35 protein-coding genes, 7 tRNA genes and 1 pseudogene are annotated in these 44256 nt (G+C 42.1%); 32 read left to right on the forward strand and 11 right to left on the reverse strand.

Features of this window, described 5'->3' with window-relative positions; genetic code table 11:
- Together DWW85_RS12090 and queA are read left to right on the forward strand one after the other, a co-directional pair.
- Positions 1-468, forward strand: a pseudogene (locus DWW85_RS12090) (hypothetical protein); the annotation flags it as partial.
- A gap of 210 nt (positions 469-678) precedes the next feature.
- The gene (gene queA / locus DWW85_RS12095) at positions 679-1704 is read left to right on the forward strand and encodes a tRNA preQ1(34) S-adenosylmethionine ribosyltransferase-isomerase QueA (protein WP_117808785.1); all 1026 of its coding nucleotides are present in this window, start codon (positions 679-681) and stop codon (positions 1702-1704) included.
- Positions 1705-2436: 732 nt separating this feature from the next.
- Here queA and aroA read toward each other — a convergent pair.
- Positions 2437-3708: a 3-phosphoshikimate 1-carboxyvinyltransferase gene (gene aroA, locus DWW85_RS12100; RefSeq protein WP_117808786.1), complete on the reverse strand. Its 1272-nt coding sequence runs from the start codon at positions 3706-3708 to the stop codon at positions 2437-2439.
- Between the two features lie 51 nt (positions 3709-3759).
- Positions 3760-4854, reverse strand: coding sequence for a prephenate dehydrogenase (locus DWW85_RS12105; protein WP_117808787.1), 1095 nt, complete (start codon positions 4852-4854; stop codon positions 3760-3762).
- A gap of 134 nt (positions 4855-4988) precedes the next feature.
- Between DWW85_RS12105 and DWW85_RS12110 the strand changes: the two genes are divergently transcribed.
- The 14 genes from DWW85_RS12110 to DWW85_RS12175 all read left to right on the forward strand — a co-directional run bounded on the left by DWW85_RS12110 (position 4989) and on the right by DWW85_RS12175 (position 22325).
- On the forward strand, positions 4989-6368 hold the full coding sequence (locus DWW85_RS12110; RefSeq protein ID WP_117808788.1) for a M18 family aminopeptidase: 1380 nt from the start codon (positions 4989-4991) through the stop codon (positions 6366-6368).
- 58 nt (positions 6369-6426) lie between these two features.
- Positions 6427-7512 (forward strand): N-acetylmuramoyl-L-alanine amidase, encoded by a 1086-nt coding sequence (locus DWW85_RS12115; protein WP_117808789.1) that lies wholly within the window; start codon positions 6427-6429, stop codon positions 7510-7512.
- Positions 7513-7619: 107 nt separating this feature from the next.
- Positions 7620-8162: a nitroreductase family protein gene (locus DWW85_RS12120; protein ID WP_008401292.1), complete on the forward strand. Its 543-nt coding sequence runs from the start codon at positions 7620-7622 to the stop codon at positions 8160-8162.
- A 178-nt stretch (positions 8163-8340) separates the two neighbouring features.
- Positions 8341-10749, forward strand: a complete 2409-nt coding sequence (locus DWW85_RS12125) for a PEP-utilizing enzyme (RefSeq protein ID WP_117808790.1) — start codon at positions 8341-8343, stop codon at positions 10747-10749.
- Positions 10750-10753: 4 nt separating this feature from the next.
- Complete coding sequence (locus DWW85_RS12130) at positions 10754-11434, forward strand: gamma-glutamyl-gamma-aminobutyrate hydrolase family protein (RefSeq protein WP_117808791.1); 681 nt, start codon at positions 10754-10756, stop codon at positions 11432-11434.
- A gap of 40 nt (positions 11435-11474) precedes the next feature.
- On the forward strand, positions 11475-12437 hold the full coding sequence (locus DWW85_RS12135) for a hypothetical protein (RefSeq protein ID WP_117808792.1): 963 nt from the start codon (positions 11475-11477) through the stop codon (positions 12435-12437).
- 146 nt (positions 12438-12583) lie between these two features.
- A complete protein-coding gene (locus DWW85_RS12140; protein ID WP_117808793.1) occupies positions 12584-13264 on the forward strand; it encodes a PspA/IM30 family protein in 681 nt (226 codons plus the stop codon).
- A gap of 10 nt (positions 13265-13274) precedes the next feature.
- Positions 13275-14261, forward strand: a complete 987-nt coding sequence (locus DWW85_RS12145; RefSeq protein ID WP_117785144.1) for an SPFH domain-containing protein — start codon at positions 13275-13277, stop codon at positions 14259-14261.
- A 15-nt stretch (positions 14262-14276) separates the two neighbouring features.
- Positions 14277-16622, forward strand: a complete 2346-nt coding sequence (locus DWW85_RS12150) for a UvrD-helicase domain-containing protein (RefSeq protein WP_117808794.1) — start codon at positions 14277-14279, stop codon at positions 16620-16622.
- Between the two features lie 96 nt (positions 16623-16718).
- Positions 16719-17015, forward strand: coding sequence for a hypothetical protein (locus DWW85_RS12155; RefSeq protein ID WP_021943996.1), 297 nt, complete (start codon positions 16719-16721; stop codon positions 17013-17015).
- A 344-nt stretch (positions 17016-17359) separates the two neighbouring features.
- Complete coding sequence (locus tag DWW85_RS12160; RefSeq protein ID WP_117808795.1) at positions 17360-18661, forward strand: L-aspartate oxidase; 1302 nt, start codon at positions 17360-17362, stop codon at positions 18659-18661.
- A 22-nt stretch (positions 18662-18683) separates the two neighbouring features.
- On the forward strand, positions 18684-19538 hold the full coding sequence (gene nadC, locus DWW85_RS12165; RefSeq protein WP_117808796.1) for a carboxylating nicotinate-nucleotide diphosphorylase: 855 nt from the start codon (positions 18684-18686) through the stop codon (positions 19536-19538).
- A gap of 98 nt (positions 19539-19636) precedes the next feature.
- Positions 19637-20185 (forward strand): transcription repressor NadR, encoded by a 549-nt coding sequence (locus DWW85_RS12170; protein ID WP_044945249.1) that lies wholly within the window; start codon positions 19637-19639, stop codon positions 20183-20185.
- A gap of 151 nt (positions 20186-20336) precedes the next feature.
- Entirely contained in the window at positions 20337-22325 is a 1989-nt protein-coding gene (locus DWW85_RS12175) for a TIM-barrel domain-containing protein (protein WP_117808797.1), read from the forward strand.
- Positions 22326-22379: 54 nt separating this feature from the next.
- Here DWW85_RS12175 and DWW85_RS12180 read toward each other — a convergent pair.
- From DWW85_RS12180 to DWW85_RS12210, 7 genes are all read right to left on the reverse strand, one after another.
- A tRNA-Leu gene (locus DWW85_RS12180) sits at positions 22380-22461 on the reverse strand.
- A gap of 85 nt (positions 22462-22546) precedes the next feature.
- Positions 22547-22619, reverse strand: a tRNA-Lys gene (locus DWW85_RS12185).
- A gap of 19 nt (positions 22620-22638) precedes the next feature.
- Positions 22639-22710, reverse strand: a tRNA-Gln gene (locus DWW85_RS12190).
- Between the two features lie 31 nt (positions 22711-22741).
- Positions 22742-22815, reverse strand: a tRNA-His gene (locus tag DWW85_RS12195).
- Between the two features lie 58 nt (positions 22816-22873).
- Positions 22874-22947: transfer RNA gene (locus tag DWW85_RS12200), tRNA-Arg, on the reverse strand.
- 38 nt (positions 22948-22985) lie between these two features.
- A tRNA-Gly gene (locus DWW85_RS12205) sits at positions 22986-23056 on the reverse strand.
- A 39-nt stretch (positions 23057-23095) separates the two neighbouring features.
- A tRNA-Pro gene (locus DWW85_RS12210) sits at positions 23096-23170 on the reverse strand.
- A 351-nt stretch (positions 23171-23521) separates the two neighbouring features.
- Here DWW85_RS12210 and DWW85_RS12215 point away from each other — a divergent pair.
- From DWW85_RS12215 to DWW85_RS12275, 13 genes are all read left to right on the forward strand, one after another.
- A complete protein-coding gene (locus DWW85_RS12215; RefSeq protein ID WP_117808798.1) occupies positions 23522-24466 on the forward strand; it encodes an AEC family transporter in 945 nt (314 codons plus the stop codon).
- A gap of 126 nt (positions 24467-24592) precedes the next feature.
- Positions 24593-25105, forward strand: coding sequence for a shikimate kinase (locus DWW85_RS12220; RefSeq protein ID WP_021943667.1), 513 nt, complete (start codon positions 24593-24595; stop codon positions 25103-25105).
- Positions 25106-25480: 375 nt separating this feature from the next.
- Entirely contained in the window at positions 25481-27022 is a 1542-nt protein-coding gene (locus DWW85_RS12225) for a sodium:solute symporter family protein (protein WP_117808799.1), read from the forward strand.
- A 398-nt stretch (positions 27023-27420) separates the two neighbouring features.
- A complete protein-coding gene (gene argC, locus DWW85_RS12230) occupies positions 27421-28461 on the forward strand; it encodes an N-acetyl-gamma-glutamyl-phosphate reductase (protein WP_008401314.1) in 1041 nt (346 codons plus the stop codon).
- 55 nt (positions 28462-28516) lie between these two features.
- Entirely contained in the window at positions 28517-29743 is a 1227-nt protein-coding gene (argJ, locus tag DWW85_RS12235; protein WP_117808800.1) for a bifunctional glutamate N-acetyltransferase/amino-acid acetyltransferase ArgJ, read from the forward strand.
- A 13-nt stretch (positions 29744-29756) separates the two neighbouring features.
- Positions 29757-30647: an acetylglutamate kinase gene (gene argB, locus DWW85_RS12240; protein ID WP_117808801.1), complete on the forward strand. Its 891-nt coding sequence runs from the start codon at positions 29757-29759 to the stop codon at positions 30645-30647.
- Between the two features lie 182 nt (positions 30648-30829).
- Positions 30830-31510 carry a helix-hairpin-helix domain-containing protein gene (locus DWW85_RS12245; protein ID WP_117808802.1) on the forward strand — a complete coding sequence of 227 codons (681 nt, stop codon included), beginning with the start codon at positions 30830-30832 and terminating at the stop codon, positions 31508-31510.
- A 34-nt stretch (positions 31511-31544) separates the two neighbouring features.
- On the forward strand, positions 31545-32231 hold the full coding sequence (locus DWW85_RS12250) for a response regulator transcription factor (RefSeq protein WP_117808803.1): 687 nt from the start codon (positions 31545-31547) through the stop codon (positions 32229-32231).
- Between the two features lie 49 nt (positions 32232-32280).
- Positions 32281-33741 (forward strand): ATP-binding protein, encoded by a 1461-nt coding sequence (locus tag DWW85_RS12255; protein ID WP_117808804.1) that lies wholly within the window; start codon positions 32281-32283, stop codon positions 33739-33741.
- Between the two features lie 11 nt (positions 33742-33752).
- The gene (locus DWW85_RS12260; protein WP_117808805.1) at positions 33753-34694 is read left to right on the forward strand and encodes a GerMN domain-containing protein; all 942 of its coding nucleotides are present in this window, start codon (positions 33753-33755) and stop codon (positions 34692-34694) included.
- A 122-nt stretch (positions 34695-34816) separates the two neighbouring features.
- On the forward strand, positions 34817-37372 hold the full coding sequence (locus DWW85_RS12265) for a ComEC/Rec2 family competence protein (RefSeq protein WP_242996211.1): 2556 nt from the start codon (positions 34817-34819) through the stop codon (positions 37370-37372).
- A gap of 442 nt (positions 37373-37814) precedes the next feature.
- Entirely contained in the window at positions 37815-38591 is a 777-nt protein-coding gene (locus DWW85_RS12270; RefSeq protein WP_117808807.1) for a hypothetical protein, read from the forward strand.
- 220 nt (positions 38592-38811) lie between these two features.
- Entirely contained in the window at positions 38812-39429 is a 618-nt protein-coding gene (locus DWW85_RS12275; RefSeq protein ID WP_242996209.1) for a helix-turn-helix domain-containing protein, read from the forward strand.
- 53 nt (positions 39430-39482) lie between these two features.
- Here DWW85_RS12275 and mgtE read toward each other — a convergent pair whose 3' ends face one another.
- Positions 39483-40874, reverse strand: a complete 1392-nt coding sequence (gene mgtE, locus DWW85_RS12280) for a magnesium transporter (RefSeq protein ID WP_117808809.1) — start codon at positions 40872-40874, stop codon at positions 39483-39485.
- 386 nt (positions 40875-41260) lie between these two features.
- Here mgtE and DWW85_RS12285 point away from each other — a divergent pair, with 386 nt between their 5' ends.
- The 3 genes from DWW85_RS12285 to holA all read left to right on the forward strand — a co-directional run bounded on the left by DWW85_RS12285 (position 41261) and on the right by holA (position 43549).
- Positions 41261-41644 (forward strand): VOC family protein, encoded by a 384-nt coding sequence (locus DWW85_RS12285; protein WP_021944821.1) that lies wholly within the window; start codon positions 41261-41263, stop codon positions 41642-41644.
- Positions 41645-41804: 160 nt separating this feature from the next.
- Positions 41805-42467 (forward strand): DUF6198 family protein, encoded by a 663-nt coding sequence (locus tag DWW85_RS12290; protein ID WP_117808810.1) that lies wholly within the window; start codon positions 41805-41807, stop codon positions 42465-42467.
- A 68-nt stretch (positions 42468-42535) separates the two neighbouring features.
- On the forward strand, positions 42536-43549 hold the full coding sequence (holA, locus tag DWW85_RS12295; protein WP_117785130.1) for a DNA polymerase III subunit delta: 1014 nt from the start codon (positions 42536-42538) through the stop codon (positions 43547-43549).
- 179 nt (positions 43550-43728) lie between these two features.
- Here holA and rpsT read toward each other — a convergent pair whose 3' ends face one another.
- Positions 43729-43992, reverse strand: a complete 264-nt coding sequence (gene rpsT / locus DWW85_RS12300) for a 30S ribosomal protein S20 (protein WP_021944824.1) — start codon at positions 43990-43992, stop codon at positions 43729-43731.
- Positions 43993-44256 lie beyond the last annotated feature (264 nt).

Genomic DNA, 44256 nt, shown 5'->3' on the forward strand with positions numbered 1-44256 from the left:
AGTCTGAGTCATATTCATATGGTAAAGGATGATTTACTTGGCGAACAGGACTGGAAAGGCAATCTGGATATCCCTAACATTGTGATGATCGGGCTGGCAAAGGAGATTCCGCCAAAGGAAGAACAATATGAATTGCATCGATTGCTTGGAACGCTATTGTCACAGACAATGACGGCAGAACAAAAATTAAAGCTTATGAAACAGGAGTATAACATACCGGTAGACAGAAATGGTATAAAGGAAGAGGTGAGCGTTATGTGTAATCTGAGTGAAGGCGTAGAAGAGATGGGATATGCCAAGGGCGAAGCCGCTGGAATAGTCAAGGGTGAAGCACAAGGCAAGGTCATTGGAAGAACGGAAGAAAGAGCCGATATTATCCTGAAAATGCATAAGAAAGGCTACTCCTTAGAGCAGATCATGGATGTAACCGATATGAACGAAGCTGAAATTAAGGCAATTATAGGATAAAGACATAGGCAGAACAGGTAATATGTATATTTTAGTAGAAGGATAATGCTGCATTTGAAAAGATGGGTGTCAGGTATAAATAGAATTTTGTTTATTTGTACCTGGCACTTGTTTAGTTATCTGCTGCCTGCTTTATTCTCTGTTTTTCTTCCTTGCATTTAGACATAAAACGTGGCATTATCATAGTTGAGTTTTAAGGAGGATAAGAAAATGCAGTTATCAGATTTTTACTATGATCTGCCTCAGGAGTTGATCGCACAGGACCCACTCTTAAAGCGTGATAATTCGAGATTAATGGTTTTAAACAGAGAAGAAGGAACCATCGAACATAAACATTTTTATGATGTAATATCATATCTGAAAGAAGGCGACTGTCTGGTTATTAATGATACAAAGGTGATTCCTGCCAGACTGATCGGCGAGAAAGAAGGAACCGGGGCAGCTATCGAGGTACTGTTATTGAAGCGCTTGGATGACTGTACCTGGGAGACACTTGTAAAACCGGGAAAGAAAGCCAGAGTTGGTGCAAGGATCATCTTTGGTGGCGGTAAACTGGTTGGTGAAGTCATTGATATTGTGGAAGAAGGAAATCGTATCGTTCGGTTTGAATATGAGGGAATCTTTGAGGAGATTTTGGATGAACTTGGACAAATGCCGCTTCCGCCATATATCACACATAAACTGGAAGACAAGAACCGTTATCAGACGGTCTATGCAGAGCATGAAGGTTCTGCGGCAGCACCGACAGCCGGACTTCATTTTACAAAGGAGCTTCTAGAGGAGATCAAGACCAAAGGCATCAAGATCGCACATGTGACGCTTCATGTCGGACTTGGAACATTCCGTCCGGTAAAAGAAGATAACATTCTGGATCATCATATGCATTCGGAATTCTATGTGATCGATGAGAAAGCAGCAGAAACGATCAATGAGACAAAGAAAAATGGCGGTCGAATCATTGCAGTTGGAACGACCAGTACGAGAACGCTGGAAACAGTAGCCGATGAGAATGGTATGCTTCGTGCCTGTAGCGGTTGGACAGATATCTTCATTTATCCGGGTTATAAGTTCAAAGCCATCGATGGATTGATCACGAACTTCCATCTGCCGGAATCCACGTTGTTGATGCTGGTATCAGCTCTTTACAGCCGCGAGAAGATTCTCGAAGCTTATAAGGTAGCAGTGGAAGAACGCTATCGTTTCTTCTCCTTCGGCGATGCTATGTTGATTCTGTAAAATACCTTGCGCTCATCTGGTTGATATTTAGTTATGACCTGAGCTGCACATAAATACTGCCGGGATTGTTATATACAAAGACAAGTATATTTTCTATTCGGTTTGCACGCTGATTTGTCAGCAGTCGCCCAAACTCACCCTTATGGGTTCAGACATGGGCTTGATGCTGACAGCTAGTGCAAAACTCATAACGAAAATACAACTAATGTCTTGTGTATATAACAACCCGGCAATATTTTTATGCACAGCTTCAGGTCAAAATTAATTCGCCAATCAGATGAGTCACAATGTATTTTACAGAACTTCTGTATTGCAGCGATTTGAAACCGTCGGACGCTGGGATGAGTTATATCAAGATATTATATAAGGAAATTACAATAAAAATCCTGCTGCCCTGCTATGTACAAAAGACATAAGCGAAGTTTTCGTTATGAGGTTTGCACGAATTGTCAGCACCAAGCCCATGTTTGAACTTGCAAAGCTAAGAGATGCTGATAGTCAAATTGAATGAGCGAATTATTATTAAGCTGGAACAAAGAGAAGAAAATAAGAAAGCCCTGGCACTGTTATGAAACAAGCCTTGTCCGAGGCTGGTACTTAGGCTGCGTATTGTGCAGCCTTATGTACCACTGCACAAGGACTAGAACGGAAGTGTCTTGTGTAATAACAGTGCCAGGGCTTTTTTATTTATAAAAACCATATCCTGCTTAATAATGATTCGCTTATTCCTGTTTACTTCAATCCGGCGAGATCCTGATAGAAGGTCGGGTAGGAGATGTTTACGCAGTCGCTGCCAAGAATCTCTGTGTCGCCGTCGGCGTTAAGTCCGGCAATGGCAAAGCTCATGGCGATGCGGTGGTCGAGGTGGCTGTCGATGACAGCACCGTGAAGCGGCTTGCCGCCATGGATGATCATGCCATCATCAGTAGCAGTAATATCTGCGCCCATCGCAGAAAGATTCTGAACCATTACATCGATCCGGTTTGATTCCTTCACCTTCAGTTCCTGTGCATCTTTGATAACGGTTTGTCCCTTTGCAAAGCATGCCATGATGGCGATGATCGGAATCTCGTCGATCAGCTTCGGAATCAGGGAGCCTTCGATCACACAGCCTTTTAAATCTGAGGTCTGTACTGTGATGTCTGCAGCAGGTTCACCCGGCTGATCCAGTCGGTCGTAGGTGATCGTACCGCCCATCATTTTTACAACTTCTAATATTCCATCACGGGTATTGTTGATACCCACATTCTTGATCGTGATACAGGAATCCGGTGTGATAAGTCCGGCTGCGATAAAGTAAGCCGCCGAGGAGATGTCTCCCGGGATCATGATCTTCTGACCGTATAATTTATCCGCAGGTTTTACAATTGCGGTTGTGCCGGAGGTCTTGATATCGACACCGAAAGCATCAAACATCAGCTCCGTATGATTTCTGGATACATATGGTTCGGTTACACTGGTTTCGCCGGCGGCATACAGACCGGCAAGAAGAATACAAGATTTGACTTGTGCCGAAGCAACCGGTGAATCGTAGTGGATGCCATGTAATGGCTTTCCGGTGATCAGAAGCGGCGCACAGTCATTTCCATTTTCACTGACGATATCAGCGCCCATCAGAGAGAGCGGGGTCATGATTCGTTTCATTGGGCGGCGGCAGATCGATGCATCACCGATCACGCGGCTCTTGAAATTCTGTGCCGCAAGAATTCCGGACATCAGTCTGGTAGTTGTTCCGCTGTTGCCAACATCGAGAGTTTCTTTCGGAGCCTGCAAACCATGAAGCCCTTTACCGTGAATGATAACGGTATCCCCATTGTGGTCGATCGTTACACCCATTTCGCGGAAGCAGTTCATAGAAGAAATGCAGTCGGCACCGTTTAAGAATCCATGTACTTCGGTTATACCATCTGCCAGTGATCCAAGCATGATCGAACGGTGGGAGATGGATTTATCTCCGGGAATCGTAAGGGTTCCTTTTAATCCTGTTCTTTTGGAAAATATCATAATGTGTTACCTGTCTGGAAGCTATATCGTCCATTTCCTTTTTATGTAGTCTTATCTGTTATATAAACGGTATCCGGCATCTGCAAGAAGGTCAAATGCTTTCCGGCATGCATCCGTATCGTAGAAAGATAAACGTAGAACGCCTTCCTCGTCTTCACGATTATGGGAGATTCCGAAGTTCTTCAGATTGATGCCTGCATCAGCAAGCAGTACCGTAACCTTTGCCAGAGCGCCCGGTTCATCCGGGATATCGACAAAGAGTTCATACTGCATACGGATAACACCGCTTGTATTGTTCGGGATTGAATCTCGGTATTCTCTGGATGACTCAAAGAAAGCATTGATGTCCTTTGCGTCATTTCTTTCAATATCATAAATCATTTTATTTAGAAGCTCAATATATTCCTTCAATCCATTCACGATGTTCTTCGGATTGCTGAGGAGAATGTGCTCCCAAACCACCGGATTTGAGGATGCGATTCGTGTGATATCTTTAAAACCTCCGGCTGCCAGAGATTTAAAGATTCCGTCCGGAGAATCGGCATGCCGTACCAGATTGACCAGAGACGCTGCGATCACATGCGGTACATGGCTGATATAGGAAGTGATCTTATCATGCTCGTCCGGGGAATACCGGATCGGGATAGCACCCAGATCGCCGATAAATGTCATAAATTCCTCCACGCGGTCTGCCGGAGCATCCGGAGATGGAGTAATGAAATAATAAGCATTCTCAATCAGACGGTCGGTTGCTGCATCGTAGCCGGAGCGTTCCGATCCGACCATTGGATGACCACCGATGAAATGAGAACCAAGTTCCAGTTCCTTTACAGCATCGTAGATATCGGATTTGACACTGCCAACATCAGATAGGATACAGGAATCAGAGATCAGTGGTTTTAAAGTTTTCAGATATTCAATATTATAATGAACCGGCGCACACAGAAAGATATAATCACAGTCTGCGATGTCACTGATATTTGTTGTATAATGATCTAAGGTGCCATCCTCCTGCGCTTCTTTTAAGGTCGCAGTGTTGACATCATAGCCGATGATCGTATAGTTTGGGAAAATACGGTGAATAGATTTTGCCACCGATCCACCGATCAGACCAAGACCGATAAAACCAATTTTAAATGCATTCATAGCTGTTTCTCCTTTTTGAGATTTAACGCGTTAAAGCGTGTAACAACATTATATACACATAAAAACAAAATAGCAAGAAAAACTAAAAAGGTGTACAATGGAAAACAGAGTAAAAAGACAGGAGAACAGAGCATATGGAAAAAAGAAAAACAGAAGTTGACCGCACATCAGGAAAACCGGAACAGGAAGGTTTATTAAAATATATGTTAGAAAACGGAATGACCCAGTTCCATGTTGTAAAGCACGGAGAAGAATATCTGAAAGAACACGGATTTTCCGAGCTTAAGTTAGAGGATAAATGGAAGCTTCAGGCAGGAGCAGATTATTACGTCAGACCATACAGTTCTGTAATGATCGCATTTCATCTGCCAGAGCAGCTGCAGCATATCCGGATAGCAACCAGCCATACGGATTTTCCGATGCTGAAGTTAAAGCCGTCAGCCGATATGGAAAAAGGCGGATATCATATGTTGAATATAGAGACCTATGGCGGACTGTTAATGAAGACATGGTTTGACCGTCCACTGGGACTTGCCGGCAAGGTAGTGGTAAAAGGCAGTGATGCATTTCATCCGGAGGTACGATTATATGATTCGGAGAAGCCGGTTGCGATCATACCGAGTCTTGCACCGCATCTGAAACGAGGAGATGCAGAGACAAAATTAGATCCGCAGAAAGAACTGATCCCGGTATTTGGGCTTTGGAAGAAGGATGAACCGCATAGCTTTTTAGATGAGGTTGCAGAAATGCTTCAGATCGATAAGGCGGACATATTAGACTATGATCTGTATTTATATAATTGCGATTCCTGCCAAATGATCGGAGACAGTGGCGTATTTACATCACCGAGAATTGATAATGTATCTTCCGTTAGTGCTATTCTGGAATCTCTTACACAGACCGGCAATAAGTGGCAAGAAGAAAAAGGTAAGGAAACAGAAGCTGCATCGCCAGATGAAAGAATTTCGGAAGCAGATGGATCTGATACGAATCTCAGCATTGGAGTATTCTTCGATAACGAGGAGATCGGAAGTCTGTCCAAACAGGGAGCAGATTCCGGACTGCTTCGGATGATAACGGAACGTATCTTAAAAGACAGCGGAGAGGGACGCACCATACAGGAGCTGCTTCCGGAGATATTTTTGATCTCTCTTGATGTGGCACATGGAACACATCCGAATTATCAGGAGAAATCCGATCCGGTCAACCGGGTACTGCTTGGAAATGGGGTTGTCTTAAAGAGCAGCGCATCTCAGCGATATGTGACAGACAGCGAGGCTGCTGCAGTAATTCAGGTGCTCTGTGAGGATGTAGGAGTTCCGTTTCAGCGTACGGTCAATAAGACAGGAATGCCGGGTGGAACCACGCTCGGTCCGATCGTTTCATCCTATCTTCCGGCAAAGGCAGTCGATATGGGAATGCCGGTACTTGCTATGCATTCCGCATGTGAAATGGCACATTTGTCAGACTATGAGTCCATGAAGCGTCTGCTTGTCGCTTTTTGGTTGAAATAGAGCTGTATTTATGCGATAATAAACGGTAAGTATATAGAAATATGGACGGAGGTTACTTATGAAGAAGGTTTACAGAACACTACTTGTATGTATGATGATCATTCTTTCAGCATTTGTACTTGCAGCCTGTGGGAAAAAGGATGCAGGAAAAAAGACGACCACCGAGAGTTCAACAGAAGCTTCTGAAGATGTAGCATCCACAGAGGATACAACAGAAGCGACGACGGAAGCACAGGTGGATGAAGAAGGATTTACGATCGTAAATGACAAGGTGACAACGACTGATTATGTAAATGTCAGAACAGCGCCATCCACGGATGGAGATCCTGCAATGCAGCTTGCAGATGGTGTAGAACTTGACCGGATCGGGTATAACGATGAATGGAGCAAGGTATCGATCAAGGGTGAGACCTATTATGTTTATTCGGAATTTGTTAAGGCAGAAGGAGCAGCATCCAGTGGTGATGACAGCAGCACAGAAGAATCAACACAGGAGACAAGCAATGTTGGCGAAGGCAAGCTGATCTGTATTGATGCAGGTCATCAGGCAACGCCGAATACGGATACAGAGCCGGTAGGTCCCGGTGCGGAAGATAAGAAAGCAAAAGTCTCAGCTGGTAATACAGGTGTTACAACCGGTACAGAGGAATATGAACTGAATCTTGAGGTAGCGTTAAAGCTTCAGAGTGCATTAGAGGCAAGAGGCTATACTGTGAAGATGATCCGTACATCCAATGATGTCGATATCAGTAATGCGGCAAGAGCCGAACTTGCAAATAGTGACAATGCAGATGCATTTATAAGGATCCATGCCAATGGTTCCACAGATACAAATGCAAGTGGTGTCATGACGGTATGCCAGACAAAGGACAATCCATACAATGCAGATATCTATGATTCCTGTAAACGGTTGTCTGCCGATGTATTAAGCGGAATGGCAGCAGCAACAGGGGCAAACAGCGAGGGTGTCTGGGAGACAGATTCCATGAGTGGAATTAACTGGTGTAAGGTTCCGGTTACGATCGTTGAGATTGGTTATATGACGAATTCAGAAGAAGACCAGAAGCTTGTAACATCAGATTATCAGAACCTGCTTGCAAAGGGAATTGCAGATGGTATAGATGCATATTTTGCAGGTAAGTGATCTGTAACAGATAATGAGATGATTTATCGAATACATTGAGTGAGTTATACTTGCGATATATGTAAGAAGATACAAAAGATATTTATAAAAATACAGGAGGATATAACATGGAAGCATTAGAATGTATTAAGACAAGAAGGTCGGTAAGAAAATTCAAAGAGGATATCATTCCGGATGAAGTGATCCGTGAGTTGGTAGAACTCGCATCCTATTCACCATCCTGGAAGAATACACAGACGATCCGTTACATCAGTGTTTCTGATCCGGAGAAGATCAAGAAGATCGCAGAAGAAGGCGTGATGGGATTTGCATTAAATGAGAAGACAGTTTCCAGAGCACATCAGTTGATGGTTGTGACACAGAAGAACGGTATTTGTGGATATGAGAGAGATGGAAGCTTCAGTACAAGCAAAGGTGCCGGATGGGAGATGTTCGATGCCGGTATCGCAGCCCAGACATTCTGTCTTGCAGCACATGAGAAGGGAATCGGAACGGTTATCCTTGGAGTATTTGATGATAAGAAAGTTGGAGAGATCGTAGGTGTGCCGGAAGGACAGACAGTTGCCACTGTTATCGCAATGGGATATCCGGTATTTGCACCGGAGATGCCGCCAAGAAAATCAGTTGATGATCTATTAACGATCCAGTAAGAGCTATTTTATTCATTATATAATGAATACTGACAGAAGATAGATTTGGAAGAAACAAAAGTCTGTCGGAATAGCCAACAAAACGAATAGTGTCTCGAAAGAGAAAAAATATACTGCACTTTAGTATAGATGATATGGTCTGCTAAGGTGCAGTTTTGTTGTAGAAGGTGATTTTTTCATGGTTTTGACAAAAGCAGATACATTAGATTATTTGAAAAACAGAATAACAAAATCGAGAATAGAAGACCTTATGATCGTAACCGGGAAAATGTATGGTGAGAACCGGAAACAGATCCTTGCCGATATTCAATCACAGTTTAAGGGACAGACGATTGTTGTTCGAAGCTCCTGTTCCAATGAAGATTCCTCCGAGACATCAAATGCGGGTCATTATGACAGTATATTGGATGTCGATGCTGATGATCGCGATGCTGTATGTCATGCGGTTGAGACAGTATTTGATTCCTATAAAAAAGATCTGCCAGATATCAGGAATGAACAGGTGTTGATCCAGACGCAGACGAAATCTATCATCAGCAGCGGAGTTATCTTCTCCAGAGAGATCAAATCAGGAAGACTGTATTATGCAATCTCATATGATGAAGATTCGACCGATGCGGTAACCAGTGGAAGCGGAGGAAAGACGATCTATATTGCAAGGACAGCAGAGAGTTCATCTCTCCCGGAGCGCTGGGGTGTTCTGGTCACAGCCATGAGGGAATTAGAAGACATCTTTCCGGAGTATCCACTCGATGTGGAATTTGCAGTTGGAGCAGATCTGATAGTTACGATCTTTCAGGTGCGTCCGCTTGCGGCCTGTATTAAGAAGCTGGAAAATCCATCTGACTACAAAGAAGACAGAGCAAAGAATGATCGTATATTTGGAGAATTGATAAACAAGATAAAACAGCAGTATCAAAAACTCAGTGATCTGTTGTATGAGAAACAGGCAATCTTATCCGATATGGCATTCTGGAATCCGGCAGAGATCATAGGGGTAAATCCGCATCCGCTTGATTTCTCCCTTTACAGAGAGATCATAACGAAGGCTGCATGGAATCAAGGACTTACCACTATAGGATATCGTGTGGTGGACGGTGATCTGATGTACAGGGTCGGAAATAAACCATATATATCCTTGCGGAAGTCATTTCTGTGTCTGATGCCTGCGGATTTAGATGAGGACATGGTGAAAAAACTTTTGGCATTTTACGACCGGAAGATTTTATCGGATATAACAGCACATGATAAGATTGAATTTGAGGTAGTATTTTCCAATTATGATTTTACAACGGAGGATCGGTTACAGGAATTATTAGAGTATGGATTTACGAAGGGAGAGATTCAGGATCTGTCGGGCAGTCTGTTTCGTCTGACGGATCATGTAATCTGTAATTTCAGGCAGAATCGGATGCAGGATATCCGTTCATTAAATGGGCTGAAGGTGCATCGGGAGAATATCAGGAATAACTGGCTGATGGCAGCAAAAGATGTGAATACTTCCATCCGTTATTTTATAGAATTGATCGAGAGTATCAAACAGTATGGAACACCGAAATTTGCAAGACAGGCAAGACTTGCATTTATCTCAAAGGCTCTTTGCAGGTCGCTTAGTGCAAAGGGATATTTTACGAGCCGTGAGATTGATGACTTTATGATGTCAATCTACACAGTAGCATCGGAGTACGATTCGGATTTTCAGGATTTTGCAGAAGGACGGATTACCAGGGCAGCCTTTGATGAGAAATACGGGCATCTTCGTTCCGGCACTTACGATATCACCTGTGAGACGTATGCGGAACAGGATTTTGACAGCTCCAAGGCAAGTGAGACAGCAAAGAAGCAGAGACAGAGGATTGAGCGGTTAAAGCATACACCGCTTGATCCGGAGAAGGTAGAACAGGCACTTTCCGATATCGGCTTTGATGTTGATGCAAAGAAATTTGTGGAATTCTTAAAGGATTCCATGGAAGAACGGGAATATTTTAAATTTGAATTTACAAAATCCTTAAGTCTGGCGATCGATATTCTGATCAATATTGGAGAAATGTTGAATTTTTCAAAAGAAGATATGGCATATCTCACAGTAGATGATATAATTGCAGTGTATCATAAACCAGAAACGGAGATCCGAAGGATATGGGAACAGGTGATCACAGAGAACCGGAAAGCATATACAGATGCTTCTGACCTGATCCTGCCGGATGTGATCTGCAATAAGCAACAGTTGGAATATATCGAGATGGTAGAGGCTAGACCGAATTTTATTACCTCGGAGATCGTGACCGGAGCAGTTGTCGTATTGGAGGATGAGGAATCGAAGCGTGATGATGCCGGAGCGGTTGATGTTGCAGATAAGATCGTAGTGATCCCGAAAGCAGACCCCGGCTATGACTGGATCTTTGCAAAAGGAATCCGGGGCTTTATTACGAAGTATGGTGGTGTTGCATCCCATATGGCGATTCGATGTGCGGAATTCAATATTCCGGCGGCTATTGGATGTGGCGACGTTATTTATAATTATGTAACAGGACTTGACAAACTGACACTTGATTGTAAAAATGGAAAGATACTGAAGGAGGAATAGGCGTATGCTTCACGCACTGATAACACAACGCGAAGGTCAGAATATGTATGGAAAATCCACGGATGTTCTGGAAGCTGCCTATACGGAATTTTATGAAAGCATGGGAATAAGACTTCATCCGGTGTCGAATTTCACCAGAGATTTTGAAGCCTTATTTGAAGATCCGATTGACGTACTGATCGTAACGGGTGGCGGTACGCTTCACCCGAAATATTATGTAGAACCGCATAAGGCAGAGCTGCAGCCGCATCGGGATGCGATGGAGGAACGGCTCATTATGTACTGTGTGGAGAATGAGATACCGATCATCGGGGTATGCAGAGGTATGCAGCATCTGAATGCTCTTTTTGGAGGAAAGATCTCATATTCTGCACCGTTTGTAGTGCCAAGACCGCGAGGTGTTGACCATATGGCAAAAATCTGTAAATCGGATCGATATATAAAGATAAATAATTTTCACAGTGATTGTGTATATCTGGAAAACCTTTCAACAATGTTTTATCCGTTGGTTGTAGATGAAGAAAATGGATCGGTTGAGGCATTTGTGTCACCAACCATGAGTATTCTTGCGTTTCAGTGGCACCCGGAGCGGTATTTTGAAAGTGAAGAAGGAAGGCTTTTCAGCAGACATCTGATCCAGGATTTCTTAGGTATTCCAAGAGATGATAAGAAACCGGATCTGTAAATAAAATCCTATAAAGCCATAGTTGGAGGAAGTAATAGACATGGAAAAAGGAAAAGCAAAACAACTGCTTGATAAGATGCAGGTATTGATTGAGGACGGACAGAATGTTCCATTTGCAGCAGGAAAGGTTCTTGTAAATAAAGAAGAAATGCTGGAAATGATAGAAGATCTGAAAAAGACGATAGATATAGAATTAAAAGCGTATCATGAGATCACGGATAAGCGTGGCAAGATCATAAAGGATGCGAATAAAGAAGCCGAGGACATTATCGTAGAGGCAGAAGAATCTGCAAGCCGGATCCGAATGAGCAAGCCGAATCCGCTCTATGTCCAGAGGCAGGTAAAGGATCTGAACAAGAAAGATAAGATGGCACTTCGGACAGCAAATGAGATCTATGCGGCATCGATCATTTATACGAATGAGATGCTTATGGAGATCAATGAATCGGTACGTCAGGCATATAATATGATCAGCGAGGAAACCGACCGTGTGCTGGATTCCCTCAGACAGAAATCCGATGTCATTGAGCAGAATAAGCGAGAGCTGATGGATGGACTTCTGGATATGAAAAAGCAGGAACGGTATGCCGATATCTTAGAGATCAGCCAGCTCCTTGCAAATGAACTGTACTATGAGAAGAACCGGTTTGAGGAAGAAGAACAGAAGACGAAGAAGCAGGCAGAAGAAAATGAGATGGTTCAGTGGGAATTTGATTTTGAGGATAAGAAGGAAGATCCGATCAAGGTAAAACCATCCAGACAGCCGGTGAAGCTTCATGATGATATTTTGCATGATGAGGTTGTGGATTCAGCATTTGAGATTGCGAATGAATTAAAGGAAGAAAAGAAAAAGTCATTATTTGAGGATCGGACACCTGTGCCGTTAGAGGAATCAATTACGGATGCAGGGGTTGCAGGAAAGACAGCAGAAGGATCTTCTAAGAAGATTCCGGAGTTCCGGATCGGTGGAAACATCCATAAGAGCCTTGACGATGAACTTTAAAGCCACCTAAGAACAGAAGCGTGATACTTTACATTTAATTCATGATTCAGGCGTTGCGGAGCGTACGCCTGTTATGATATTATGGGTTTGTGAGCACGAAAAACAAGAAACCATAAAGTGTAAATATATACAGGAGGTAATTATTTATGGGGATTTTAAAAAGATTTAAAGACATTATGTCAGCAAACATCAACGCTATGCTTGATAAGGCAGAGGATCCGGAGAAGATGATCGACCAGTATCTCAGAGACTTACAGGAAGATCTTAGAAACGTAAAATCAGAGACAGCAACTGTTATGGCAGATGAGACCAGATGCAAACGTGCACTCGATGACTGCGATGCAGATATTGCCAAGATGCAGAACTATGCAGAGAAGGCACTCCTTGCAGGAAATGAAGCAGATGCCATGAAGTTCTTAGAGAAGAAGAACCAGTTAGCATCCAAGAGAACGTCTTTACAGCAGTCATATGATATGGCAGCCGGAAATGCAGCAAAGATGAAAGAGATGCATGATAAGCTGACAAAGGATATCATGGATCTGAACAACAGAAAGGACGCCATCAAGGCGAAGGTTCAGGTTGCAAAGACGCAGGAGAAGATGAATAAGATGATGGGAAGCGTAACGGATACAGCCGGAACGATCTCAGCATTTGACAGAATGGAAGCAAAGGCTGATGCGATGCTTGACAAGGCAAATGCAATGGCAGAATTAAATGCCAGCGGCAAGGATGAGACAGATGATCTGATGAGTAAATACGATGCAGAACCATCATCAGCAGTTTCAGATGAACTTGCAGCATTAAAGGCAAAGATGGGACTTTCATAGGAGGAAACAGATGGGATTATTTTCAAATCAGTTTGCCAATGTAGTTGAGTGGGAAGAATACAGAGATGACCTGCTCTTCTGGAAATGGACAAATCGAGAGATAAAGAAAGATTCCAGACTTATCATTAAACCGGGACAGGATGCGATTTTCCTGTATAACGGTGCGGTAGAAGGTATCTTCACAGAATCAGGAAGTTATACGATTGATTCGGATATCATTCCATTCCTTTCTACATTAAAGGGATTTAAGTTTGGTTTCAACTCAGGACTTCGTGCAGAGGTTCTGTTCATCAATACGAAAGAGTTTACCTGTAACTGGGGAACCAGTTCACCGATCCGTTTACAGGCACCGGGACTTCCGGGCGGACTTCCTGTACGGTCAAATGGTAAGTTTTCATTTAAGATTGATGATTACAATGTGTTGATCGAGAGAATCGCCGGGGTAAAGGCAATCTTTACAGTGGATGATGTCAGAGACCGTATTAAGGGAATCTTAGATGGACTGTTGATCAAATGGATCACAAAGGTCGGCGGTGACGTATTCAATCTGATGGCAAATGCAACGGATATTGCAAAGGGTATTTTAGAAGATCTGGATATGGAACTGATCAAGATCGGTCTGACCATGACAGATTTCAGAATCAGCGAATTTACATATCCTGAGAATATATCAAAACGTGCAGATCAGGCTGCTGAGTATACGATGCTTGGTGACATGGGACGGTTCCAGCAGGTGAAGATGGTAGATGCACTTGCAAATTCCAACGGAAAAGGTGGAACCAATATGGCAGATGTTGCCAGCGGTATGATGGGAATGCAGATGGGTATGATGATGGCAAATCAGATGACCGGTAATCTGCAGAACAACATGAACGGACAGATGAATCAGCAGGCAGCTCCAACCGGAAATGGTACGGCTCCTAAGTTCTGTCCGAACTGCGGAACCCCTACAAATGGAGCAAAGTTCTGTGGTAATTGCGGAACAAAGCTGATATAAAGGAGTACAAAAGCGATGGCTGGATTAAATGACATGCAGGATCTGGCATGCAGACATGTCGATGGACCGCTTCTGATATTGGCAGGTGCCGGATCAGGAAAGACCAGAGTAATCACCCACCGGGTAGCGTATCTGATGGATGAGATCGGAGTGAATCCATATAATATCCTTGCGATAACATTTACAAATAAAGCCGCAGCCGAAATGAGAGACAGAGTAAATAACATTGTTGGAGAGGGTGCTGAACGAGTATGGGTCAGCACCTTTCATTCGTTATGTGTACGGATTCTGCGACGGTTTTCAGACAGGCTCGGTTATGCAACAAATTTTAATATCTATGATTCGGATGACCAGAAATCTGCGGTCAAGAATATTCTGAAGGAATTGAAGATCGATCCGAAGAAGTATCCGGAGAAGATGTTCCTGGCGGAGATATCAAATGCAAAGGAACGGTATATTTCACCGGATCAGTATGCGAAGATGAATGCGACAGATTTTGTGAAGACACAGACGGCAACCGTATATTCCGAGTATATGAAGCGACTCCGTAAATTCAATGCATTTGATTTTGATGATCTGATCTACAAGGTGGTTGAGCTTTTTGAACATAATCCGGATGTACTGGAATTATATCAGGACAGATTTCGTTATATTATGGTGGATGAGTATCAGGATACAAACCACATACAGTTTCTGATGGTGAAGCAGCTTGCTTCCAAATACAGAAACCTTTGTGTCGTTGGTGATGATGACCAGTCAATCTACAAATTCCGTGGTGCCAATATTACGAATATTTTGAATTTTGAAAAGGAATATCCGGATGCGAAGGTCGTGAAGCTGGAACAGAATTATCGTTCCTGTGGAAATATTCTGGCGGCTGCAAATGCGGTGATCAAGCATAACGAAGGAAGAAAGGATAAAGCCCTCTGGACAGATCAGGGAGATGGCGAGAAGCTTGTATTTAATCAGAGTGAGGATGAATACATGGAGGCGGATCGTGTCGTAAATGAGATCATCCGTCTGACAGCAAATGGTGCACAGTATAAAGACATTGCTTTACTATATCGTACGAATGCACAGTCTCGTATCCTTGGTGAGAAGCTGGTTATGCGAGGAATACCACATCGGGTCTACGGTGGTCAGAATTTCTATGAACGAAAAGAAATTAAAGATATAATGGCATATCTGAAGGTTGTAAATAACTCTACAGACGATACCTATCTCAGACGAATCATCAATGTACCAAAGCGTGGAATCGGTGATGCTACCGTTGATAAGGTGGCCGCATTTGCCGCTGCAAATGATATGACACTGATGGAAGCCATGCAGATCATAGAGCAAGTTCCGGGATTACAGCGTTCGGTTGCAAAAATTTCCAGCTTTGTGGAATTGATCGATGGATTTCGGGGGATAATAGAGGAGCAGGAACCACTCAGTACATTATTTGACCGTATTCTGGAGGATACCGGATATGAAGATGAACTGATCGCGGAGCATACGGATGAATCGATGGCGAGACTTGAGAATATCGATGAGTTAAGAAACCGTGTGGTTCAGTTTGAAACCGATTATGAGGAAGCGACACTGGCAGATTTTCTGGAGGATATCGCGCTGGTTTCGGAGACCGATAAAATGTCCGATGATGATAATATGGTTAAATTAATGACGATCCATGGTTCAAAGGGACTGGAGTTCCCATATGTATTCTTATGTGGCATGGAAGAGCGAATCTTCCCAAGTGCGATGGCGATCAATTCGGATGATGAAGATGCGCTGGAAGAAGAACGCAGACTTTGCTATGTAGGAATTACAAGAGCGATGAAGAAGCTGTATCTGTCCTGTGCAAGAAACCGTATGCTGCATGGAAGTAGAAACTGCAATGACATCTCCAGATTTATTAAAGAGATTCCGCCGCTGCTGTTCCAGGATTCCGGTGATATTACAAGGCATGTAAAACGGATGGAAGAACGGCAGTTTGCAGACACCGGATATACCGGAAATAGGTATGGTAGCAGCGGACAGTCAGGATATGGAAAAGGCTCATATCATGGAAAATCGTCGCAAACAGGTTCCGGATATTCTTCATCGAATCCATACAGCAGCTACAGTAAGGCAAAGAAAGAGCCGATCAGTATAACACCATCGACCAAACCATCATTTGGCAAAGAATTTACCGTGAACCGGGAACTGGTTCTCGACTATGGAGAAGGTGATCGGGTGCGTCATATGAAATTTGGAAATGGAACTGTAACGCAGCTTGTAAAGGGCGGCAGAGATTATGAGGTGACGGTAGATTTCGATCGTGGCGGTACAAGAAAAATGTTTGCTTCCTTTGCAAAATTAAAGCGTCTGGAAGAATAAAGAAATTATAATAATTCCAAGATAATATAGAAATAGAAAAAAGAGTATGCTATAATGACGGCATACAGAAACTAAATGAAAGGGTGGTAGTTTATAATGAAAAATAATGATGTAATCTTAGTAAAAAGCGAACCAACAGAAGAAAAGGCAAAAGGTGTTGTATTTGTGATCCTTGCGATCATCGGTGCAGTAGCAGCGATCGCAGGTATTGCATATGCAGTATATTCATACCTGACACCTGATTTTCTTGATGATTTTGATGATGATTTTGATGATGATTTTGATGACGACTTCTTCGATGATGACGATGATGACGAGGAAGAAGCACCGGCAGAGCAGCCTGCCGAGACAGCAGAAGCACCGGCAGCAGAGCCTGTAGCAGACGCTGAATAATCAAAAATTTGAGCTGAATCAAAGTGAGTAAAATAACCGGATTAGTTTTTTGAATTATAAAGAGCTAATTCGGTTATTTTTATCTAAAAAGATATATGAAAAGTATTCATTTATAGTTAGTGGAAATTTTGTGGAAAAGGGAGAAACAGAGCGGAAGCGTCTTGCGAAATAAAGGTACATGTGCTTCGATGCCAAATCTTACTTCTTATTTTTGTTTTATAACTGACAAGACACATGTAAAGTGGTGTAAAATACTATATTGTCATATGCAACAGAACGTGGTATACTAAGGCAACGCTTTTTTATAATAAGAAGAAACAAATAAATACAGTTGGAGAAACAATATGAAGACAGATATTTTAATTGTTGGAAGTGGATGCGCAGGTTTATATGCTGCATTGAATCTCCCCAGTGATAAACAGATAACGATCATAACAAAGGATATCGTAGAACACAGTGATTCCTTCCTGGCACAGGGTGGCATGTGTATGCTGAAATCAGAAGATGACTATGACAGTTATTTTGAAGACACCATGAAGGCGGGACATTATGAGAATAATCCAAAGAGTGTAGAAGTCATGATACGTTCATCGGTCGATGTTGTAAACGATCTCGTAAAGTATGGAGCGGATTTCCATCGGGAGCCGGATGGCAGTTTCAGCTATACAAAGGAAGGAGCACATAGTCATCACCGTATCATTTTTCATGAGGATGTAACAGGAAAAGAGATCACAAGTGCCCTGCTCCGCAATGTAGAGAAGCTTTCGAATGTGACGATCTACGAACATGTAACCATGGTGGATATCCTGTGTAAGGATAATTGCTGTTACGGTGTGGTGGCAAGGGATGCGGAGAATAAGATTTTCCCGATCATGGCCAACTATACCATGCTTGCTTGTGGGGGAATTGGTGGTATTTACAGACATTCGACTAATTTCAGACACCTGACCGGAGATGCCGTTGCGATCGCATTAAAGCATGGGATTGAGACAGAGCATGTGAACTATGTCCAGATTCATCCGACAACCTTATATAGCAAAGAGCCGGAGGACAGGAGTTTTCTGATCTCGGAATCGGTTCGTGGCGAGGGGGCGCTGCTCTATAACAAGAATCATGAGCGGTTTGTAAATGAACTTCTTCCGAGAGATCTGCTGACAATTGAGATTCGCAAACAGATGGAGAAGGACGGGACAGATTATGTCTGGGAAGATATGACTGTGATTGATAGAAAAGAATTAGAAGAACATTTCCCGAATATCGTTGAGCATTGCAAAGAAATGGGATATGATGTGTATACAGAATGCATACCGGTTGTGCCGGCACAGCATTATTTCATGGGCGGTATCAAGGTGGATTTGTCCAGTAAGACATCGATGGATCAGTTGTATGCGATCGGAGAGACTGCATGTAACGGAGTTCACGGCAAGAATCGTCTGGCAAGCAATTCGCTTCTTGAGAGCCTGGTATTTGCCAAGCGGGCAGCAAAGGAAATGACTGAGCAGTTCGACCGTACAAAGATGGAAGACATCTCTTACAGGGAAGACGATTATACGGATAAGAAGAAGCTGGCAGCAGAATATAAGGCACTGCTTAAGGCTGAGATTGCAAGGGAAAACGAAAAAGACCTGCACAGACAGGAAGCATAGAAAAATCATTCAGGAGGATATTATGTACGATCAGATTACTTTAAAATTAAATGTAGACCCTTTTATTCTTGGAGCATTAAAAGAAGATATTACAAGTGAGGATGTATCAACAAATTCCGTTATGCCGGAGACATGCATGGGAAAGGTAGAGTTGATCTGCAAGCAGGATGGAATCATCTGTGGTTTACAGGTGTTTAAGAGAGTGTTTGAACTATTAGATGATACAACCGTGACAGAATTCTATTGCAAGGATGGCGATGAGGTAAAGGCAGGACAGTTGATGGGAGTTGTAACCGGGGATATCCGTGTATTGTTATCGGGAGAACGGACAGCACTGAATTATCTGCAGAGGATGAGCGGTATTGCTACATATACACATAAGGTTGCAGGACTTCTTGCGGGAAGCAGGATCCAGTTGCTTGATACCAGAAAGACGACACCGAATAATCGTATTTTTGAAAAATATGCAGTTCGTGTTGGTGGTGGACATAATCACAGATACAATCTTTCGGATGGAGTCCTTCTGAAGGATAACCATATAGGTGCAGCCGGCGGAGTGAAAGAGGCAATCCGTATGGCAAAGGAATATGCACCGTTTGTCAGAAAGATCGAAGTCGAGGTTGAGAATCTGGATATGGTAAAGGAGGCTGTTGAAGCCGGAGCAGATATTATCATGCTGGATAATATGTCAGATGAAATGTTAAAAGAAGCAATCGGTATCATTGATGGCAAGGCAGAGATCGAGGTATCAGGTAATGTAACAGCAGAAAATATCGAGCGATTGAAGAACCTTGGTGTTGATTATATATCAAGTGGAGCACTGACACATTCCGCTCCGATCATGGATATTTCTCTGAAAAATCTTCATAGAATCTAACTGAATATTGTAACAAAATTTCTGGTGCCTTTGGGTGCAGGGAAGGTTTACATGAAAAATAGAATGGGCTAATGGATGATAAGATTGGGAGGAAGAACATGACAGGAGTTGAAAGACGGGAAAAACTGTTGTCGATGCTTGCGAAGAGTAAAGAGCCGATCGCGGGGGCGGAGATGGCAAAGAGGCTCAGTGTGAGCAGGCAGGTGATCGTACAGGATATTGCCCTGCTTCGTGCGGCTGACAATAATATTGTTTCAACAAACCGGGGATATGTGTTATTAAAGCCGGGAAAATGTGAACGAATATTCAAGGTGCGTCATACTGCGGAAGAGATAGAGAAAGAATTACAGATCATCGTAGATAATGGCGGCAGGATTCTGGATGTATTTGTATATCATAAGATTTATGGAGTTGTAAAAGCTCCGATGAACATAAAAACCAGAAAAGATATTTATGAATATGTAAAGACCTTGAGCAGTGGAAAATCATCGCCGCTTCTTAAGATAACCGACAATTACCATTATCACACGGTACAGGCAGATTCAGAAGATATCCTGGATAATATTCAGAAGGATCTGGAGGAATGTGGTTTTCTTGCGAAACTGCTGGATTTCGAACCGGTTGATTTTTGGGAAAAAAGTGAATGACATAGGATGACGAGGGGAAGAAATTAATAAGTCAATATTGTGCAACAAATTTATAAAAATAATGTAAGAAAAACGAATGGAAAGATAATATAATAACATTATCAGGTATAATAAATTATATACCAAATAAAAAGGAAAAGAGGGAATGAGAATGATAAAAAAATACACATATGGTAATCCGTTTTTTACAGAATCGGTTGTTGCGTCATTTGAGGCATCGGAAGGTATGCCTGAAGTTGGAACAGTAAATCTGGATGATGGCTTTTCATTTCTTTATGATATGAAAGCAGAGGATGCAGTATATGGACTTGGTGAAGCAAATCGTGGAATCAACAAAAGAGGATATAAATATATAAGCAATAATACAGATATTCCGAATCATCATGAGGATGTTTATTCTTTATATGCATCTCATAATTTTGTTGTTATATCCGGCGAGAGAACATTTGGATTGTACATAGATTATCCGTCTTCGCTGGTATTTGATATCGGATATACTAAGATGGATGAACTTCATATTTTCTGCGATAAAGCAGATTTGGATCTTTATGTGATCACAGGCGAAAGTATATATGATATTGTAAAACAATTCAGACAAATGATAGGAAAAAGTTATATTGCTCCAAAGTTTGCTTTCGGTTTTGGACAGAGCCGTTGGGGTTATAAGACACCGGAAGATTTTGCTTATGTTGTGAAGAAATACAGGGAGAATCATATTCCAATCGACATGGTATACATGGATATCGATTATATGGATCATTATAAAGACTTTACGATAAATGAAGCATTTGGTGATTTTTCTGAATATGTAGAAGAGTTGAAAAAAGAAAATATACGCTTGATCCCGATTATTGATGCGGGAGTGAAGATTGAAGAAGGATATGATGTGTATGAAGAAGGCGTAGCAAACAATTATTTCTGTAAAAGAGAGGACGGAAGTGATTTTGTTGCAGCTGTATGGCCGGGATACACACATTTTCCGGATGTATTGAATCCGGAAGCGAGAAAATGGTTTGGCGGGAAATATAAGCTTCTTACAGATGCAGGAATTGAAGGCTTCTGGAATGATATGAACGAACCAGCAATTTTTTATACACCGGAAGGCGTTTGTGAAGTAAAAGAGGCAATGCGGGAATTTATTGATAAAGAAGAATCCGTGGATGATGTCTGGGGAATTCGGGATATGGTAGCAGATCTGGCTAATAATGCCAAAGACTATGCTTCGATGTATCATAATATGAATGGAAAGATGGTGCGTCATGATCAGGTACATAACCTTTTCGGTTATAATATGACGCGGGCAGCAGGTGAAGCACTTCGGGAAATCTGTCCGGAGAAAAGATGCCTGTTGTTTTCCAGATCATCTTATATCGGAATGCATCGTTATGGTGGTATCTGGACTGGAGATAATAAATCCTGGTGGTCCCATATCCTATTGAATCTGAAAATGCTTCCATCATTAAATATGTGTGGTTTCTTATATACAGGAGCAGATCTGGGCGGATTTGGCTGTAATACGACCAGAGATCTTTTGCTCAGATGGCTCGCACTTGGTGTATTTACACCGCTGATGCGTAATCATGCATGCCTTGGCACAAGAGAGCAGGAGTGCTATCAGTTTGAGCAGATTGAAGATTTCAGACATATCATAGGTGTTCGTTATCGGTTGCTTCCATATATTTACAGTGAATATATGAAGGCTGCTTTAAATGATGAAATGATGTTCAAACCGCTTGCATTTGAATATCCGGAAGATCGTATGGCGGTAAATGTAGAAGACCAGCTTATGCTTGGTAATGAGATCATGATCGCACCGGTATATACACAGAATGCAATCGGAAGATATGTTTATCTGCCGGAGGATATGATGCTTGTCCGTTTCAAGGCTGAGGGTGATATTGAACAGACCGAGATGAAAAAAGGACATCATTTTGTAGAAGTGCCGTTGAATGAAGTGATTTTATTTATTCGGAAAGGAAAATGCATTCCTCTTGCTGACTTTGCCGAGTGCGTTGCGGATATTGATACGAAGAAGCTACAGTTACTTGGGTATGCGGGAAGCAGTTATCAGTTGTATGATGATGATGGATTTACAAGAGAGTATAATATGGAGATGTCCTGTGTAATTTTGAATAATTAGTAACAGAATATCAGATAAAAGAAAAAGGCAATCGATTATGATTGCCTTTTTTGATGCGGATAACAGGAGTTGAACCTGCACGTCTGTTGACACTAGAACCTAAATCTAGCGCGTCTGCCAATTCCGCCATATCCGCAGAGTTTCTTCTATATATAATAGAATAAAAGAATAGAAGAGTAGATATAAAAAAATCAGATATAAAATTATATCTGAAATTTTAATGAGCCATCGGGGACTCGAACCCCGGACAACTTGATTAAAAGTCAAGTGCTCTACCGCCTGAGCTAATGGCCCATATAAATTAAGTTTTTGACTGGGCTAGCTGGATTCGAACCAGCGAATGCAGGAGTCAAAGTCCTGTGCCTTACCGCTTGGCGATAACCCAAAAGCATCGCTTAATATGCGATAAAGAAAAGGGTGGATAGAGGGACTCGAACCCTCGGCCTCCAGAGCCACAATCTGGCGCGCTAGCCAACTGCGCCATACCCACCATATAAGTGAAACATCCATATGGAACAGCAGTAGTGCCACAGAATGAAACAAATAAATGTGCCCGAAGGGATTCGAACCCCCGACCCACGGCTTAGAAGGCCGTTGCTCTATCCAGCTGAGCTACGGACACATTTTAAATTCCCGCTATAAATATTAGCGAAAATAAAGAGCGGGTGATGGGAATCGAACCCACGTATCTAGCTTGGAAGGCTAGTGTTCTACCATTGAACTACACCCGCATGATTGCTTAACAGTGTTTAGATTTATGATTATCTAAGTCGGGGTGACAGGATTCGAACCTGCGACCTCTTGATCCCAAATCAAGCGCTCTAGCCAAGCTGAGCCACACCCCGGAACAAAGTGTTTGTCGTTTTTTTATGTTCGTCATATCTCTGACGCAAGACATATTATACATAAACACCCCTTTGATGTCAACAATAAATTTTATTTTTTTTTGCATTTTTTTTGGCAAAGCGGATTTCCTTAGGTTTTAAGCCACTTTCCAGTATTTATTTTTTTGAATATTATATATGGACTGATGATAATCTCATACATTTTAGCATGAATTTAAAGTTTTCGAGATCTGGCAGGTATGTATCTGTTGCATATAGATCTTTTAAAAAAATCGGATAAAAATTGAATCGGGTAACAAGCTGTGCTATAGTAAGGGCTGCGACAGTTTAATTAAGAAAAGAGAGAATGGAATGAGTGATTTTTTATTTAGTATAAATGCGACAGTGCCGATCTTTCTGGTGATTCTGTTGGGGTGGTTTCTGAAACGGATTGGGCTGATCAATGATGAATTTGCAAATATAGCAAATAAATATGTGTTTAAGGTATCCCTTCCGGTGCTTTTGTTTCGGGATATCGCAACAACCTCGGTATTAAAAGACGTAAATATGAAATTTGTGGCGTTTTGTTTCTTCGGAACTTTTATTATGTTTGCATGTGCATGGTGCTTTGCAAAGATATATTGCCGGGATAAGACGATGGTCGGAGCGTTTGCGCAGGCATCGGCAAGAGGAAGCGCGGCGGTGCTTGGAATTGCCTTTGTAGAAAATATCTGTGGAAGCTCAGGGATGGCTCCGCTTATGATCGTTGCGGCGGTACCATTGTTCAATATCCTGTCCGTTATTATGCTGACCTTTGGGGGCAGAGATAATATCCATGGTGCAGACGGAATCAAAACGGCATGCATTAATATTTTAAAGAATCCGATCATAATCGGCATCGTGCTCGGAGTTCCGTTTTCATTATTGAATATTCCGATTCCTGCGATACCGATGAAGACGATCAATTATATCGCACAGACGGCGACTCCGATCGCATTGATCGCCATAGGAGCAGGTTTTAATACAAAAGCAGCACTGGAGAAAATGAAGCCTGCGGTTACAGCAGCTCTTATGAAGCTAGTCATATTTCCTTTGATCTATATGCCGATTGCGGTTAAGCTTGGGTTTGCACCGAGTGAATTGGCAGCAATCCTGATCATGACAGGCTCACCGTCCACGGTAACCTGTTATATCATGGCTAAGAATATGAATAATGATGAAGTCCTGTCATCAAATACGATCGTGCTGACAACCCTGTTTTCATCGGTCACGATAACGGTATGGGTATATGTCCTTCGCGTTATGGGATGTATATGACACAAGTAATAATAAAAATCCTTGAATAAACAGAAATGGGATTAAATTAGAAGTAATGAATACAGAGAACAAATGAAAAGATTAGGATAATATAGAAAATTAAAATACAGAGAATGGAGAAAGAAGATGAAAAATATAGTTTTGATCGGAATGCCTGGTTGTGGAAAGAGTACGATCGGTGTGGTACTTGCCAAGGTTCTTGGATTTGATTTTGTAGATGCAGATGTGTTGATCCAGAAGAAGCATGGTAAGCTGCTTCGTGAGCTGATCGCAGAATATGGAGATGATGGGTTCCTTCAGATAGAAAATGATGTAAACAAAGAAATTGACTTAAAGAATACGGTTATTGCAACCGGAGGAAGTGTCGTATACTGTGATGAAGCCATGCAGCATTATGTAAAAAATGATATTGTAGTATATATCGAGCTTCCATATGGAGTGATCGCTTCCAGACTGGAAAATGTAAAACGGCGTGGCGTAGTGTTAAAGGATGGTCAGACTTTAAAGGATCTTTATAACGAGAGAATCTTATTGTATGAAAAATATGCACAGATCACGGTAAAAGCCGAGGGACTTTCCGTAGAAGAACTCATGGATACGATTGCAGAAAAAGTGTTGGCATATGAGAAGACACATTAATGTGAAGATCGAGCGCAAACAGCATAGATCCAAAGTAATGATATGAATTTGGATCTATGCAGCAGGTTTATGAAGTGCTAAAAACAGATTGGAAAAACGACTTCTGAACAGCAGAATGAAATATTTGGCGAAAGCTGAAAAAATATCTGCAAGGAAGTCGTTTTTTATATTGACGAAAATGGATGTATCCAATATAATCTATTTTGTGGTTTAAAACGTAGAACTTTAAAGCCGCTTGACTTCAACGCAATAAAGCAAAATGAGCCGGATTATGTCAGAATTCGAAAATCAGAAATTATAAGATGCGCTATTGTTGGTGGAAAGTTGACTGTAAAATTCTGCGAATACAAAAATGAGAAGTGACGGGAGGTCGACATGGTTATTAAAGTGATTATGCTTGTTGTATTCTTTGGCATAATGATCGGTGTAGGATTTTATGCAAGAAAACAGGCCACAGATGTGAACGGATTTGTACTGGGAGGAAGAAGCGTAGGCCCATGGCTTACAGCATTTGCATATGGTACGTCCTATTTTTCGGCAGTTATTTTTATTGGATATGCAGGACAGTTTGGATGGAAATACGGAATTGCATCCACATGGATCGGAATTGGAAATGCAATCCTTGGGTCTCTGCTTGCATGGGTAGTGCTTGGCAGAAGAACCAGACTGATCACGCAGAAGCTGGATTCCAGAACAATGCCGGAATTCTTTGAGAGAAGATATAACAGCAAATCCATGAAGATCATTTCTTCCTGGATCATATTCATATTCTTGATCCCATATACGGCTTCATTGTATAACGGTCTTTCCAGATTGTTTGGAATGGCGTTCGACATTGATTACAAGATCTGTGTTGTTGCTATGGCAGTTCTTACCGGTATCTATGTAATTGTTGGCGGGTATATGGCGACAGCGATCAATGACTTTATTCAGGGACTGATCATGCTGGTTGGTATAGTAGCAGTTATCTATGCAGTATTAAACGAGAGAGGCGGACTTACAGGTGCGTTAGACAAGCTGGCTCGTGTAAATGATCCGGCGGTTTCGGATACACCGGGTGTATTTGCATCCTTCCTTGGACCGGATATCTTCAATCTGGTATGTGTTGTCATATTAACCTCACTTGGAACATGGGGCCTTCCTCAGATGATCCAAAAATTTTATGCGATCAAAGATGAGAAATCAATCAAGACTGGAACGATCGTATCTACTTTATTTGCAACGATCGTAGCCGGAGGATGTTATTTCCTTGGTGGTTTTGGACGTCTGACCGAGACGGATGTAGCAACAGAAGGATTTGATGCGATCATTCCACACCTGCTTGAGAATCTTCCGGAAGTATTGATGGGACTGGTGGTTATCCTTGTATTATCTGCTTCGATGTCTACCTTATCTTCATTGGTTCTGACCTCAAGCTCCACACTTACGATCGACTTTATCAAAGCATCGATCGCACCGAAAATGTCAGAGAAGAAGCAGGTCCTTACAATGCGGATCATGCTGGTAGTATTTATCGCATTATCGGCGGTCATTGCAGTCATTCAGTATTCCAGCAAGGTGGCATTTATCGCACAGCTTATGGGTATTTCATGGGGTGCGATCGCAGGTGCCTGTCTGGCTCCGTTTTTATATGGTCTGTACTGGAAACGCACGACAGTGGCAGCCTGCCTTGTTAGTTTTATCTGGGGCGTAGGCATCATGACACTGAACTTTATCAGTAATACATGGCAGTTATTTAGTTTTCCACAGGCGTTACAGTCACCTGTAAACTGTGGTGCAGCAGCGATGATCGGTGGATTGATCCTTGTTCCGATCGTCAGTCTGATCACAAAGAAACCGGATCAGGAGCGCGTAGAGGAGGTCTTCTCCTGCTATGAAGCGACAGTAACCGTACCTCAGAAGGAAGCATTGGATTAATATTATACATAAAATATACATAATATGCATAAAGCCGGCAGACAGAAAAACATTCTGTCCTGCCGGCTTTAACATTTGTGTGAAATGCGTAAAAATGTGTTTGTACAAGAGTTTTTTGAATGTAAAATCAGTTTTCAAAACAGAAAGAAAGTATACGGACATATTAAAAATGGAATAAAAAAATAAATATCAAAATAATTTTTTGTATATTTATTAATTAATGCTTGAATATTATGCATAATAACTGTATAATCATGGAAGATTATACGAACTGTATTTTCCTATGAAAGCGGTTGACGGAAGAAAATGCAGAGAGTAAGATAAGTGAATGTGTAGAAATACAAATAGGACGATGGCTGTAACGGAAAATGACCGGTTGCAGCAGATTGGAGTAAGATATGATAAAGGCAGGAATTATTGGTTCAACCGGATATGCCGGTCAGGAAATAGTAAGAATTCTTCTTGGACATAAGGATGTGGAAATTGTCTGGTATGGTTCCAGAAGTTTTATAGATAAGAAATATTACGAAGTATTTGGAAATATGTTTCAGATCGTGGATGCAACCTGTCTGGGCGAGAATATGGATGAGCTGGCTGAGAAGGTAGATGTTATTTTCACGGCAACTCCACAGGGCTTATGTTCTTCTCTTGTAAATGAGGATATTTTATCAAAGGTTAAGATCATTGATCTGAGTGCGGATTTCAGAATTAAGGATGTTGCTACTTACGAGAAGTGGTACAAGATCGAGCATAAGAGTCCGGAATTTATCGACGAGGCCGTATATGGTCTGTGTGAGATCAACAGAGATAAGGTAAAGGGATGCAGACTTCTGGCAAATCCGGGCTGTTATACAACCTGCTCCATTCTTTCCTTATATCCGCTTGTAAAAGAGAAGCTGATCGATCCGAATACGATCATTGTAGATGCTAAGTCCGGTACATCAGGAGCAGGACGAGGAGCAAAGATCCCGAACCTGTTCTGTGAGGTAAATGAAAGCATTAAGGCATATGGAGTAACGACTCATCGCCATACACCGGAGATCGAAGAACAGCTGGGATATGCATACGGCAGTCCGATCATGATCAATTTCACACCACATCTGGTTCCGATGAATCGTGGTATTCTGGTTACGGCATATGCTTCATTAAAAGAAAAGGTAGATTACGATACTGTTCGTGCTGCATATGACAAATATTATGCAAACGAGAGATTTGTCCGTGTTCTTGACAAGGATGTATGTCCGGAGACACGTTGGGTAGAGGGCAGCAATTATGTAGATGTCAACTTTAAGATTGATGAAAGAACCGGACGTATCATTGCAATGGGAGCACTTGATAATCTGGTAAAGGGAGCAGCCGGTCAGGCAGTTCAGAATATGAATATTATGTTTGGACTTCCGGAAGAAGAAGGACTGCTGATGGCTCCGGTATTCCCATAAAGAGTAACGGCATCGGATATCGTGGAAGAACAGATGATATAAGGCGGTGATCGGTATGGAGATCATTTCCGGCGGAGTGACAGCTCCAATCGGATTTCTGGCAGCAGGTATGCACGCCGGAGTAAGAAAAAATAAAAAGAAAAAAGACATGGCATTACTAGTCAGCAAGTGTCCGGCGAAGACAGCTGGAGTATTTACACAGAATGTAGTCAAGGCTGCACCTGTTATGTGGGACAAAGCATTATGTGACGATATCGGCTTATGTCAGGCACTGGTTGTAAACAGTGGAGTGGCAAATGCGTGTACCGGAGAAGCAGGAGATGTTGATGTGGCGCATATGGCAGAGCTTGTGGCAGCAGAACTTCAGGTACCGGTTGATCAGGTTGCGGTTGCTTCGACCGGAGTAATAGGTATAAGGCTTCCGATGGAGACGATCGCGCATGGAATCCGCGAACTTTCAGGGATGCTTTCCGATGATTTGGAAAGTGGAAGTCATGCGGCGGAAGCCATTATGACGACCGATGTATATAAGAAAGAGATCGCGGTAAAGCTGCAGATCAAAGGGAAGACAATTACCGTCGGAGGCATGTGCAAAGGTTCCGGTATGATCAATCCGAATCTTGGAACGGTGCTTGGATTCCTGACAACGGATCTGAATATCAGTCAGGAGTTATTGCAGAAAACACTGAGAAATGATGTCATAGACACTTATAATATGTTATCTGTCGATGGGGATACTTCAACGAATGACACTGTTATGATATTTGCAAATGGCATGGCAGAAAATGATGAGCTGCTTGAAACGGATGCGGATTATCCGGCATTTGTGGAGGCGCTTCGATATATCAACACCTACTTCGTGAAGCTGATCGCAGCGGACGGAGAGGGAACGACGAGGATGTTTCAGGTACAGGTAGCAGGGGCGGAATCCAAGGAGGGCGCAAGAAAGCTTGCAAAATCCGTGGTGACCTCAAACCTTGTAAAATGCGCCGTATACGGCTCGGATGCGAACTGGGGACGTCTGGTGTGCGCGATGGGACAGAGCGGGATCGCATTTGACCCATATAAGGTAGATATCATAATATCCAGTGAGGCCGGTTCCTTAAAAATAGTTGAAAATGGGGTTTGTACCGATTATGATGAAGAAAGAGCAACGGAGATCCTGTCGCCGGATCAGGTATGTTTTTATGCGGATATGCATGCCGGTACAGAGACAGCTTCTGCGTGGGGCTGTGACCTTACATATGAATATATCAAGATAAATGCAGAGTATAGAAAGTGAGGAAGTAAATAAGATGGTAAAGGGAGATTATACAGTAGATCAGGTAATATCAAAAGCACAGACACTGATCGAGGCTTTGCCTTATATTAAGAAATTTCAGGGGAAAACAATTGTTGTAAAATATGGCGGAAGTGCTATGTTGGATGAGAATCTGAAATACAATGTGATCGAAGATGTTGCATTATTAAAGCTGGTTGGACTGAAACCGGTTATCGTGCATGGTGGCGGTAAGGAGATCAGCAAATGGGTAGAAAAGATTGGAAAAGAGCCTGAATTTATCAATGGACTTCGTGTAACAGACGGTGAGACAATGGAGCTTGCTGAGATGGTATTATCCAAGGTAAATAAGAGTCTTGTCAGCATGATGCAGAAGGTTGGTTTAAAGGCTGTGGGTATCAGTGGAAAGGATGGTGGACTGTTCACCGTTAAGAAGCGTCTGCCGGGCGGAAAAGATATCGGTTATGTAGGCGAGATCACAAAGGTTGATACAGAGGTGATCGATGCACTGGTCGATCAGGATTTTATACCTGTTATCGCTCCTATCGGTGTCAGTGAAGAATATGAGGATTATAATATTAATGCTGATGATGCTGCATGTGCTGTTGCAACAGCATTAAAGGCGGAAAAGCTGGTATTCTTAACAGATATTGAAGGTGTATTTATCGATCCGACAGATAAGTCTACCCTGATCTCAGAAATGGACATCCACGAGGCAAAGGATATCATTGAGAAAGGTGTTGTCGGCGGTGGTATGCTTCCAAAGCTTAATAACTGTATCACAGCCATGGAAAATGGTGTATCAAGAGTCCATATTTTGGATGGCCGCCTGAAGCATTGCCTGCTTCTTGAGTTCTTTACTCAGAAGGGTATTGGTACTGCAATCTTAAAAGAGCCATTATTCTAAGAAGCACATTCAATGAAAAGTTAAAAGTAAAACAGAAAAAGACCGGAGCTGTGCACCGATAACGAGAAAAATCGGATGCCGCATGACTGGTCTTTTTCTATTTTGCTATTGTAAAAGGAATCGAAGTTCGTTAAAATGGGGGTGTGCATGAGTGTACCGGCATATCAAGGAGGTATGCAGGTATGATAATAAAGAAAAAACTGTTATATGCAGGACTTGCCGGATGGATGTTGTTGTCCGGGATTACTCTGGTCGGATGCCGGAAAAATGGCATGATACTTGAGACGACAGAGCAGAATACCGGTTCACAGAATGATACGGCATATGCCGAAGACGCCGTGGCAGGTACTGTTACAGAAAGAGATCAGGAAGACACAGAAGCCATAATAGACACAGAAGCTATAAAAGACACAGGAATTTGTGTATTTGTCTGTGGGGCAGTAAAACAAGAAGGAGTATATGAACTCCCGATAGGTGCAAGGATCAATGATGCACTTCTTGCAGCAGGCGGATTTGCAGAGAATGCTGCGGAGCAGGTGGTAAATCTTGCAGACTTTATCGAGGATGGACAGAGGATTTATTTTCCGACGGAGAAAGAGGTGCAGGAGCAGCCGGAACGCTGGCAGGATCCGGAAACAGAAACGAACGGACAGACAATGGAAGCGGGAGCAGTGAATATCAATACTGCCGGGAAAGAGGAACTGATGTCATTGTCCGGGATTGGTGAAGCAAAGGCGGAGAATATCATAACTTACAGAGAGACACAGGGTGCATTTGAAAAAACAGAAGATATTATGAATGTGAATGGTATCGGAGAGAATTTATTTCAGAAGATAAAAAACGATATTTGCGTGGGTCGGTAGAGATATAGAAACAAAGGAAAGGTGGAAATCTGGTATGAAAAAGGTATTGGTCGTAGATGATGAGAAACTGATCGTGAAAGGTCTGAAATTCAGTCTGGAACAGGATGATATGGAAGTAGACGTGGCATATGATGGCGGAGAGGCGTTTGAGAAGATCAAAAACAATGATTATGATATCGTTCTGTTAGACATCATGATCCCGGTTTATACCGGAATTGAAGTATGTCAGATGGTGCGTGAATTTTCCAATGTTCCGATCATTATGCTGACGGCCAAGGGTGAGGATATGGATAAGATCATGGGTCTTGAATATGGTGCAGATGATTATATCACCAAACCATTTAACATACTGGAGGTAAAGGCAAGGATCAAAGCTATCTTAAGAAGAAGCGGAAAAAAGGCAGAGCCTGTAAAACCGGTAAATATTTTAGAAATCAATGGCATGAAGGTAGAATTGGATAGCCGCCGTGTATTTGTTCATGGAAAGGAACTGAATCTGACAGCAAAAGAATTCGATTTGCTGGAGCTTCTGATGGCGCATCCGAATAAGGTTTATTCCAGAAATGAACTGTTAGATACGATCTGGGGCAGTACATATCCGGGAGATGCCAGAACTGTGGATGTTCATGTAAGAAGACTTCGTGAGAAGATTGAGGAGAATCCGGGTGAGCCGGTGTATATTCATACAAAATGGGGCGTTGGCTACTATTTTAAAGGATGATGAGACAGGGAATGCGTAAAGCATTCCTATCTTACTGGATTTTTTTGGAATGGAAAAAAGTAAAGATGAAAATGTAGAAAATAAGAATAAAAATATCTGGAAAAACAGCAGGCGGAGGATCAGTCTTCAGGTTGTTATCTTTGTAATGATCATGGCAGGTTTTTATCTGATCTCAATCAGTATGAAAACGGTTCTGCTGCAGTTGATGTGGAATCAGAGATATAGTGATTGTGAAACACTGTTGCAGGAAAACGCAAAAAATCTGGAATATCTGATCAATGATATTAATTCGGGAACAGAAGGTACAAGCAAGACTTTTCATGGTATGAACACTCTGGCGTACAGCCTGTCTGCCAGAGTTATGATCGTAGATACTGATTACAGGGTAGCCTATGACAGCTTTCGTCTGTTGAAGGATACCTATATCATGAATAATGATATCTATGAGATCATGAAGGGAGACAGAGACGAACGGCTGGTACGGGAACAGTCCTACATTGAGTATATGTTTCCTGTGGTGAACCGGGAAGGTTATATTGATGATGTAGCTGTGATCGCAGTCAGTCTGGAAAGCATGAAAAACGAAAGAGGATATTTGTCATACCGTGCCAATATCTTGATCTGTATTTTTATGGTGATCGGGGTGCTGACAGCATTTTTCATTTCTTATATGGCGGTTCGTGATACCAGAAAGATCAAGAGTCAACTTGTAAATATGAAGGATGGATTTCTGGGACAGATTTCATCGGATGGTTTATGGCGAGAAGCTGGGAGCGTTGTTGACAATATGAATGGGATATTTGCCAAATCGCAGTTGTTGGAGGAATCCCGGCAGGAATTTGTATCAAATGTATCACATGAGCTGAAAACACCGATTACTTCAATGAAGGTTTTATCAGAATCGATCTTGATGCAGGATAATGTTCCGGTTGAGATGTACCGGGAATTCATGAACGATATTGTTTTAGAGATTGACCGTGAAGCGCAGATCATCAGTGATCTGCTGACGCTGGTCAAGACAGATAAGGGATCAGACAGCCTGAATATCGAGCGGGTGGATATCAATGAGCTGATGGAGGTTATTCTGAAACGGTTGACGCCTCTGGCAGAAAAGAGAAGCATTGAGATCACATTTGAAAGCTTCCGGGAAGTGGAAGCTGATATTGATAAGGTGAAGTTTACGCTGGCAATCTCCAATCTGATCGAAAATGGAATCAAATATAATGTGGATGGCGGATGGATCCGCGTATCCCTGAATGCCGATCATAAGAATCTGTATATTAAGGTTGCCGATTCCGGTGTTGGTATTCCGGAGGATTGTGTAGAGCATATATTCGAACGTTTCTACAGAGTAGATAAGGCGAGAAGCAGGGATACCGGAGGGACCGGTCTTGGACTTGCAATCTCAAAGAATATTATCGTTATGCATAAGGGTATTATAAATGTGTACAGTGAGCCTGGAAAGGGAACTACATTTACAGTACGTGTTCCGATGAACTATGTGAAATAAAGGAGCAGAAGATGGAGAAACGGATCATGCATATTATAAGCGGGATGCTGTTAGTTGTGGCGCTGCTGTCTATGACCGGATGTGGGAAAAGTGGACATGCGGAGAGTCAGAGAACAGATACCGGTACGGATGCCGGGATGCAGACATATTCCGTATATTATATGAATCAGAAATGGACAGAGTTTTCTGTCTATGATACGAAGATCGATCAGTTGGAATCAACGGAAAATGTGATAGATAAGCTGATGAATCTGTTGATATCAACAGAAGACGAGCAGCTTTATAAGATTCCGGTTGCAGATGGAATGACCTATCAGCGATATTCTTATGATGGAAAAGGACTGGTAACGATCATGTTCAATCTGGATTATGATACCGCAGAGAATTATCAGATCCTGTTGTGTAAAATGGCATTTACAAAAACCCTGTGTCAGGTAAATGGTATTTCAGGGGTTTCATTTGAATTGTCGGATCTGATTGGAGAGAAGAAGGTAGATACAAGTGTTTACAATGCGGAATCATTTTCAACGATCGGTGATAATTTTATGGAGGCTTCTTATTCTGTGACGATCTATACGCCGGATAATACCGGAAAACGGCTGGATAAGCAGACGACGGAGATTGATGCGTTGTCTTACAAAGCACCGGAGGAACAGATCATGGAAGCACTTCGGAATTCCCAGGAATGGAAGAGTCCGATCGATAAAGATGTAGATATTCTTGATATCTATGTGTTGGATCGGGTGTGTTATGTTAATTTCAGCAAGACCTTTTTGGATCATGTCGGTGATTATGATGACAAAGTGATCATTTATTCGCTGGTTGATTCTCTGACAGAGCTGTCAGATGTGGATGGTGTTGTATTTGAGGTAGAAGGCAGTCAGGATCTAGTATATGGAGAGAATTTGGATTTCTCAGAGACATACACAGCGAATTATTCAATGTGTAATTAGACAGGTACTGACAGATAGCGGAGGAAAAGAAAATAAAAAGACCACTATTTTGGGCCGCATGTGCATTTATGCTTGGAGAGGCGGAGGCGATTGCTGGCAGCAGGTGGTTTACTTTGGCTGCAATGATAGTTGCAGCCTTTTTTCTGTTTACGGGAGAAAAAGGGCAAAAACAGGGAAAAAGGCAAAAACAGCAAAAACAGAAAGAAGAGTCCGGCTGGGATGAAAAAATACGGATGTCGGACAGGCGAAGACAGACAAAGCAGAGTGTGGATGTAAAACGAACAGTAAGAGTAACTGTCGGAATTCTCATATATGTGCTGTTTGCCGGAATGGGGTATATGAATATCAACATATTGCATGAGCAGGAACAATATGCTTCCCGGCTGAACGGTTGTTCCGGAACAATTTCCGGAACGATATACGAGATAAAGGAAACGGAAAACAGGCAGCAGGTCTTTATTAAGATCGTGGATGCAAGAGGAATGTCCGGTGAAGAATGGACTGGGTTTCATGAAAATATGAAGCTGCTTGTGTATGTGGAGAAAGGTATAACCTTGTATCCGGGACAGGAGGCAGTATTTGCCGGCAGATTTGAACAGCCGGAGCATGCGGGAAATCCGGGAGCCTTTGATGCATATCGATACTACAGGAGCCAGGGGATCTTTCTTATACTTTCAGATGCAGAGCTGCAGAAAACAGGAAAACAGTACTCGCATATACGGGCGGGGCTTCGGAAGCTCCGAAAACGGATATCAGATGTAATTGGTAACTTATACGGCGAGGAGGATGCATCTGTGATTCGGGCGATGCTTCTGGGTGAACGGCAGGGGATGGACGGTGATGTGAAACGGATGTATCAGTTGAATGGTATTGCACATATTCTTGCAATATCGGCATTACATATTGCGATCATTGGTATGACCTTGTATCGGCGTATGCGAAAATGGGGAGTTTCCTACTGGAGTGCGGGAATTGGATGCAGTATTCTGGTTATTCTGTATGGACAGATGACCGGACTTGCAGGATCAACGATGCGGGCAATCATTATGATGGGGCTCCTGTTATTTGGGAAAGCCATTGGGCGTTCGGTGGATCTTCTGACCTCAACAGGAATTGCCGGGGTATGGATGTCGGTGATAAATCCTTATGTTGTATTAGATGCCGGATTTCAGCTTTCATTTGCAGCGATAATCGGGATAGCTGTGATCGTGCCGGTGTTACAACGGGTATTTAGCAAAAGGGGAAGTGCCGACCTAATCAATAAGCTTGGTGCAGGGACGGTGTTACAACACATATTTGGTGCAGGGGAGAAAATCCGGCAGTCGCTTACTGTCAGCATGGCAACCTTTCTGGCGACCTTGCCGGTGATCGTCTACTATTATTACCAGTTTCCATTGTATGGTATTTTATTAAATCTGATCGTTGTGCCATGTGTATCGGTCGTCCTGACCGGTGGGATCGGAACGGTTATCTGTGGCTGCATGTCACTTCAGGCGGCCGGATGGCTTACGATTCCGGTGAAGGGGATTTTGTGGTTATATGAAATGTTGTGTCAGGGGATGGAACAGCTTCCCGGAGCCTGTATCAATATCGGACATATTCCGGTGAAGCTGGTGGTGGGTTATTATATTGCGTTACTAATATCCTTATATTTTATGACCAGGATGAGAGCAGATAGAGGAAACAGAACGGAAGGCAAACAGACTCGAAAAATCGTAAAAAAGTCAAAATGGCAGGTCCGTAGAAATCAGGCAGTGGAAGAAAAGTGTGATCAGCAGACGATAAAGGAACGGAAACACAGAAAAATCCGGTATGGGATCGCAGAGATTTTTGTCGTGCTGATATTCTGTATATATGCAGGAAGCGTGCTCGACCGTCCATTTACGGTTGCTTTTCTGGATGTCGGGCAGGGGGATGGTATACTGATCCGGACGGAACAGGGAACGAATATTATGATCGATTGTGGTTCATCGGATAATAAGAAGGTAGGAGAATATGTTTTGCTTCCTGCTCTTCGGTATTATGGGATGGCAGAACTGGATTATGTTTTTATAACACATGGGGATAAAGATCATATATCCGGGCTTCAGGAATTATATGAGCTGGAGCATACCGGGATTCGGATCCGGAATCTTGTTGTGGCGGAATATGGCGACCGGGAGGGGCTACTGGAACTGATCAATCAGGCAGAACAGCATGGAACTGAGGTTTTATATATGGATGCGGGTAGCATATTTTCTGAACCGGAAGCCGGAGCTTCCGGGATATTTCGGATCGCATGCATATATCCGGGAGAATCGGATGTTCACGCAGATGCAAATGAAGCCTCTCTTGTGCTGCAGGCAAGTATCGATTCCTTTCATCTTCTGTTTACAGGCGATGCAGGGGAAAAAGCAGAACAGCAGATGACAGAGACTGGAAGATTGGGTGCGGTTGATGTTTTAAAAACAGGGCATCATGGCTCCAGATATGCAACCTCGGAGCCGTTTCTTCAAGATATAAAGCCGCAGTATGCGGTGATCAGTTGTGGAAAAAAGAACCGGTATGGTCACCCACATAAAGAAACGCTGGAGAGACTGCAGGCTGCCGGTGCAGAGGTTTACCGTACTGACAGCAGTGGCGCTGTAATTTTGCAGATACGGGCAGGGAAAATTATGCTTCATGGGTACGGAGGATAAAATTAAGCATTGATACCAAACGCACATCTGGAACGGTTCATGAAGATTTCAGGGTACGGAGGATAAAATTAAGGATTGATACCAAGCCCCAAATGAAATAATGGGTATATGAGAGAAAAGATTTGGATAATACCATCGATGAAAGAAGAATTTTGGGTATTATTCAAGAAAATGGACTGTTATACCAAGGCTAATGGCGGTGCAAGGGGTATGGAAGAAAGCAAGCTAATATAATACCCGCTACAGCGGATTGAACAAGGGTATGGATAAAGAAAATTAGACAATATACCACAAACAGGATGAGCAGAAGGGTATGCAAAGTGGGGAAATAGCCTGATACCATGGGAGAAGTGTTTTCAGGGGGTATTAACAAATAAAAATGGAAATTATACCAATAAAAATATTGCAGAAAAAGAACATAAAAGAAACGAGGAGAATGCGTATGATTAAAGATATAATAATAAAGAGAATCGTCAAATTGAAAAAAGAAATACAGAAGATAGAGATATTAGAGAAAACATTTCCGAAAGAAGAATTAATATGTGCCAAAAATGGAAAAGGATATAAGTGGTATTTGAAGAGTGCAGGAAAGCCGATATATCTGCCAAAGAAAGAGAGACTCTTGGCTGAAAAACTTGCTATGAAAAAGTATTATATGTTAAGAAAACAGGATTTAATGTGCGAGCTTGAAGCATGTAATGCATATATAAGAAAAGTGCAAAAGGAAAATAATGCATCTGATATGTTATTGGAAAATGATGGTTACATTGAATTGCTGGGAAAGGCATTTGGACCGCATTCAGAAAATTTAGAAGCATGGATGACAGAAGAATATGAAACAAATAAGAAATATCCGGAGAATTTGAATATAAAAGGGACGCAGGGCAAGTATCTTCGTTCTAAATCAGAAGCAATGATCGATAATGTTTTATTTCGGGAAAGAATACCATTTCGATATGAAAATCAGTTGGTGCTGGATGGGATAGTAATGTATCCGGATTTTACGATTCGACATCCAAAAACAGGAGAGTATTATTATTGGGAACATTTCGGTATGATGGACAATCCAGAATATGCGAGTCATGCCTGCAGGAAAATAAAAACATATTGTGATAATGGAATAATACCATCTATTAATTTAATTATGACATATGAAACCAGTGCTTGTCCTATCGGAATGGAAAGAATAGAGCAAGTGGCAGAATATTATTTCGGATAAATGACACATTTGATATAATGAACGCAAAATTATTTGCTCGCAAGGATGCTGATTTTGCGGAATGCATAGAATGTGCGAAGCACATGATATAATTAGTATAAAGAAACGGCAAACTACACTCTACAGTGCGTAGAATCCGCAGAAATTCACCATTTTCTACGCTTTATGGGTATGATGCCGGATGCAGGTATGTAATAATCTGGTCAGAAAGGAGGCAGATATGGATCAGATCAGTATAGGCAGGTTTATTGCAGCAGAAAGAAAAAGAAAAGGTTGTACACAGAAGCAGCTTGCAGAAAAACTGAATATCAGTGATAAAACAGTTTCTAAATGGGAATGTGGAAAGGGATTCCCGGAAGTGTCTCTGTTATTACCTTTATGTAAGGAACTGGACATTACGGTAAATGAACTGTTGTCCGGTGCAAGAGTGTCTGAGGAAGAATATCAAAAGAAAGCGGAGGAAAATATGGTGAATATGATTAAAGAAAGAGAAGAAAACAAGAAGAAATTAATTCCTACAATTATAACGGGTTTAATTGCAACGATATCATTTATTACATTGATCATGGTTGTTGCAGTGTATACAGAGGTGATCGCAGTACTGGTTAAGATATTACTGATAGTGATCGCATGTGTTATATTTGGTTGTGGACTTATGGTTGCGATGGAAGGTGAGCGCACCATCGGTTATTACAAATGCCGTCATTGCAATGAGCTGTTTGTTCCGACCTTTGGTGCATATACAATGGGAATGCATATGATTTCAACAAGATATTTGAAATGTCCAAAATGTGGAACAAAAACCTGGTGTAAAAAAGTTCTGGCAAAAGAGAAGTGATTTCTGTTATAGAAAACAACCTGTCTTTTGCCGGAACGATGAAGATTCAAAACCTAAATATGAAAAATATTGATCAAAAATACCATTGCCAGTCCGTAGTAGGTGATCACGGCAACCAGATCATTGACCGTTGTAATGAGTGGACCGGAAGCAACCGCAGGATCAATATGGATCTTGTGGAAGAACATAGGAATGATAGTTCCGACAAAGCTTGAGATCACCATTGCAACGATCAGCGAGATGCCGACACAGCCAGAGATCAGGAATGCAGATGCCCATATATATTTCTTAAAATAGTGGATATAGATTCCTAAAAACAGGAGTGCCATGATTCCAAGGCTTGCACCATTTAAGAAGCCGATCTTCATTTCTTTGATAAGAAGGGAAAGCTTCTTTTTAGTACTCAGGTCTTCGTCCATAAGTACACGGATCGTAACAGCGAGGGACTGTGTGCCGACATTTCCAGCCATATCAAGGACAAGGGACTGGAAGCATATTACGATTGGAAGTACCGCAACAACGGATTCAAACATTCCGACCACAGAGGATACCGCCATGCCAAGGAACAGAAGGATGATGAGCCATGGCAGACGTTTTTTCATGCTGGTAAAGGTAGGCTCGTTCAGATCTTCTTCAGATGTAAGACCGGCGAGTTTGGCATAGTCATCACCCATGGCATTATCAACCAGTTCTACGATGTCATTTGCAGTCAGGATACCGGCGATGGTTCCATTTTCGGATAAAACAGGGATGGAATCTTCTTCATAATCGGTAAGATCTTCGATACAGTCAGCAATCTTCACATGCTCATAGACAGATGGATAGGAGTGGCTGATAATATTTGACAAATGGTCATTTTCTCGTGCGATGATCAGATCTTTCAGATCGATAGCACCGGAAAACTGACCAGCCCGGTCGGTGGTATAGATCGTCGAGATATTATCATGTTCTCCTGCCTGCCGAACCAGTGCGCTCATAGCTTCACGGATAGACAGCGTGTCAGGAATACAGATATAATTGTTCGTCATACAGCTTCCGATCTCGTCATCCTCATAAGAAAGCAGTTTCTTTACATCTCTCCGGGAGTCGTCGTCCAGCCGGGCAACCATTTCCTGCTGTTGTTCGTCAGAGAATTCATCCAGAATATCCAGAGCATCATCTGCATCCATATCAGATATGACTCTTGCGGCTTTATCGAGTGACAGTTCATCCAGATATGGCTTGGCATCATCCAGATAGGAGAAAATTTCTGCAAGCCGTGGGGTGCCGATCATAGTGTACAGGCGGATTCGTTCTGTTTCGTTTAGCCGTGTGATTGCTTCTGCGACATCTTTGTCGTGATAGTTTGCCAAATGCTTCTGCAATACCTGTGCGTTCTTTGCATTACGAATGATTTTTACGAGTTCTGTTACATAATCTTTTTTAAATACTGTGATTTTTGTCATTGTGACCTCCTTCCTGCCTGTTTTCAGGCATAAAAATACATCGTCTCAGTGTGAAGACCGGATGGTCAGGATCGTCTGATGCGATGTATGAAAAGGCACACAACAATATAAGATGGGGTTATCGGAGCTTCATAGACAGCCACATCCATTTATGCTTCCTTATCCTAACATCGCATATTTTACTTCGTCCAATACGATCGCAGCTATCCATGAAAATTCACCTCCATTTGAAAATCGAATTTTAGATTTTGGTATTTGATATTCTCAAAAACCTTTGCTACTATAACAGAAAAGAGTTGAATTGACAACCCGGATAATCCGGATTGGATAAATTTTATATTTAGGTTATTTTTTTTAAGTACATAGAAAACAGGAGGATATCAGAGATGCGGATCGAACATGTTGCAATGTATGTAGAGGATCTGGAAAAGACAAAAGAATTTTTTATAAAGTATTTTGATGCTGCTGCGGGAGAACAGTATTATAATCCGAAAACAGAGTTTCAGTCGTATTTTTTAAGCTTTGAGGATGGAGCAAGACTGGAGATCATGCAGAAACCACGGGTATCCAATGTGAGAAAAGAGCTGGCACGAACAGGGTATATTCATCTCGCTTTTTCAGTTGGAAGCAGAGAGAAAGTCGATGCATTGACGAAAAGACTGGAAGAGGACGGATATAAAGTTGTCAGCGGACCACGGGTGACAGGTGATGGATATTATGAGAGCTGTGTTCTAGGTATCGAGGATAATCAGATCGAAATCACGGTCTGAATTTCGGTCTGGATTTGGTAATATCTCACAAACTATACGCAAAGCCGCTTGACTTCGCCAGTGCCATTTCTTACAATAGATCAGTAGATAAAAGTCTGGTAGATGTATGATACCAGATTTTTTTTGTGGTTTAAAGTCAGAAAGAGAAAGGTGAGAGAAAATGAAGTGGAAAGATCGATTGGGAATCCGGCTGGTGGCATATCTGGGAGGCTTATTTATCATGACGGCAGGAATAGCCGTATCGGTAAAATCAAACCTTGGGGTATCGCCGGTAAGCTCGATCCCATATACGATTACCTGTGTATTTGGTATGGAGATGGGAAACGCAACTATCCTGTTTCATGTTGTGCTGGTTTTGCTGCAGATCCTGTTATTACGGAAAAATTTTAAATGGATCAATCTGTGTCAGATTGTAGTTGGAATTATATTTGGAAAATTTACAACTTTATGTAATTCACTTGTGGCGTTGCTGCCATCTACCGATAATATGTTGATACGACTGGGAATGATGCTGATCAGTGTTGTTCTGATCGCTGTCGGAATCTTCTTCTATCTGCCGGCAAATATTATGCCGCTTGCAGGAGAGGGAGCGATGCAGGCAGTATCAGCGATCACCGGTATTGCATTTCCAAAGGTTAAGATCGGATTTGACTGCAGTATGGTTATCATATCGTTAGTTACATGTTTGATCGCAATACATAGTGTTGGCAGTGTGGGAATCGGAACAGTCATGGCAGCGGTTCTGGTAGGCTTTGCACTGGGACTGGTAACAAAAGCATTTGGAACATGGCGTGACCATCTGTATTACGGAAGAATATCATAGACAGGTGTTGAAAATCAAATCGGTATTTGGCATAATGGACTGGAACAGGAAAGAAAGGAGACATAGCTATGGCAGCAGGAAAAAAACAGAGCGGTAAGGATGCAATGGCGGTTATCAACGAGCATATAAAGAATGAAAGCTATGCTCCGGTATATCTGTTATACGGAGATGAAACATATCTTGTGAACCAGTACAGAGACAAATTGCTTTCGGCGGTAACAGACCGTGAGGACAATATGAACTTTGCAAAGTTTGCAGGAGAGAAGATCGACCCGATGGAGATCATAGGCTTCTGTGAGACAATGCCATTCTTCGCTGACCGGCGTGTGGTGCTGGCAGAAGGAACCGGATTGTTTAAAAAGAGCTGTGAGGAATTTGCGGAGCGGATCAAAGAGCTGCCGGATACTTCGCTGATCCTGTTTGTTGAGTCAGAAGTTGATAAGAGAAATAAATTATATAAAACCGTTGATAAGCTGGGAGAAGCTCTGTGCTTTGAAACACCAAATGAGAAGACGCTTGCTGTATGGGTTAAAGGAATGTTCAAGGGAGAAGGAAAACGGATAACCGATGATGCGATCCGTTCCCTGATCGAGCATACCGGATCAGATATGAATTCGATCAAGAATGAGATTGATAAGCTGATAAGCTATACGGTAGACAGGGAGGATGTAACGGTATCCGATGTGGAAGCTCTCTGTGTTGGCAATTCGGAGGGACATATATTTGAGATGATCGATGCCATATCCAGAAAGCAGCAGGATCGTGCACTTCACCTGTATCATGAGCTGCTTGAAAACAGGGAGCCTGCGATGCGGATTTTGTTTTTGATCGCCAGACAGTATGATCTGTTATTAAAAACAAAGATGTGTCTTGCCGAGAATAAAAATTATGCAGATACGGCATCGGTGCTAGGCATTCCGTCATGGTCGGTGAAGAAATATGCGGAACAGTGCCGGAATTATTCAGAACAGGAACTGAAGAAGATCATGGAAGCCTGTCAGGATACTGACTATAAATTAAAGACGAGTCAGGCATCGGATGTAGTGGCAGTGGAAGTGTTGTTAATATCATTGAGTCGGTAGATGGTATGTGACGCGCAGGAATGCAGTGAGTCAAAACATACCGTAGGTATTGCGATTTGGATGCCGGAATTATTACACAAAAAAACAGAACCTCAATAGGTTCTGTTTTTTTGACGGTTTTGATTATATATGTGCAGCCTTACATATGTAATCAATTATAAAAATATATATGAGTCAGATTAAGCCATCTTGTTGACAGCGGCTGTAAGACGTGATACTTTACGAGAAGCATTGTTCTTGTGGTAAACGCCCTTTGAAGCAGCCTTGTTAATCTCTGAGATAGCAACCAGAAGATTTGCCTGAGCAGCTTCTTTGTCACCAGCAGCGATAGCAGCTTCTACCTTTTTGATAACTGTCTTAACCTTAGACTTGATCATCTTGTTTCTTAAAGTCTTCTTGTCAATTACTTCAATTCTTTTCTTTGCAGATTTGATGTTAGCCAAAATTCTCTACCTCCATTTGAATTATAGATTATAATAAGGTTTTTACATTAAAACCGGACACGGACAATTCAATGTAAACATACTCATCAATATTAGTATAGAGAAATTTATTTGTCAAGGGGCGAAGTGAAAATATTTCCATTTCTGAAAAATAAGATCTGATCTTATTCCCATCAATTTTATTTCTATCCTATTTCTATTACTTGTTGTAGGATTACAATACATGTGTTACAACTGAATATAAAAAAAGCAGAGAAGCTTCTT

Source organism: Clostridium sp. AF17-21AC (assembly GCF_003461365.1).
Lineage (GTDB): Bacteria > Bacillota > Clostridia > Lachnospirales > Lachnospiraceae > Coprococcus > Coprococcus ammoniilyticus.

Excerpts from the sequence above, each read along its gene's own strand:
- queA (WP_117808785.1), top strand. The coding sequence starts at position 679 with ATGCAGTTATCAGATTTTTACTATGATCTGCCTCAGGAGTTGATCGCA.
- aroA (WP_117808786.1), bottom strand. The coding sequence starts at position 3,708 with ATGATATTTTCCAAAAGAACAGGATTAAAAGGAACCCTTACGATTCCC.
- DWW85_RS12105 (WP_117808787.1), bottom strand. The coding sequence starts at position 4,854 with ATGAATGCATTTAAAATTGGTTTTATCGGTCTTGGTCTGATCGGTGGA.
- DWW85_RS12110 (WP_117808788.1), top strand. The coding sequence starts at position 4,989 with ATGGAAAAAAGAAAAACAGAAGTTGACCGCACATCAGGAAAACCGGAA.
- DWW85_RS12115 (WP_117808789.1), top strand. The coding sequence starts at position 6,427 with ATGAAGAAGGTTTACAGAACACTACTTGTATGTATGATGATCATTCTT.
- DWW85_RS12120 (WP_008401292.1), top strand. The coding sequence starts at position 7,620 with ATGGAAGCATTAGAATGTATTAAGACAAGAAGGTCGGTAAGAAAATTC.
- DWW85_RS12125 (WP_117808790.1), top strand. The coding sequence starts at position 8,341 with ATGGTTTTGACAAAAGCAGATACATTAGATTATTTGAAAAACAGAATA.
- DWW85_RS12130 (WP_117808791.1), top strand. The coding sequence starts at position 10,754 with ATGCTTCACGCACTGATAACACAACGCGAAGGTCAGAATATGTATGGA.
- DWW85_RS12135 (WP_117808792.1), top strand. The coding sequence starts at position 11,475 with ATGGAAAAAGGAAAAGCAAAACAACTGCTTGATAAGATGCAGGTATTG.
- DWW85_RS12140 (WP_117808793.1), top strand. The coding sequence starts at position 12,584 with ATGGGGATTTTAAAAAGATTTAAAGACATTATGTCAGCAAACATCAAC.
- DWW85_RS12145 (WP_117785144.1), top strand. The coding sequence starts at position 13,275 with ATGGGATTATTTTCAAATCAGTTTGCCAATGTAGTTGAGTGGGAAGAA.
- DWW85_RS12150 (WP_117808794.1), top strand. The coding sequence starts at position 14,277 with ATGGCTGGATTAAATGACATGCAGGATCTGGCATGCAGACATGTCGAT.
- DWW85_RS12155 (WP_021943996.1), top strand. The coding sequence starts at position 16,719 with ATGAAAAATAATGATGTAATCTTAGTAAAAAGCGAACCAACAGAAGAA.
- DWW85_RS12160 (WP_117808795.1), top strand. The coding sequence starts at position 17,360 with ATGAAGACAGATATTTTAATTGTTGGAAGTGGATGCGCAGGTTTATAT.
- nadC (WP_117808796.1), top strand. The coding sequence starts at position 18,684 with ATGTACGATCAGATTACTTTAAAATTAAATGTAGACCCTTTTATTCTT.
- DWW85_RS12170 (WP_044945249.1), top strand. The coding sequence starts at position 19,637 with ATGACAGGAGTTGAAAGACGGGAAAAACTGTTGTCGATGCTTGCGAAG.
- DWW85_RS12175 (WP_117808797.1), top strand. The coding sequence starts at position 20,337 with ATGATAAAAAAATACACATATGGTAATCCGTTTTTTACAGAATCGGTT.
- DWW85_RS12215 (WP_117808798.1), top strand. The coding sequence starts at position 23,522 with ATGAGTGATTTTTTATTTAGTATAAATGCGACAGTGCCGATCTTTCTG.
- DWW85_RS12220 (WP_021943667.1), top strand. The coding sequence starts at position 24,593 with ATGAAAAATATAGTTTTGATCGGAATGCCTGGTTGTGGAAAGAGTACG.
- DWW85_RS12225 (WP_117808799.1), top strand. The coding sequence starts at position 25,481 with ATGGTTATTAAAGTGATTATGCTTGTTGTATTCTTTGGCATAATGATC.
- argC (WP_008401314.1), top strand. The coding sequence starts at position 27,421 with ATGATAAAGGCAGGAATTATTGGTTCAACCGGATATGCCGGTCAGGAA.
- argJ (WP_117808800.1), top strand. The coding sequence starts at position 28,517 with ATGGAGATCATTTCCGGCGGAGTGACAGCTCCAATCGGATTTCTGGCA.
- argB (WP_117808801.1), top strand. The coding sequence starts at position 29,757 with ATGGTAAAGGGAGATTATACAGTAGATCAGGTAATATCAAAAGCACAG.
- DWW85_RS12245 (WP_117808802.1), top strand. The coding sequence starts at position 30,830 with ATGATAATAAAGAAAAAACTGTTATATGCAGGACTTGCCGGATGGATG.
- DWW85_RS12250 (WP_117808803.1), top strand. The coding sequence starts at position 31,545 with ATGAAAAAGGTATTGGTCGTAGATGATGAGAAACTGATCGTGAAAGGT.
- DWW85_RS12255 (WP_117808804.1), top strand. The coding sequence starts at position 32,281 with ATGGAAAAAAGTAAAGATGAAAATGTAGAAAATAAGAATAAAAATATC.
- DWW85_RS12260 (WP_117808805.1), top strand. The coding sequence starts at position 33,753 with ATGGAGAAACGGATCATGCATATTATAAGCGGGATGCTGTTAGTTGTG.
- DWW85_RS12265 (WP_242996211.1), top strand. The coding sequence starts at position 34,817 with ATGATAGTTGCAGCCTTTTTTCTGTTTACGGGAGAAAAAGGGCAAAAA.
- DWW85_RS12270 (WP_117808807.1), top strand. The coding sequence starts at position 37,815 with ATGATTAAAGATATAATAATAAAGAGAATCGTCAAATTGAAAAAAGAA.
- DWW85_RS12275 (WP_242996209.1), top strand. The coding sequence starts at position 38,812 with ATGGATCAGATCAGTATAGGCAGGTTTATTGCAGCAGAAAGAAAAAGA.
- mgtE (WP_117808809.1), bottom strand. The coding sequence starts at position 40,874 with ATGACAAAAATCACAGTATTTAAAAAAGATTATGTAACAGAACTCGTA.
- DWW85_RS12285 (WP_021944821.1), top strand. The coding sequence starts at position 41,261 with ATGCGGATCGAACATGTTGCAATGTATGTAGAGGATCTGGAAAAGACA.
- DWW85_RS12290 (WP_117808810.1), top strand. The coding sequence starts at position 41,805 with ATGAAGTGGAAAGATCGATTGGGAATCCGGCTGGTGGCATATCTGGGA.
- holA (WP_117785130.1), top strand. The coding sequence starts at position 42,536 with ATGGCAGCAGGAAAAAAACAGAGCGGTAAGGATGCAATGGCGGTTATC.